A 55,370-nucleotide genomic window follows, 5' to 3' on the forward strand; every position below is an offset into this window, starting at 1 on the left:
ACCCGGCTTCGCCCGGCCCGTGTTGGCGCGCTTACAGCGCGCCTGCCTGTGTCGCGTGGTTCGCGCTTCAGCCGGTGGGTCTGCGCACGGGGACCCAAACACCCGATCTCCATCTCACCGACAATCAGGGTTCGCCCGAAGAACTCGCGAGCCTGCCACGCAGCTACGGTGACGGCAAAGCGCCGGCGCCGGATCTCGGGCCGCCATTGCCCGGCGATCTTGGCCGGCCGATCCTCGATCACCGGCGCGCTATGGCGACCGAAGACGACCCGCCACCTCAAGGCGCAGTTGCATCCGACGCAGCGGCGCAGGCCGCTCTTGCCGAGCGTCAGCGTCAATGGGCGCAGGTGCAGCAAGCGGGCAGCGCGCCGGTGCTCATGCAGGTCTCGCGCGATGCTGCGCGTGGGTCCGGGGATACGGCGCGGGTCGGCCTCGATGGCGAGAGATCTGCATATCTCACCAACCAGGATTTTGAGGGCAAGTCAGCCGGCGTGCACGACGGAAACCTTGGTGCCATGCTCCGAGCTCTCTGTCTGCACTTTGGCGTTGAGCTGCCTTGCCAGAGCCTCGACGATCCCGGTGCCCAACCCAGGCTTGGCATCAGCCTCAGCACCCATGCCGCTGCCGTTGTCATCGACCGATAGCGTCCAGGCGCCGTCGCTCCGCAAGTAATCCACTTCGATGCGCCCCTGCTGAAGAGGGCCGGGAAAAGCGTGTTTCAGCGCGTTGATAACAAGTTCGGTGACAATCAGTCCCAGGCTCACCGCCACGTTGGCAGGTGCAGCCACATCTTCGATCGACGAGCCGATGATGATCCGGTCAGGATCGTCGATCATCGACGCTCCAATGCTCGCGCACAGGTCTCGCATGTATTTCCTGAGCTCGACATCGTCCGAACTCGTCACGGCGAGCTGCGACTGCAGGGTCGCGATCGACATCACCCTGTTGTGTGCATTATGCAGGTGCGAGCGGGTTTCCTCCGACTGCACACGCCGTGCGCTCTGCATGAGAACGCTCGCAATGATCTGCAAGCTGTTGGCGACGCGGTGCTGGAGCTCGCGCAGCAGGATTTCATTGCGCAGGACAAGCTCGTCCTTGAGCTTCTCGGCGAGGCGCGCCGAGGTGACGTCAGTCACAGCAAGAACAATGCGGCGTGGTTCGCCCTCGCCATAGTCGAGCCTGTGGGCGTTAAGAACAAGACAGGCGGTATCGTGGCCCGACCGGTCGAGCCGCATCTCGTAGGCGTCGATCGCCACAGCGCCCTCGAAGGTGGCGCGCAGGAGCGAGTTGAGCTGGGGCACATTCCACTCGCCATTGCCGAGATTCACTAGCTGCGTTCCGTTGATCGAGCGGGGATCGAGCCCGAACGCGCTGCAGAATGAGGCGCTGGCACCGATTACGGTCAGATCGTCTGCAAGCAGCACGAGCGGCGCCTTGGACGATGCCAGCAGTGCGAGCGACAGCCGCGTGGCAGCGTCAGATAGCGGCGCAGAGGGTGCAGTCATGGCCTGGGCCTTGGAGAACCGGGTCTCTCACGGCGAGAGGTTGACCGACAGCGACATCAGATTGGCGGGCGTCGAAAATAAGGTGCCATTTCGACCATAGACCTCCTCCGGCAAAAACCTGCGACAATTCGCAGATTTAGTTTCCTACTGCCGCTTCAGCGCGCCCAAGCGCTACATGCGCTATCGCGATAAGATCGCTCGGGTCGAAGGGCTTGAGCAACAGCAGATGATCCGGCATCCGTTCGACAAGCTTCTGTGGGCTTCCTGTCACGAAGACGACTGGAACCGGCGGACCATCGCAGATCGCGTCCACCGCATCGATCCCGCTGCCCGGGTTCAGTTCGACGTCGGCCGTGATCAAGTCTGGGCACCGGCGCTGGGCTAACCGGATCGCGTCTTCAGTGGAAATGGCGAAGTCGAAGGAGGTAAAACCGCATTGGCGGAGCGAATCTTCGATCAACATGGCGATCAAAGCTTCATCCTCAATTATCAAGGCGTGGATCGTGCTTCTCCTGGATGGAGCACGATGAGAAACTTCGGATCGAAGCAACGAAGCGTGATCTGGACATCCCTCTAACGGACCGGGGGGATGTTGGTTGCGCTCGACAATAATAAATGGACGTAGCGCCTTGGCCCGATAGCTGAACGTCCGCTTGCCAGCTCCCTTCCGCCCATACAAATATCTGGGCTGCGGCGAGAAAGAGCCGTGCGTGGACCTCCAGTAATCGCGGCGCGCGCCTGAGTCGCCAACCTCCCGGTCATTCTGCGCCGATCGGAGGAATCTGCTTACAATCGCTGCGATACGTGGCTGTTTGAATGCTGCGCTCACCCCAAGCGCCGACGTGTCAGGGCGCGATCCGCGGCTCTGACTCACACCGCGGTTGACGCGGCCTGCCAATCGGCAGATAGCGCGTTGGCACTCTCCCCATGAGAGTGCCAATATCAGGACGGCAGCACTGGCGCCGCCTGAGACTGCGACAACGATGGTCGCACCCCAGTGGACAGGATACCGCTCCTATGAACTTTCGCCCCCTTCATGATCGCGTGCTGGTTCGCCGGGTCGAGGCCGAGGCCAAGACAGCTGGCGGGATCATCATTCCCGATACCGCGCAGGAAAAGCCGCAGGAAGGCGAAGTTGTCTCGGCCGGCAGCGGGACGCGTGCCGAAGACGGCGCGATCACTCCGCTCGACGTCAAGGCTGGCGACAAGATCCTGTTCGGCAAGTGGTCGGGCACCGAAGTGAAGGTCGACGGCGAGGACCTGATCATCATGAAGGAATCCGACATCCTCGGCGTCGTCGAGTGATCTGAGCAGACTGCGCAGGGGACAGGCGCCTGCCCGCAATCTGATTGACAACTTACCTCAAATTCGAAGGCATCATCATGGCAGCCAAAGACGTCCGATTTTCCGCCGAAGCGCGCGAAGGCATTGCCCGCGGCGTCGACATTCTCGCCAATGCGGTCCGGGTTACGCTGGGGCCCAAAGGCCGCAACGTGCTCCTCGACAAGAGCTACGGCTCACCGCGGATCACCAAGGACGGGGTAACCGTCGCCAAGGAAATCGAACTCAGCGACAAGTTCGAGAACATGGGCGCGCAGCTGATGCGCTCGGTTGCCTCCAAAACCCACGATCATGCGGGCGACGGCACGACCACCGCAACCGTGCTCGGCCAGGCCATCGTGCGCGAAGGATTGAGGTCGGTCGCAGCGGGCATGAACCCGATGGATCTCAAGCGCGGCATCGATCTTGCCGTCACCAAGGTGGTCGAAGACCTCAAGGCGCGCTCCAAGCCGGTCTCGAACAACACCGAGATTGCCCAGGTGGGGATCGTCTCTGCCAACGGCGACGAGATCGTGGGGCAAAAGATTGCCGAGGCGATGGAGAAGGTCGGCAAGGAAGGCGTGATCACTGTCGAAGAGGCCAAAGGCATGGAGTTCGAGCTCGAGACCGTTGACGGCATGCAGTTCGACCGGGGCTATCTTTCGCCCTACTTCATCACCGATCCGCAGCGGATGGAGGTCGAACTCGAGGACCCGTACATCCTGATCCATGAGAAGAAGCTCTCCGGGCTCAAGGACATGCTGCCCATCCTCGAGGCGATTGCCCAGTCGGGCCGGCCGCTGCTGATTATCGCCGAAGACATCGAAGGCGAGGCTCTGGCCACGCTGGTCGTCAACAAGCTGCGCGGCGGGCTCAAGGTCGCGGCAGTCAAGGCACCCGGGTTCGGTGATCGCCGCAAGGCGATGCTCGAAGATATCGCCATCCTGACCGCGGGCGAGACCGTCTCTGAGGAACTGGGGATCAAGCTCGAGAACGTCACGCTCGAGATGCTGGGCACAGCCAAGCGGGTCACCATCGACAAGGACAACACCACCATCGTCGATGGCGCCGGAGGGGCCGACGCCATCAAGGGCCGGGTCGAGGCCATCCGTCAGCAGATCGAGAATACGACTTCGGACTACGACAAGGAAAAGCTGCAGGAACGGCTGGCCAAGCTGGCCGGCGGCGTTGCCATCATCAAGGTTGGTGGGGCATCCGAGACCGAGGTCAAGGAACGCAAGGACCGCGTCGATGACGCGCTTCATGCGACTCGCGCGGCGGTCGAGGAAGGGATCGTTCCGGGCGGCGGCACCGCGCTGCTTTACGCCAGCCAGGCGCTCAACAACCTGACCGGTGCCAACGACGATCAGACCCGCGGCATCGACATCGTGCGCCGGGCGCTGCAGGCGCCGCTTCGTCAGATCGCCCAGAATGCCGGGCACGACGGGGCGGTGGTCGTTGGCAATCTGCTGCGCGAAGGAGATCAGACGATGGGGTTCAACGCCCAGACCGACACCTACGAGAACCTCATCGTGTCCGGCGTGATCGATCCGACCAAAGTGGTGCGCTCGGCGCTCCAGGATGCCGCGTCAGTCGCGGGCCTGCTCATCACCACCGAAGCCGCGATTTCCGACATCGTCGAGGATAACCCCGGCATACCAGCGATGCCAGGCGGCGGCATGGGGGGGATGGGCTTCTAAGCCAACTCGTTCTCGGCATCCCTCCGGGCCTAATGGTCAGCCAAAGTTGGCGGTAAGTGCGGTTCAGAAATGATGCCGCGATTGCCGTGACGCGAAACTAGAAAACCAGGCAATATGGTTCCATTCCGTGCTTTGCGCTGCGGGGGCGGTGACGTCCAACCGAACACTTTTCCTGCGCGTGCGACGGGTCAAACGGGATCGATCTAATGAGCGTGGCATTCCGGCGTGACAGTGACGAGGAACATCTCGAGCCAAAGTTCGAGCTGCCGATCCCGGCTGGCCCTAATCTGGTGACAAAACGCGGCCTGGAACTCATCGCCAGTCGGGTAGCGGAACTGGAATCCGAGATTGACCATGCTGAAGAGGACGCTCTTCCGGCGCTCAAGCGGGACCTGCGCTATTGGCAGACCCGCCAGATCACGGCGGAAGTGATGCCCCCGCCGGCTTCGGACAACGTGGAATTCGGGTCGAAGGTCACCATCTCGCTGAATGGCACACCCAAGACATTTCAGATCGTGGGCAGCGACGAGGCCGAACCCGCGGCTGGCCTCGTCTCGTTCACCGCGCCGCTCTCCCGCGCGGTCGTCGGAGCAGCGGTTGGCGAGGTGCTCCCGTTTGGCGCTGTTGCCGACGCAATCAGAATCCTCGAGATCAGCTCGCCATGACCTTCCCCCAAAGCAAATCACGCTGGCTGGGCAGCGCGACACTTGGCAGGGCCTGAGGCATGAGCCGTAAGAATTCGAAACGTGACCCATATGAGAACGTTGATCGCGTCGCGGAGCCTTCAGCGGCGATAGAACCTTGCTGGCTGTGTCGCCGGCCCCTTGGCAAGACCACCGTCTGGCATCATCCGGTACCGAAAAGCCGGGGTGGCCGCGATGTCGTTCCCATGCATCCGATTTGCCAACAGGCGCTGGTCGCCAATTTCACCAATTCTGAACTGCAGCGCCATGCGATGGATGTGGAGGCCCTTCTGGCCAATCCAAACGTGCGCAAATTTGTCGATTGGGTCGCCAAGAAGGACCCAGACTTCACTGCCACCACCTCAAAAAAGCAGCGCTGATCGGCTGAATAGTGGCGATTGCCGACACTCTGCCCTCAGGCGGCTACTCTCTGAAAACGGACGTCCAGGTATCGTCTGTCTAATCGCAAAGATGTCCCGGCTGGGCACGGTTAGCGCTTGGTTGCCCACCCTGAGCCCATGACCGCGTGCCCCTCGGCCAGGGCCACCCATTGCCGCTTTTAGCGAACCGCCACACCGGCATTATATTTGGAACTGCCCGTCGCGGGGTGCCGCCACCTCAATGGCGCCTTTCGCGACGCTGATTGTTACCGGGGTTCGCGCTGCTATCTCGCCGTCGATCGAAATATCGAGCCGGGGCTGGGTGCCAAGCCGCATTTTGCGCCCCCGAAACTCACGTGTCGTGCCGTGCCTTCCGCGCAGCTTTGTCACCGTCGCGAACCAGCTCCAACCCAGACCCCATACGCTTTTCCCGGTGACGGCCTGAATGACAATCACTCCGCTATCAATTTCCTGACTCTCGACCATTTCGACTCCGCCGTGATGCGTGCCGTTGGCGATCCGAACCTCGGTCGCCCAGACTTTCTTGTGTCGCCCATCGTCGTACTCGACGGTCACTCGGAACGGCCGGAACTTGAACGCGCAGCGCGCCGCCCAGAGCAAATAACCGACCATACCCAGGTAGCGCTTCAACTTAGGAGGCACCGTCTCGGCGATCATCGGCGACAGGCCTATCGCCGCGGCATTGACGAAGAAATGTCCGTCGATGCAGCCAAGATCGATCCGCTTGCGCTCTCCATTGGCAATGACCGCGACCGCGCTGTCGATGTCCTTGGGAATTCCAAGCGTGCCCGCAAAGCTGTTGGCGGTGCCAAGCGGTACGATCGCGAACACGGTGTCTTTGCCCATGAAGGAACTGACGTTGGTCGACAGCGATCCGTCACCGCCACCCACGATCACCATCGGCGCCTGCGCGATTGCATCGCAAATGGTCGGCTCCATCTGGTCCGGATCGGTGATGGCGTGCGCGGCAAGGAGTTCGACTCCCGCGGCAGCCAGCTTGTCACGCACTTCGTCAAACGCTTCGGCACCACTGCGGCTCATGGAGTTGACGACGAGGATGGCTTGTTTGGGGAGGGGTGTCATCTCAGCCGTGCGTGGCACGCCCTCTATGCCCGCGCCAGTCCCGTGTGAGCTAGGAGCAGTCGTTCCGCGTCCAAGACGAAGACTTGCGTCAGTGGCTGGATTCCAGATCCACTTCAGCGTTGACGGAGAGACCGGGCCGCAGGTTTCGGAGTTCCGGCTGATTGGCATCCAGGCGTATGCGAACGGCCACGCGCTGGACAATCTTGGTGAAATTGCCTGACCCAGGCTCGAAGGGAAGGAGGGTGAACTCGCTGCCCGACCCAGGAGCGAAGCTGTCGATCCTGCCAGTCAGCCGAGACCCGCCGAGCGCATCGACCTTGACCGACACCCGCTGCCCGGGCCGCATTTCGCGCGTTTGCGTCTCTTTGAAGTTGGCGACGACGTACAGCGACGTCAGCGGTACGATGGTCAGGAGCTGGGTGCCGGGCTGCACGTAATCCCCAGTCCGCACCCGGCGGTTGCCGATGATGCCCTCAATCGGCGCGACGATCGTGGCATAGTCTCGCTCCTGCCGGGCCAGCGTCAGCCCCGCGCGGGCTTTCAGCGCGGCCGCCTCGGCCTGGGCGAGATCGGCCTCAAGCTGGGGGCGGCGGGCGCTGACGACCGCGGAACGCGCCGCGGCTACCTGCGTGTCGGCCCGCGTGCGATCGCGCAGCGACGCGGCGCTGACGGCGGCGGCATTCAGCCGCTCGACATCGCGGCGCGTAGCGAAGCCGCGCGAGCCGAGTTCCCGGAACCGCACGCTATCCGCCGAGGCCCGCGCGTATTCCGCATCGGCAGCCGAGATCGCAGTGCTCGCGGCGCGCCGTTCGGCGAGCGCAAGCCCTTCCTGCGGGTCGAGCGCTGCAAGCGCAGCGCGTGCGCTCATCACCTGCGCGTGGGCATCAGCGACCGCCGCTTGCGCCGCGAGCAGGCGGGCGTCGTAATCCTGCGAATCGATCCGCAGTAGTGGATCTCCGGCATGGACCGGCTGATTGTCGCGGACGAGAACCGCGGCAACCTGGCCGCTGATCCGCGGCGCGACCGCCGTCGAATCCGCCTCGAGATAGGCGTTGTCAGTGCTCTCGTGCGTACGCGGGGCGAGCAGCCAGGCCGTGCCGGCGGCTGCGACCGCTAGCGCGACGGCCCCGGCGAGCAGCGGCTTGCGCGAACGCTTCGAAGCGAGCGGCGCCTCGGCGACGACATTCATATCGCCATCTGCCATGATCGCCGAGTGCGCGTTCATGGCGCTATCACCAGCAGGGTCGAGGTCGCCGACGCCAAAAGCCGGCCACTGGCATCGCAAAGCCGTCCTTCGGCAAAGGCCACCCCTGCGGCCGATCGACGTTACTGTCGCTTCCGCCCTCACAGGGCCGGTGCGCTCGTCCATGGCCTTGTGATAGGCGACCTTGAGCTCGAGCGTCGTGAACTTGTGGCCTTCGGGGAGCCGGGTGAGCGTCGCGATGCCGCACGCGGAATCGAGCAGCGTCGCAGCATAGCCGCCATGAACGATACCCATCGGATTATAGGCGTGCCGACCTGGCGTACCGGCGAACACCGCGTGCCCCTCATCCACCTCGACGAGACTGAACTCGAGCGTCTTGCCGATTGGCGGATCGGCATGAGTCGCCAACATCTCTCGTGCGAGCGCCAGGCCCGTCCGGGGCATCGTCTCGGTCTCCACCTCGCTCATGTCCGGTCGAGTTCGAAGCGGGCGATGATCCGGCTTTTGGTGTCTTCGAGAACGGCCAACGATTCAGGCCGATCACCCAGCGCCCGGGCCAGCGACACAGCACCGACTAACTGGGCAAGCAGGGCATTGCCTTCGGACTCAGGCTGATCCACGCCGATACTCGTGAGCAGACCGGCGAGCCGTGACGAAAGGCCGACAACCCCCTTTGCGAATCGGTTCCGCGCGGGACCGGAGGTACGAGCGATGTCGCCCGAGAGCGCGGGCAGCGGGCAGCCGCGGTCACGACCGTCGCGGTGGGCCGTCGACAGGTAAAACTCCAGATAGTCGCGCAACGCGGCGCGCGGATCGTCGCCGCCATCGAGCATGTCCGAGCGCCGCCGGGCGTCGTCGAACATGGTTCCGACTGCCTCGGCAACCAGCGCGTCCTTCGACGCGAAGTGAGCGTAAAACCCGCCGTGGGTCAGCCCGGCGCGGGCCATCAACCCGGCAACGGCCACGCCGTCCGGGCCTTTCGCGCGAATCTCGTTCGCCGCTTCGCGCAAAACCCGCTCGCGGGTCGCCTGCTTGTGGTCGCTATCATATCGCACTTGCCGGGCTCCTTTATATGATACATGTAATATAAAGTTCCAGCAAAGGCAAGCCGCGTGGCGTCGATCCCGTTCAATCCAGCTTCGAGGGCGCAAAGGTCGCCCCCGCTCGACGACCCGGCGACGATGTCGACCGGGCGCAAGTATCTCATCTTCGCGGTGATGGCGTTCGGCCAGTTCATGGCGCTCATCGACATCCAGATCGTCGCCGCTTCGCTCAACGAGGTCCAGGCGGGGCTGTCCGCAGCGCCCGACGAAATCAGTTGGGTCCAGACCGCCTACCTCATGGCCGAACTGGTCATGATCCCGTTTTCCGCCTTCCTCACCCAGGCGCTGTCGACGCGCTGGGTCTTCGCGCTTTCCGCGGGGCTGTTCACGATCTCCAGCGTGTTGTGCGGAATGGCGTGGAATATTGAATCGATGATCGCCTTCCGCGCGCTGCAGGGGTTCGTAGGCGGAGCGATGGTGCCAACGGTGTTCTCGACCGGCTACGTCCTGTTCACCGGCAAGCAGCGCGCGATGATCCCGGCCATTCTGGGTATGGTCTCGGTCCTTGCGCCGACGCTCGGGCCGACAGTCGGCGGCTGGATCACAGACGCGTGGGGCTGGCGGTGGATCTTCTACATTAACGTCGTCCCCGGCGCCCTCGTCTGCATCGCCAGCCTGACGCTGATCCGCGTCGACCGAGCGAACCTGTCGATGTTGCGTCGCCTCGACTGGGTTCACCTGGGATCGATGGCGGCGTTCCTCGCCGGGCTCGAATACGTGCTCGAGGAGGGGCCCAAGAATGGCTGGCTCGACGACAGCGGCATCGCGGTCGCGGTGTGGCTGTCGCTGGTCTCGTTTGTGCTGTTTCTCGAGCGATCGTTTCGCTCATCGGGCCCGATCGTGGTGCTGACCCCGTTTCGCAACGCGACATTTGCTTTTGCCTGCGTGTTCAACCTGGTGATCGGCTTCGGTATCTACGCCGGCACTTACCTGGTGCCGCTCTTCCTCGGCCGCGTCCGCGGCTACAACGCCAGCGAGATCGGCACGACCGTGTTCATCTCTGGCATCGCGCAACTGCTCGGGGTCCCGTTAGCTGCGGCCCTGTCCCAGCGGGTCGATCCGAGATACGTGATCACCGCCGGGTTGACGCTGTTCGCCGTGGGACTGTGGCTCTTCAGCTTCATGACCCCCGAGTGGGGTTTCGCGGCGCTGTTCTGGCCCCAGGTCGTGCGCAGCTTTGCGATCATGCTGTGCATCGTTCCTTCGGTGGGGCTGGCGCTCGGGCATTTTTCCGGTCCGCAACTGCGCTACGCATCGGCACTGTTCAACCTCATGCGCAATCTGGGCGGCGCAATCGGGATCGCGGTGGTCACCACCTGGCTGAATGACTTCAGTCGACTGCACTACCTGCGGTTGGGCGAAGCCATGGGCGCCTCGCCGCGCGAGGCCGAGAGCTTTGTGACCGGGTTGACGCGCTATCTCCACGCCTACACTCCCGACCCGGACCGGGCGCTCCAGATGGCTCAATCCTTCTTCGGCCGACTAGCGGGACGCGAAGCGCTAACCTTGGCCTTTGACGACGTCTTCCGCCTGATGGCGTACTCGTTCCTCGCCGCCCTCGTGCTCGTGCCGCTTTGTCGGCCCGCACCGATCCAACCTGACGCTCCTTCCCCTAAAGTCGCTCACTAGATGTGGAGCCTCAACAGGTTGTTCACCGGCTGACCCAGTCGGCTGATGGGCGGGTTGGATTGTAGACTACCGTGAGGTCGATGCCAGTTGTAGTTGTGGAGCCAGGGTTCAAGCGCCTGTTTTCGGTGTTCCGAGGTAGGATAGGCTCTGGCGTAGGCCCATTCGCGCAAGCTGGTTTGGATGAAGCGTTCGGCCTTGCCATTGGTCTTGGGGGTGTAGGGTCTGGTTCGGATGTGCTTGAGGCCAAGTGCCTTGCAGGCATCGCGGAATGCGTAACTTCGGTAGCACCCACCGTTGTCGGTCATGACGCGGGTGACGGTGACTCCGAGGCTGCGATAGTATTCGATTGCCGCGTAGAGGAAGGCGACGGCGCTTTGCTTCTTCTCGTCGCGGTGGATCTGGCTGAAGGCGATGCGTGAGGCATCGTCGATACAGACGTGGACGAACTCCCAACCGGCACCATATCTCTCGCCAGCGCGATAGCCACGGGTGTTGCTCTGTCGGGTCCGGTCGCCGGTGATACGGTGTCCGATGCTCTCGAAGCGGCCGAGCTTCTTGATATCGATGTGGATCAGCTCACCGGGATGGGCCCGCTCATAGCGGTGTACCGGTACTGGCGGATCGAGGTCGCGCATGCGGCTGAGACGGACTTTGCGTAACACCCGGCTGACGGTAGCAGGCGAGACCGCAAGCATTCTGGCAATCTGCTTGCCGGTGATGCGCAGCCGGCGCTGCGCGATGATCTCGTCGATGATATTGGCCGGCGTGGCGCCGGGAAACCGGCGCGGACGCGAGCTGCGATCGGCTAGACCGGCCTCGCCTTCAGCCCTGTAGCGCGCCAGCCACTTGGCGACGGTTCGCTCCGAGACCCCCAGGGCGGTTGCAACCGCCCTGGGGGTCTCGCGCAGCACCATTATGCGCCGCACGATCTCGGCTCGACTGAAAGGCGTGGTTCGGGCATTCTTGTGGATGTTCATCCGGTCATTCCTTCAGTGCTGACGTGTTGCAACATCAGTCTGACCGGATCACACCGGATGAACAACCTCCTGAAAGCTCACAACTAGAGCCCGGCCGTTTCGAAGCCATGCACCTGCGCCAAGACATGCACTTCGAGCGGGGACAGAACGCTTTAGCCTCCTCGCATAGGTGAGCCAGACGCTGGTCACCATCAGGACGTGAGGATAAAATGGTCGGACTCGAGAAAGGCTCCGCGGCAATCACTCGGCACGAGAGACAGAGCCGAACCCATCGCCGGCCGAGTCGCTGCGCTGCTGCCAATGGGCATAGACCTTCGAAGCCTCTCGGCGGTCGTCCAGATTCGGCCCTAAGCCTGGATAAACGAAACGACGGGACGTTTGCTCCGTGCTTTGATCATGGACAATCAACGCAGATCTAAGTTTGCTCTGGGCGCGGCCCATCGCCATCGACCATCGCCAAGAAACGCCGAGCGTCCCAACCTTCGCGCAGCACGAGTTGCTGATCGAGCAAGCGCTGCAAGCTTAGCTCTTCCATTGGCGTAGCGAACAGATACCCTTGCCCGATCGAGCAGCCGAGAGCTTGCATGATTCCACGCTCGGCCTCGGTCTCGATCCCTTCCGCGACCACTCGGATGTCCAGCGCCGCACCTAGCTTGACCACGGCTTCCACAATCACGCGCTTGGCCGTGCTGTGAGCGACGTCATGAACAAAGCTTCGATCGATCTTGATCTCGCTGATGGGAAAACTCTCCAGGTAGCGAAGATTGGAATAGCCCGTACCGAAATCGTCTATGGAAATGCCAACGCCCAGCGCCCTGAGCTCTCCGAAGACGCGGCGAATATTCTCCGGCTCGCCGATCATGAGATTTTCTGTGAGTTCAAGCGTCAGCCATTCGGGCCGGCACCCCGTGGTGGTTAAAACGTTCCGCACCAAGGACACCATGTCGCGTTGCATGAACTCGACAACCGATACGTTGAAGGCGAAGCGGACGGGTACCAGGCGGCCTCGATTGACCTCTGCCGCATATGCAGCGAGGGTGCGCAGGCCCCACGCGCCGATTTCAAGGATGGCGCCGGTATCCTCGGCAATTCCAATGAACCGCGCGGGCGGCTGAAGGCCGAACGCTCCGTGATTCCACCGTAACAGAGCTTCGGCCCCGACCAGATTTCCGGTCGCGAGTTCGAATTGCGGCTGGTAGTGAAATAGCAGTTCTTGGTTCGATATGGCCGTCTGTAGTTCGCTCGCCAGCCGAATGCGGTTGCGCGCATCGCGCTCGTCTGAGGCGGCAAAGGCATGAGGCGGGTGCGTGGGCTTGCCCTTCGACCGCTGAAGCGCCGCGCCCGACTGTCGAACCAGTTGAAGCGAATCCACACCAGTGGACCCGAGGGAGTATCCAGCGGCGAACTGAATCGCCAGAGACGCGCCGGGCAGCACAAACCGCGGCTTGAGCAACTCGAGAACGTCATTGACGACCTGCGCCGCGCGCCCTGCATCCGGAAGCTCGAACACGAGCGCGAAGGTATTGGTATCCACGCGCGACACGGCGATCGCCGGCAGCGTCGCGAGGCGAGCGGAGGCTGCGCGGAGCAGCGCGTCGCCGACGTCAAAGCCAAAGCCACTGTTCACATCGTGAAAGCGCAAAATGTCGAGCTTTAGCATCATCAGGCCTGATGTGGACGGCGCGCTTATCGCGGCTATCCGGTCAAGCAAGCCGTAACGATCAAGCAGACCGGTCAGACGATCGATGCCAGGTTCTTGGGTGACATCGCGGACCAGCCCGATGAAATGCGTCAAATCGCCAGAGCCATCGCGGACCGGTACCAGCCGTAGAGCGTTTCGGAACATCGTGCCATCGCGCCGGTAATTGCGCAGCGTTACCGAAGCTTCGCGACCCTCCACCAGCGCAGTCCTGATCTCAGCTATCTCGGGCTGCAGACGATCGCTTCCCTGTAAATAGCGGCAATTTTTGCCCATAGCCTCGACTGCAGGGTACCCGGTGATCGCCTCGAAGGCAGGATTGACGTGGACAATTGGTTGTCCCCTGAGCCGCATGTCAGCGATCAGCATACCCTCGCTGCTGTGTTCCAGCGCGATGACTGACGCTCGATCGGGAATGTTGGAAGTCATGGCTCGGCTGGTCGTAAACCATCCCAGGATCGCCTTGAGCAGCCTCGTCGCTCTGGACTGAACAATGGCGTTATCGGCGTCGCGCATCGCAGAAGAAAGCCGCTTGTTGACATTCGGCTGGACTGGAAAGTCCGAAGGATGCGAGGCGAGCGCGTCCATGGGGCGATTGTCAGGGCGCGCGACCGGCGCACGGCGACGAGGGGGCTCGAACCTATGGAATGGATACATGTTGCAAGCCTCCGAGCGAGAGATGTGGCTCGGCTACGTGGGCTTCAACGTTGGCAGCGCTGCAGTTCAGGACAATTCGGTGCCAGTTTCGTTGCACCGAGCATCATCGAAAGTCGTCGATCGAAATCTGGCGCGATATTCCCCCGGAGAAATGCCAATGCTGCGCGAGAAGGCACGCCTGAGTGTTGCGATCGATCCGAATCCTGCGGCATGGATGACCGTCTTCAAGGGCGCCGAGCTCTCTTCCAGGAGACGTCGCGCAAAATCCGTCCTCGCCAACTCGACGTAGGCCGCAGGGCTCATACCCAGCTCACGGCGGAACAAGCGCGAGAGGTTCCGTGGGCTTGTGCCGGCTACTTGGGAAAGTGCTCGCAAGCTTAGATCGCCGCTTGGATTTTCGAGAATGTGAAGCCTGACCCTGTCGACTGGACCGTTCGCCGCAGTCTGCGCCGTAAGCGTGGCGCTAAACTGAGACTGTCCCCCCGGGCGCTTCAAAAAGACGACCAGCCGGCGCGCCACCCACAGAGCCAGAGCGCGCCCATGATCCTCTTCGATCAGCGAAAACGCGAGGTCTATTGCCGCGGATACGCCGGCCGAGCTGAAGACCGGCCCGTCACGAAGGAAGATGCGATCGGGCTCCACCTGGATGTCAGGATATTGATCGGCAAGCCGCATGGCATATTGCCAGTGGGTGGTTACGCGGCGTCCCGACAGCAACCCCGCCTCAGCCAGGACAAAAGCGCCCGTACAAGTGGATCCATAGCGTCGCGATCGCTGGGCCTGGTCGTTCAACCAGCGCATAACGTCAGTGCTCGGAGGTTCCGGTACGCCATAAGGTCCAACGACAATCAAGGTGTCGGACGGCTGGGTCGCATCTTCCACGCTCGCGTCGGGCAAGAACTTCATACCAGACGAGCTCTCTTCGAGAGTTCCGTGCTCCGTGACCAGCCGGATGCGATAGGGCTCTCCCGACCGCATCTTGCAGTTTGCTTCGAAGAGCGCGTCTTGTACGCCAGCGATCTCAAGCAGATGCACTTTGCCGGGCGCAAAAATGGTGACCAGCACAGTTCACCTCCGTCCGCAGCGGCGGGACGCCCGCGATCACTAAGCGACTACGCCTGTTCGTTCTGATTACCTAGGTCGATCGCATGCGGGCTGACCTCGGCGTTCGACCGAAAATCGAAACCCTAAACCTTTCGTCCAGGACGGAACGCCACTTGAGAGCGCCGCCGTCGCAAGGCCGTGCCGCTTGGAGCGTCCCGGCCGGCGGAGCATGATGGGACGACCGCCTAGATAGAGGCTGGGTGGTGCGTTGCCACAGCATCATTTGGCGGCGCGACAGCGATCGCTTCAGCGCAGCTCAGGTGGGACGTCACGGCAGCCTTGAGGCGCTCACTACCGCTAAGAATGGCGCGAACATATTCGATGTTGGTTGGACTAAGTTCCTTGTCCATAAGCAGCAGCTCGGCAAATCCATTTATGTGGTTCAGTGGTGTCCGCAAATCGTGAGATAGTTGGTGAAATGCGGAGTTGAAGAACTCGCTATTTTGCGTGTTTGTATAATCTGCACCGTGGTCTATTGTCATGACTTGAAAATCCATCTTCGCGCACATGGGTGGCATTGAAGGTATCGGGTCCGGGATTTCAGGTAATATCAGGGGCGGACGATAATAGTGGCCCAAGTCAAAATGTCTCGACGTGAAGCGCTTTTGTCCTGAATTGTCGTCTTGCTGACGTTGAGCCATGCGCATCGTTGCCCCATCGTCGCTGGCGGAGGTCATTCATGAAATTCGTTCCCGTCGAGGCCCCGTTGCGAATCCCACGTCGTGGGCGATTCACGTGCCAGCCCCACCCGGCGATGAAATTAATGCCCACGGAGGAATTCCATGAAGCAGTCCGTCCAGACGTGGCCCCAGAGTTTGGACTGCTTCGGTCGACTTACCGTGGGCAATCGAATGCATTGGCTGCCGAAGGCGCAACGTTGTTTCAGCCTGGACGCCGCAGCGAACGCGGGCTGCTTCTCAGACTGCGCGTAAGCCAAGCGCATCTAGGTCTGTGCAGAAGTGACCGGCAATGAGCGTCCACACTCACGTGATCGATCATGACTCGCGGCGCGGGGCCAGCGTCGCCCGGGAGTTTTTCGCACGCGGGCTGCATGCCGAGCTCTACGAAGACTTGGCCGAGTTCAAGCAATGTATGCCCAAGGACGGCTATATCTTCGCGTACGATGACCTCGATCTCTACGATGTCCGGCAGCTCCGCACGCTCATTGGAGATCGGGATATCCTGCTTCCGATGACTTTCTACTCATCCGACCCCACGCCCGAGCGAATTGTCCAGGCGATGCAGTTCGGCGCTTGGGACTACCTGAACTGGCCCTTCGATCGCACCTTGCTCGATAGGTCCTTGGATAGACTCGCCGGCCTCGGAAATCGCCTGATCGGCGAGCACCGGCGCCAGCGCGAGGCCAGGGCGAAGGTCGACAGATTGACCGCGCGCGAACGCGAGGTGCTCCGTCTAATGGCGCAGGGCAACACCAACAGAAACATCGCGCGGGAACTCGAAATCAGTCCGCGGACTGTGGAGATTCATCGCGGCAATATGATGCGCAAGCTTGAGGCTACGAGCACATCCGATGGCGTCCGAATTGCACTCTACGCCGGGTTCGATAGGGCGTTCACTCGCGCCGGTGCGTTCGAAATCGCGGGGTAACCCTCGACGGCCCGACTAAAAGGCGAGCAGCCATGAACTCAAAACCCTTGGCCTTGAAGAAAATACAGATCGACCTTTTATCGCCGCGCAGGGCTCCATTGCGCTCGGCCGTCTTCCTTGTCGTCGCGGGCGCGGAGCTTCTGGCGGCGTCAAGCTGTTAGGCTCTCCGGCTGCACGCCTGCTTGCCTTTGCGGCCTCGGTTTGAGACGTTTGCTCTCTTGATGCAAACCTTCCCGGAACCTTTGCGGCATTCCTCAGCAAGCTCCTCGGTCCAGATCACGCAGGGCAGCCATCACATCATCGTATTGGAGGGGCCGGTCGACACCAGGTGGGTGGCGAAGCGCGGGTTGATGCTCGACCGCGTGAGCATCTGACGCCCACGAAGCCAGAATTGCCCGCTTCACCTCGGGTTCGAGCTGCGGATGGCGCACAACTTGCGCAGGATCACCAAAATTGGAGAGGAACACGAGCTTGTCTCCTTTCTAACTGTCCTCACACTTGCAGATGAGCGGACCGCGCTGCCGGGCCTCAACCCGGGCGGCTGCCGGCCTGCTCCAAGCAGTGCCGGCAAACCGCAACCGATATTTCAGCCGGTGGCGCTCGCCTTGGCCTTGGGCCCTTCGAGCTGGTCGTTGGCGGCCTTGGCGCTGATCTCGATACGCCGAGGCTTCATCGCTTCGGGCACCACACGCTTCAGGTCGATAGTCAACAAACCGTGCTCAAACGTGGCGTTTCCAGCCTCGATGAAGTCGGCAAGCTGAAAGCGCCGTTCGAAGGCGTGGGTTGCAATGCCGCGGTGCAGATACTCGCCCTTGGTCTCACTTTGGGAAGGCTTGCCAGTAACGGTCAGCAGGTTCTGCTGAGCGACGATGTCAATCTCCTCGGGCCGGAAGCCGGCAACCGCAAGCGTGATCCGGTAACTGTCTTCGCCCTCCCTCAGCAGATCGAACGGAGGAAAGCCGTCGGATGCGTCGGCGCGGGATCCCGTCTCGAGAAGGTCGAACAGACGGTCGAAGCCGACCGTCGAACGGCGGTAAGGGGCAAAGTCGAAGTTGGTTCTCATTTCCAAATCCTCCTCACGAAGCAATTCGGACTTGAGTTGCACCGGTGACGAAGAGCCGGTGCCCTCTACGTCCACCGGACCCGAACACGGCGCCCGGCACCGCTTGAGCTAGTTTCGGGGAACCCAGTTTCAAGATTTTTGACCGAGGACCAGGCCAAAATTTTCGAACGAGCAGGTTTCAGAAGGCTTGTCGGTCGCGTCCACTTCCTGAAGTCGATCATTCGCATCGATGCAGCTATGGTGGAGGCGGGGTGGAACCGGCTTGCGGACGCCTGGGCGAGGGGCCAATCATGAATATTCCCGCGGACATCTTCACCGAGCACAACAACGTCGATCCCGATACATTGGCCAATCTTGGTCCTTTGCGTCGTTTGGCAGGCATTTGGGAAGGCCGGAAGGGTATCGATCTTGCCCCCAAAGCCGATGGCCCCGAGCGGCGCGAGTACCTTGAGCGGATCGAGATGCAGCCGATCGACCCGCAGAGCAACGGGCCCCAGCTTTTGTATGGCCTGCGGTATCACGCTCACATCAACACGATTGATGAGGACATTACCTTTCACGACCAGGTGGGTTACTGGCTGTGGGAACCGGCGACTGGCCTGATCATGCAGACGCTGACAATCCCTCGCGGGCAGGTCGTGATGGCCTCCGGCCACGCGACAAAGGGCGACATGCAACTGACACTCGAGGCCACACGCGGGCGGACCGACTACGGAATCTGTTCAACCAGCTTTCTGGAGGGTGCATTTCGCACCGATCGCTATCGGATCGAGGTATTATTTCATCGCGATGGATCGTGGAGTTATGTGAGTGACACCAGCCTGATGGTCCGTGGTCGCGCCGAGCCGTTCGCACATCGCGACGCGAACAGGCTTGCCAAGGTCGGAGAGGCCGACGTCAACCCATGGCTCAAAATCGTGAAAGCACGCGTCGTGGCTGAATGACCGAACCCGAGACGCGGACCGTGGTCGTCAAAGACGGCGGGGGACTCGAGCTGGTGCGCCGACCCGGTCAGCAGTTCGAACGCAATGCCACCCGTTTGTGCAAGCTCCCTGCACGAGGTGACCCGGAATCGCTCGATGCCAACTGAATGAGGTCGGTTACCACAGTCACTGCCAGCGCTGGGGACGTCGCAACTTCAGGAGACTTGCCGGTCCCTCCGCGATCGTCGATGTGTCGTCAAGTCGGCGATGATCGGGATCGGGCGCTGACCGGACCGTCGGGCGCACTGCGTTTTTTATGGATCGGCTCTCTATTTTGGTCCTTAGCTGACTTTGCATATCACCGGGGCCGGTCTCAAGGCTCCTAGGAACCGGGAAGCACGTTTTGGTGCCGATCTCGCGGCCGACAACGAAGTGAATCCCCCGACCATTTTTTGATGGTTGGTGCTGACCGTAGAACGGGCGAAGACCACCATGGAGACGATAGGCCTTGACCTAGCCAGCATGCCGCGCGTGCCCTTGGCCGCGTCGCATGTTGCACGGCTGCGCGAAGTCGGGCGTGAAGCGCGATACCGTGCCGGCGATATTGTGGCCGAAGCCGGGCAACCCATGGACCGCTTCATCTATGTCGTCGACGGTGAGATCGAGCCGCTTGATCCGACGACAGGGACGCGCCCCATCAATGCGACCCTGGGTCCAACCCAGTTCGCCGGCGAACTGAGCTTTCTTGCGGGTGGCGCCTGGGGTTTGGCGATGCGTTCCGTGTGCGAGACTCGCACCATCGAAGTTGATCGCCCCGTCATGCTCGGGCTCATGCGTGAGATTCCTGAACTCAGCGATCACATCCTGACCGTCTTTGCGGCGCGACGGCGCCGGCAGTTCGAGGCGGGTGCGAGTTCCCTCGTCCTGATCGGCGAGGACACCGATCCGCGGGTCCAAAGTGTCGCGATATTTTTGAACCGAAACCGCATTCCATACCGGTCGGTGCAACTTGGAACGGCGGAGGGCGAGCACGCGGCACGTGCGTGTGCCATCCAGCCGCCCCGGCCCGCGGTCGTGTTCGGCCGCAACGAGGAACTGGTAGATCCCACGCCGCTGTCCGTCGCCCGGAGGCTCGGTCTCGATATCGCGATCTGTGATCATGAAGACATCGATGTCCTCGTCGTCGGCAGCGGTCCAGCTGGTGTCGCTGCGGCGGTATACGCCGGGGCGGAAGGACTATCGGCGCTGGTAATCGAAGACACTGCGATTGGAGGACAGGCCGGGACCTCCAGCCGTATCGAAAATTACATGGGCTTCCCGACCGGCATTTCGGGTGCCGACCTGGTTTTCCGGGGCCAGATACAGGCGATGAAGTTCGGCACACGCTTTGCCATGCCCCATCGTGTCACCAAACTGGAGCAAGGCGACAACGGCGCGCTTTGCGTGACCATTGATGGTGAGACATCATTCTGCGTCCGCTCGGTGGTGATTGCCACCGGGGTGCAATATCGGCGTTTGCCGATCGACCGCCTCGAGGACTTCGAAGGTGCCGGGGTCTATTATGCTGCAACGGAGATGGAATCGCGCCTGTGTGGCAACAGCGAGGCTATCATCATTGGGGGCGGCAACAGTGCCGGACAGGCTGCGACGTACCTGGCGCGTAGTGCTGGGCACGTCCACCTGGTTGTAAGGGCCGACAGTCTGGCCGCTAGCATGAGCGACTACCTTCGACGGCGGCTGGAGGCCGATCCTGCGATTAGCATCCACTACCGCAGTTGCGTCAGGTCGTTGCATGGGGATGGCTGGCTCCAGTGCGTAACGCTCGAGGGACCTGGCGGACGACACGAGATTAGCACACGTGCGTTGTTTGTCATGGTCGGTGCAGCGCCTAACACCAGCTGGCTGCCGCCATGCGTTTCGCTCGATGGCAAAGGGTTTGTCAAAACTGGAACAGAAGTCGGCGCGGCGTTTCCTCACGCGACATCACATCCGCTCATCTTTGCTGTCGGCGATGTCCGCGCCAGTTCGGTCAAGCGCGTCGCGTCGGCGGTCGGAGAGGGTTCGGTAGTTGTCAGCGAGATCTGGTCGGTACTTAACTCTTAAAGACCGCCGGCCAGCGGCACGCACCATCTGACGCCAAGGTCATTTTGGGGCCGGCAGCAGGCAGGCAGGTTTCGGTTGGCACCCAAGCCATAGCCGCCCGTCGGCTTGCTGCCCTCTTTCTGACACTGGTGTTTAACCACGCTTCCAAAGTCGGAGCTGGGGGGCATCGGGTCTCAGATTTATCGGCGCGCGTTTGCAAAATTTCCAGAGAACGTAACGGCGGCTTTGCGCGTTGTGCTGGGGCGGCCGCCCGCTCCGGTCGCGACAGGACTTGCCCGCCTATGCCATTTGCCCTTCATCCCCCCGTTGTCGCTGCCGTCGCGCTTGCCCTCGCCCTGGGCGGTTGCGAAAAACTTGAGCCGGCCCGACCTGCGGACGAGGCTCGCAATGCAGCACGCGAACGGGTCCTGGCGCGCAAGCTCCAGGCCGCCTGTTCTTCGCCGGCAACTTTCGACCGGCTCAAACAGGTGGCGTTCGAAGAGGCTGTCCGAATCCGCAATGCCGACCCTGCCAACCTCGACACCTTGGCGACATATTCAACCGTCCGCATGGAGAACCCGGTGGTCAAGAGCCGCGACGAGGCTCTGGACGTCACGGTGTGCGCAGGGCGCTTCGTGCTCGATCTGCCAGTCGGCGCCGAGCGCGGCTTTGGCGGGGTGCGACGGTTAAGCGCAGACGTCGAATACGCAGCGCAAATGGCGGCGGATGGCAGCGGGCTGGTTTACCAGATCAAGGGGGCTGAGCCGATCATCTACAAACTGGCGGCGTTCGATCTGCGTCACTCGACCTATTCTACTCCGAAGGTGCGCTCCGGCGCACTGGCAGACAATGCAGTCGCGGTCCCGACCGCGTCTGCAACGGCCGGGGCGCGACCGCCCGAAACCGCGCCGGTTCCAGCGGCGGTGTCGCGGCAGGTCCGTGCGCAGGTCTCGCGACCCAGCACGGTAGCGCAGCCACGGGTGGTCGCCGCACCGACCCCCCGAGCTGCCTCCTCCAATCCCAGCTTCGACTGCCGCAAAGCCGGCGCGCGCAGCGAAAGAATGGTGTGCGCCAGTTCGCGCCTCGCGGCGCTAGATCGTGCGATGTCATTGCAGTTCTACTCGGCCTTAAGCACTGCGGACAACGGAACGCGCGCCGAACTCAGGCGCAGCCGCGACCGCTTCCTTGCTTTCCGCAACCGCTGCCCCAACGAGGAATGCGTCGCCCAGGCCTATCAAGACCGCATGGCGGAAATCCGCGACATCGCCGCGGGGCCCTGATCTGATTTCGAGCCTTACGTCCCATGGCGCGCTTTGGGTTGCCGCTCCACTTCGAAGTCGATCGGCTTGAACGAGCCCCCGTTCGATGCCCCGGCCGAACAGGCGGTCAGGCCGAGAACTAGGTCGGTCACTGCTCGCAGGCGAATGTAGTCACCGGCGCGGCTGATCGGCGGGAGAACCTGTAGGCGGCCGGTTTCGCTATCGACGGGCACATTCATGAAGACGTTGAATGCTGTGGGAATCGCGTCGGGTTCGATCCCGTAGGGCGCGAGCGCCTCGGCGAGATTGCCGAAGCAACCGCGGTGAACTGGTTCGTTGGGATAAAAATGGCGAAACGTCGCCTCGCTGCACGGGGTCAGCAGGAAGTCGTGACGACCCACGGTGTCCTCGACGATCTCGAGCAGAGGGTTCGAGCGGTTGGACCACAACCGGTTGCCGGTGGTCAGGCGGATGGTCTCCTCATAGTCGAAGGTTCGCCCTGAAGAGATAACCTCCCGCACATCCGCCGCATTGTAGGCAAGCAGATCGCAGACTTGAACGCCTTGGGGGTCGGTGATCTTCAATATCTGGCCCACGCTGAGCCGAAATGCGGTTCCACTGCGCGGTGGTATCCGTCCAGTTGTCATTGCGAAGCCCGCTGGTCGCGAAACGGGCACCGCCAATCCGCCCCGACTTGCCGCCCGCTGTATTGCGCCGCCGCGCTCGTTTCGCCGTGTTTCCCCAGCATTGGATTTATATCCCCGGCCAGCGCGATATCGCGCTCGAGAATTTTCGAGCGCATCTTGTCGTAGCGGCCTTCTTCACGCAGGCGTTCGAATTGGTCGTGGAGGTTGAAAACGAGCGTGGGGCGAGGGAAAGCGGCGCGCCAGCCGTGAGGCAGCGGGGTGCAATCCGACAACGAAGAATGCCTCGCCGCCGAAGCTTAGCGAAAAGTGCGGATCGGAGGGGTCCGCGCTGACGCGGTGGTCGTAGGGCTGGCCAAGCCAGGTGTCCTTGTCGGCGAACGACTGGATGCGCTGCCACATGAGCGCCTCGAAGCGCGCTTCGTCCAGGTTGTCGGGCCCCTCAAACGAGACCGCGAGGCTGCGCAGACCGGTCGGGTCCCGGCGATAGGCGTCGGCCCATTCGAGCAGCGCGCTATGAATGCTCAGATCGTCCCAGCTGCTTTCGAGTGAAAGGCAGGCCATGACTTTGAGCGAACCGCGCGCCAAAGCCGATTTCGCCCCTACGCAGGGAAAGTCTGGCGAGGCGACCGTTTCGAACAAGGCGGATTCTGCGCGCGCCTGCGCATTTTTATCGACGAACATCCGGTTGAAATCCTTTGCGGCCCAACGGGCTTAAGTCTCTGCGGTTCCATCGGATTTGGGCCACGCCGCCAATTTACGTCGGTTGGCGCGTTAGGTAGCGGGACCCCCAATTCAGATTGTGGCGGTGGTTCATCGTAAACGACATCGAAGGTAAGTCGCTCTGCGACGATGCTGGCGATCCGATCGTATTGGCGACGCAAGACGAGGCCGTGCGCTGGATTAAACCAGGGGAACAAGTCGTGTCGTACCTGGGTCGTCGGCGGGAAAAGACAGCTCAAGGCCGTTGACAGAGCAGCCTCGGCCACCCCGCATGGACCATCCATTTGTAAGTTCTCGCTCAAGGACGCCTGCACTGCCCGACTTTCTTGCGACTCACCGGGGCGTTTTGGTGATATCCCACCCCTGGATAGAGGCTTACGCAGGTCGCCCTGGGGTAAAGTCTATGTCGTGGTAGCTAATGATCGGCGCGGTTGTGATCGCGTTCTTGGCCGGCGGATTGATAACTGCAGAATGTCTCTGCCGACGCGATGAGGAGCCGCGCTCGTTTTTGTCGGTCGACGAGGACGCGGCTCCGCCGCCAACCTGGGAGGGCGATTCACCAAACGAAGGCCTTTAGCCGATCGGTTAATTTTTCGACGCTCCGGTTCGGGTCGGTTTTTCTTTCGGGCGCCCCCCCGGTTAGCTGGCCCTCGCCGTCAACCTTAGCTCGGTTCGACGGGCGCCACGCTCTGTTGACCCCGCTTCTCTAGCGAAGACGTAGTCGCGACCAAGTTAACCTGCGCATATCGGAACGCCAGCAATGGCGGGCGGGACTTCGGGTCAAGTGGAGCCCGTCCTCATCAGCAATCGGATGGCGCGTGCCCCTGTCGTTGCACAGTTTGGCAAGCGGGATGATGAGCTTCACCGCTACCAGCGGCTACTGTGTATCATGCACCGTCTGGAACTCTTTGAACGATGCGGTTGATCGCGCCATCCCCGAGAAGAGAACGACCGATACCAGCACAGCAGCCCTCGACTGCAGGGTGATCCGGCGTTTGGCATCCGTTCACTGGCATGAGGGCGTACCGACAGAGGCCGCGACCGCTTGATTGGCATCTGGCGTCGATATCGGCACCGAGCGAGCGGCCCTGAGCGTGAGGATCCAACGGGAAACAACCCGCGGGCGGCACGTTTGGCCAGAGCCCCCGATCACTTCTCATGCTTTCAAGTCACCGCCCAACAGGACTAGTCAGTGAAGTCACGTGAGACTGGCCACAGCTCGAGAGACCTGCCTGATGAGGCGGAAGAACTTTCATTAACAGCGCGTAAGATCCTCGAGCTTGCAGCGAAAAAGTGTGCCCGTCTGACCACTGCGGAGAGTTGCACTGGCGGCCTCATCGCCTCCCCTGCTTACCGATCAGCAAGGTCTCGGAAAGTGGTTCGACAGAGGATTCGTCGTTTATACCGAAAAGGCAAAATGTGAGGTGCTCGGCCTTGAGCCAATCGAATTGGCACGCGAAGGCGTGGTCAGCGCGGCTATAGCCAAGCGCCTCGCCGAGCAGGCCCTCGAACGCTCGGACGCTGGTGCTTCCGTCGGAGTAACCGGTTTTGCCGGGCCTGCGGGACAGCGCGACGAGGCCGGTCTCGTCTATCTGGCCGTGACTACCCGCAATGGGTACCTTTGCCAGCGTGAATGCCATTTTGGCGATGTCGGCCGCGATCGCACACGGGCGCTGGCCGCAAGAGCCGCACTCGAAATGCTAGATGATGCGCTTTCCGCGTATAATCCTGGAGACGCCGCATGAGCTCGGCGGCGTTTTTTTATGACGCCGAGGGCTCGGACAGGCCAATCCAGATCGACGAAGCTCTACACCTCGACCAGGTGAGGCAGCATCAGCTCGTGTGGTTCGACCTCGACACGGCGGATGGAGACGTTGTTGCACGGGTTTATGACGAGTTGGCCGTGCCGACGGGCGCGACCCAGGCGCAGCACACGCGAGCCGGACGCGGCGTGGCAGTTTATGAAAGCCTGATCAATTTCCGCTTGGTGCGCGCGTGCGTCGGGGACGATCCCATAAACTTCATCGTCGGCGAACACTGGCTCATCACGGTTTCAACGGGCGGGGTGAGCTATTTCGAGGAATTTCGAGAACGTGATCGGGGGGAGTCACTCTTGGGTGGGTTATCACCTCTTGCCCTCGCCGGATCGCTCATGGATTGGCACCTCGAGGAATTTCACCAGGAAGTCGAAGCCATTCAGCAGCGACTGGATGAGCTCGACAGCGAAATCCTTCATCAGCGCACGCGCAAGTCCCCCTTGGTTGATCTCACGAGACTTCGCCGCCGCACCGCACGGTTGCGCGCACGGCTAGATTGGCATCGGCCGCTGGTCCACGGAATGCTGAGGCCGGACTTTTATCCAGCTGCCAACGAGGACCAGCGCGACTTCTTCCACACGCTCGAAGCGCATTTTAACCGCGCCCAGGAGGCACTCGACCGGGCTCGCGAGCTCGTGGTCGGAAGTTTCGAATTGTACGCTACCAGGACTGCCCAGAATACCAATGATCTCGTCCGGGCTCTCACGATCGTGACAGTCGCGATCGGCTTGTCCGCCGCCGTCGCGGGCGTCTTCGGCATGAACTTTGACATCCCGTTCTTCCACACCGGCGCTGTCGGCTTCGTCATCGTGACAACGGCCATGATCCTGACCGCGTTGGCCCTGTTCTGGTTCGCCCGCGTTCGGGATTGGCTGTAACGACACGGCGCAACGGGAGTCCCGAAAGCGCTGTGCAGCTTCAAGAGCGGGGTTAGGAGCCGTTGGCACTCGGCGCCCCTCGCTGGCCGCGCCGCTGGCGAAGGGGTGGGCCAACCAAAAATTCGACGCCCGGAGCTTCGTTCATCGTAGGTCGCTTGCCAAAGCGTTGCTGCTACGCTCTCAAGAACGGAGGGTCCCTGCTCGTCCATCTCGCACTACCGTTTCCGCCTGGCGCTCATGGCAGTCGATGCATTGGATGCGGCGCTCCGCGAAGCAAATGAGAGGCCTGTCGACCGAACGGTCCTGCACCGGCTCGCCCAGGCTTACTTCCTGGTAACCGAGGTTACTGTTCCGCCTCAAGCGTCCAACCTATGGAGGTTGCTTGGCCACGAGGGCGACTATGCGCAGAAGAGCTGTCGCCAATCCCACGGCGGCGTCGTGTTGGACGGGATGCGGAAGCGCGCGAAGGCAATCGCGGAACGCTGAGACCGGCCGACGGATCGTCGTGAAGATCGGGAATTGCCGGACGTGCTCGGGGCTAAGTAGCAGGGACGCGGATCGTGGTTGCCTGGCACGAATCCTCGCATGCCTGCTCGAGACCGACTCTTGTATGTTGAGCACCCGAGCCCGAAGGCTGAGCGCGCACCTCTTCGGCCTGAAGCTTGATGCGATACATCTTCACCAGCGACTGATGGACATGACGAACGCTGATGTCCGTTTCGGATGCAGCGCGTCGGGACTCTTCCTCAATGCGTTTGCGATAATATTCGATGTTGCTGATCGACATCGAAGTAACTCCCGATAGCGCGCGGAAGCGACTCAATGATTGGGGTGGGAACGCAGTCGCGACTCGCCCCCGCGTGCGAAGAAAATATCGCTACCGCGCAACGCCCACGTCAATATCATTTGAAACAAGTTTCAATCGGTAGGCGATGTTTGTGGGCACCGCGGCTAGGCCGGAGGGTCTATCGAGCAGTGCATTTAGTCGAAGTTGATTGAGGACGGGCTCCACTTGACCGGAAGTCCCGCCCGCCATTGCTGGCATCGCGATTGTGCGCCTGATCGCGGATGCGGTCCAGCAGATTGCGGTCGGCGCTGAACGCTTTACGCCCAATGCGGGACCGGCTGTTTCACCAAGATCCTCCTCAAACCGGGCCGCGAAGATTTGCGCCAGGTGGCCGTACGGCAGACTGCGGCTCCCGTCACAGTCAGCCTCATGCCAATCCGCGGACAGAAGAAAGGGCGTGCACCGATGTTCGTCTCAGGTCGTCAATCCAGTTGCGGGCGGACAAGGTTGTCTTCAAAGCTGACCGCTCTCGTTGAAAGGTTGCTCGCCAGCGGCACGCGGAGCCTTTCCCCACGCTTCCGCCTCTAAAGTACCGGTCAAATTCTTCGCGATAGCGCTGCTCGATCAGCTTGTGATCGGCCGCGGATGCGTCCTCGATCAGTTCCGGAAACCAAGTGCCTTCCTCCTGATAGACGTGGTGCTTGACCGCGCCCTCGAGGTGGCCAAGCTTATCCTCGAAGTCTTGGCTCATCGGATCGAGGCGCTCGAGCAACCCGATCTGGAGCTTCGCGGCCGACTGTTCGGTGTAGGCCATCGTCGCATGGCCGTTCTCCCCGCTATCCGACAGCGCGGGATAGATCACTCCCTCCTCGGCGATCGAGTGCGCGGTCAGGAGTACGGCCAGTTCCTTAAGCTTCTTCTGGCGCGTCGACCCATCGCTCGCAGCCTTCACTGCGGCGAATGCGTCGTCGACCTGTCGGTGGTGATCTAGCACCAGCAACAACCAGGGCGCCTGGTTGGCGCATTGCTCGGCACGCTGGCGCGCTTCCGCGCGACCCTGTTCCGATTCGGGCGGGGTGATGGCGGCAATGGCCCGGTCAAGCAGCGACATGACGATTTCCTTTCCAAATTAGCGGCTTGTGAACCCACGAGAGGCGGAAGGAGTTGTTCGTTTGGAACAGTGGTGACCTGCAAAAGTTCCAGCGCGGAGGCCACGACGAAGCGGTTCGGCCAACGAGGGAGGCATCTTGGCGAAAGACTCCGTTCGTCGCGGTGCTCGAGGGAACGCCTGCGCCGGTGTGGGTTTGAACGGCGGAAGGAGAGCCGCAATGGCCGAAGCCGACACTCGTAACTTGTCCGACGCGCATACTCAGCGGCCCTCGTTGAAAGGCCGGAAGGCGATCGTTACCGGGGGAACCACTGGGATTGGCCGCGCAATCGCGGTGCTACTGGCAGCGGAGGGCGCCAAGGTGTTCGTCTGCGGACGCACGCCCGCGCATCTGGATGACGCCTTGGCACGAATCCGCGAGGTCGGCGAAGGTGACGGCGTGGCCGTCGATCTGTCGGACGACGAGGGAATTGCGCGGTTTTTCGCAGCGGGCGAGGCATATCTGGGCGGGCTCGACATCGCCGTCATCAACGCCGCGATCCCGGCCGGGGCGCTTGCCGATTCCGGCAAGGCCGAGACGCGCTACGAGATCGCGGTCGATTTCACTTCTTACCTTGCCACGACTCAGGCCGCAGTCGAGCGGATGAACGCAGGCTCCGACGTCATTCTGATCGGTTCGATGTCCGCGGTCTCGAAGGGGCCGGGCGCGTCGATCTACGTCGCCGCCAAATCGGGGATCGAGGGCTTCGCTCCCTCGCTGCGCAAGGAACTCGCCGAGAAGGACATCAAGGTCGGGCTGATCGAGCCAGGCTTCACCGGCGCCGATTTCCAGTACCCCGAATTTGCGCCCGAGAAGCAGCGTGAATTAATCACGCAGGACAAGATGCTGCGTGCCGAGGACATCGCCGCCGCGGCGCACTTCATGCTGACCCAGCCGCGGCGTTGTGCGGTGTCGTTGATGCGCGTCGAAACCCGGCTCGAGCATCCGTGAGCACATACGCCTTCGACCGGCTGGTTATGACCCCGCTCCACGTTGATTTGGCGCGCTCGCCGCTCGCGGGCCAGCTCGATGCGGAGACGTATGTGCTGGGTGCTTTCAACCCGGGGATGACGCGGCTCGCCAACGGCAATCTGCTGCTGATGGTCCGCGTCGCCGAGGCGTTGCGCGAACCGGTGCGTGACGGCAAGGTCCACGCCATTCGCTGGGTGGACGGACGGTACGTCCTCGACGGCTGGCCGCTCGCGCTCGCCGACACCGCCGATCCACGCAAGTTCTTGCTCCACGGCGGCGGGTGGAAGGTCATGGCGTTGACAAGCCTGTCGTGGCTGCTGCCGGTCGAACTGACCCCCGACGGGTCGGAGATCGTCTCCATCCACTATGATCGAGCGATCGCACCGCAGGGTTCTTGGCAGTGCTACGGGGTCGAGGACGCACGGATCAGCAAGGTCGGCGACACATACTGGATGACGACGTGCTCGGTCAGCCCTGAACGCCACTCGACCACTCTCTATCGATCGGGCGACGCGCTCGAGTGGAAGTTCGAGGGGATCGTCCTCGATCACCAGAACAAGGACATGCTGATATTCGAAGGCTTAATAGGCGGCGAATATTGGGCGCAGACCCGGCCGCTCGGTGATCTCTATTTCGCTTACCCCCCGGACAGTGAGTGGCGCGCCGGCCCTTCGATCAACCTCGCCAGTTCGCCCGACGGCCTCCACTGGAAGCCCCGGCTGGAGTGCGGCATTCGTCCACACGCGGCAACAGCGCACACCGCGCGAATGGGCGGGGGCGCACCACCGATCCTGACCGAGATCGCGGGCCGACGCGGCTGGCTGAGCCTGTGGCACGGGGTCGAGCCCAAGGAAATCGTCGGCATCTACCGGACATACTGGTCGCTCCTCGACGAGCATGAACCGTGGCGCTGCCTGGCCACCAGCCATACGCCGCTGATCGAGCCTGCGCCCGAACTCACCCGGCCGCTTGACGAGCTGCTCTATGTCCGGGACGTGGTATTCACCGCCGGCATCGCCGATGCCGGAGACCATTTCATCGTCGCCAGCGGCGAGGCGGACTTGTGCTGCCGCATCACCCATCTGCCCAACGATGCTCTGATCTTGTGAAGCGGCGCGGAGCGTGACGCGCGGTAGCGGTCAGAAACATCGCTCACCGATCTCGGCGGTAAGGACCCAAGTCCGGGAACCGGCGCGGCTTTCCCCGGTTCGGGGTGCATTGGCTCAGGAGCGGAATAATGTCCGATAACAAGCAGATGCGGATCGGCAACGATCGTGAGGCGCTCAACGCGGCAGCCGCGAAGCTGGCCAAAGCAGCCGCGTAGGTGGCGATGGATCGGCTCTCACGGCTCAAGGGTGCCGGGTATCTCGTCTCGACGCTGAGCGTGCTGCTGCTCGCGATCGTTTCGTGGGAATCGGCGGCCGCCAAGCCTCTCCTCCTGGCCTGCCTGGTCGGCGGGGTGTGCGCCTCGATCGGCGGCATGGCGCTGCGCTGGATGTCGCACTGTCGCGAGCGGGAAGAAAGCCGATGACCACGCTGCTCGATCGCCCACCCGCCAGCCTGTATCTCGCCGAAGTCGTCGAGGCCCTGGCGTCCGGAGAGTCCGCGCGCGTTGGGCGTTTGGCGATTGGCGCGCTAACCACCGAGGTTATCGCTGCCAGATCGTCGATCTTCGTCGTGATCCGCCGCCCCGGTCGAGGTGGGCTGGCACTGCGCGCAGCTTTCCTGCTCGGGGATTACGACATCACGGCTTCGTCGAACGATGCCCGGCTGGGCATAACCGCGAAGTCGAGCATGGGCACCCACGATATCGAAATCCGGCAAGAGGAGTTTGACCTCCACCGCATCCGCGTGACCACGCGCTTTCGCCCCGCGGCGGACATCCTCATGCCATTCCAGCCGCGCGATCTCTATCCGATCGACGAGCGAGGCAATCCGCTCGCCAGCGAAGGCAGGGTCGAAGCCGCGCAACGTGGGCTCAACAGCGGGCTGCTCTATTTTCGGATGACCAAGCCTGATTTCGGACAAGTCCTGTATTTCCAGAATCTCACCGCCCTGAATCCGTACTTCGAGGCGACCGGGACCAAGCCCGATGGCGTGGTCGGCGGCGAATGGCCCGAACTCGGATTCCTGCTGCCCTCGCAAGCCGTCGACCAATCGGCGCCCGCCAGACCGCTGAAAAGGGGCGAGGAAGTAGTGGTTTCGGATGCGATCCTCGTTTTCCGCGATGCGGTCGGCGAGGACGAGGCGGCCTCCGCGCGCGGGTTCCTGCAGATGCTTGGCGCCGCCTACAAGGCGCTCGATTTGCCCGAGACCGCGTATCGGGACTGGATCGCCAGATCGCGGCGGACGCTCAAGGACCTCGCGACATCGCCCAAGGCAACGATCCGGCATTACGGCAATCTCTACGTCCATCCCTATACTGCCAGCGAATACCCGGACATCATGGTACAGATGTCGGTGATGGCGTCGATCCACGCCTGGGGCAATTGGAACGGGAAGCCCCACCCGCTCGAAGCCAAGCTCAAGAAGGGATTGGGCCGGTTCTTCGATCCAAAGCTCGGCACGCTGCGCCGCTATCTGCCCAACGTCGGCAAGGACAAGGACGCCGACGCGGTCGACAGCTGGTACCTCTATCACCCCCTGCTCAATCTGGGGCGTCTGGCAATTTCGGGCGATGAGCAGTCGCGCGATTTGCTGCTCAAGTCGATCGACTTCGCGATCCGCGCTGCGCACCATTTCGAGTACCGCTGGCCGATCCAGTACAATGTGACCGACTTTACGGTCATCACCCGGGACGCGACCGACGGGCGCGGCCAGACCGATGTCGGCGGACTGTATGCCTACGTGATGCTCCAGGCCTACCAGTTGACCGCCGAGAGCCGGTTCCTCGACGAGGCGCGCGCCGCGATCGATGCCGGGATGGGGCTGCGCTTCAACCTCAACTACCAGGCCAACCTCACCGCATGGGGCGCGGCGGCCTGTATGCGGCTGTGGCGGATCACCAACGACGAGCGCTATCGCGATCAGGGCTACGTGTTTCTCGCCAGCTTCTTCCACAACGCCGAAATCTGGAAGTCTGAGATCGCGGCGGCGCGCCACTACAACAACTTCCTGGCGGTGACCTGTCTGCAAGACGCGCCCTACATGGCGATCTACGAATGCTTCGACAGCTACGCGGCGTTCGAGAACTATCTTGCTGACAGCGGTCCCGATCTCGAACCTGCGGCGCGCATGCTGGTTTCTGAATACTGCAAATACGCTCTCGACCGGGCGTGGTTCTACTATCCCGACGCTCTCCCTGCCGAAATCCTCGCTAAGGACCAGCGCAACGGCCACATCGACTGCAAGCTCAGCTTCCCGCTCGAGGATCTTTATCCCGATGGCCAGCCCGCCGGACAAGTCGGCCAGGAAATCTATGGCTGCGGTGCCGCCTTCATCTTCGCGACCCGATCGCACATGAATGTCGAAGGCGCGACGTTTCGGGTGTTCTGCAACCACTTCATTCGCTCGAGCGAACGCGTCAGTGCCAACGTGCTCAGCATCCAGCTCGACGGCGGAGAGACTTGCGTCGCGGGCCTCAGCATCCTGCGCCTGGGTGCGGGCAAGCTGCCCAAGACGACGGTGCGTGCCGCGGACGGCGAGACCATTCGCGCACGGCGGTCGGTCGGCAAGCGACGTGACTACGAGGTGCCATCCAATGGCAGGATAGTTCTGAGTTGGGAGTGAGGGACTATCGTCCGGACAACGAGGAGAGCAATGTCCAACTGGATCATCGAAGCCGACATTTACCGCCTGGAGAAGGCGCTCGCCGAATCCCCCTACGACGAAGAGCGCTCGAGGCTCAGGCTGCTGCTCGGCAAAAAGAGAAGACTACTCAACGTTGCGCCGCCGCCCGACCTACAAGCCCCGGTCGTAGATACCGCACGGACGCAACTCGGGCGGCGGGGACGCCGCAAACGAACACCCTTGGCCCTTTTGTAGTCGGGTCGCAAACAGCCTACTACGAGGGGAACGCGCATGGATACGGATGCATATTTCGAGCGCCGCCTTGTGGAACAGCCGGAGCTGGCAAAAGTTGCGCCGCGCGCCGATGTCCGCTCCGTCCACCTCATGCTCGCCACCGCGAGGCTCTCGGTATGACCACGCGCCAGCTCGCCCAACGCATCGGTAAGTCGAGGCTTGCCTTCGCCGCAGTGTTGGTCCCTGATCCGTTGCGTGAGGGCAATTCGTAAAGCATTGATTCGCATTGGGACAAGCGCGTTTTGCGCGCTCGCCCCTGTTTCCGTCTCACCGGTGTGCGCCGCCGAAGCGGCACCATCTGCACCGTCCGACGAGGCGGCGTTCAAGGCGCAGATCAAGTTGCTCGAGGAACAGGTGCGCGCGGTTCCCGCTTCAGACCGCGCTTCCGCCCAGGCGATCCTGCGCCAGATCGCCACGCTCAAGCGCGACCGGTTTGGCGCGACTTCGAAGGATTATTTCTACGCCCTGAGCAACCTGGCCATCGAGGCCGAGGAAGCGAAAAATTACGAAGCTTCGATTCAGGCGCGGCGCGAGATGCTGGCGGTTTGCGAGGCGCGCGCCGCGGCGGTCGCTGACCCGCGCAAGCCTGCTCGTTTGGGCGAGGATTCGCCGTACGAGTGCATGCTCTATGCCGCCTACAATCTCGCGTCGGACTTCGAAGAGGCGGGCCATCCTGATCAGGCGCTCGCCGTGCTCAAGCCGCTCGCCACCGATGCCGCCAACGACCGTTCGGCGCTGTTTGCCGAGCGCTATGGCCCCGACACTTTTCCCTACGGTGCGGTGCGCTATCTCAACAAGCCGCTGAACCGCCTCCAGGGCCTTTACGCCAGGCTGGCGCTGGCCCACGGCGACGATTCCGCGAGCGCACTCTCGGCGGCGCACCAGGCCATGCTCAGCGCGCGGCTGTACCGCCAGCACCTTGGCTCAAGCCGCACTGAGGAATGGCAGCTCGGCTCGTCGGAGCACATACTCCTGTCCGACAACGACGCCGGCGAGGACCGCTTTGGCGACTTCGCCCGGCTCTATGCCGATGCCGCGTGGACCGCCGGCAAGCGCGACGCCGAGACCAGCGCAGATGTGTTCCTCACGTTACAGGATGTGACGCTCGACCGCACCACGCGCGCGCTCGGGCGCGCCGCGGCAGAGCGCGCGGCGGCCAAGCATGGCGCGAGCGCCTTGTTCCAGCAACGCGCCGCGCTGAGCCAGCAATCGGAGGCATTGCTCAAGACGCTTGCCGCCAATTCCGGCAACATGACCCAGCCCGAGAAGGATGCCACCTACACCCGGATCCAACAGATCGACGCTTCGCGCGATGCCGTGGACGCGAAGCTCGGCGCCGCCGCACCCGAATTCTTCGCGTTGGTCCGGCCCAGGCCACTTGCGCCGCTTGAGGCGAAGGCGCTGTTCCGGCCGGGCGATGCGGGTCTGCTGGTCATGCCGACAATTTTCGGCACGCACGTCTTCCTGGTCGATCACCAGGGCGTGACCTGGCGACGCTCCGACCTCGGGGCCGACGCGCTCAACAAGCACGTTCGCCGCCTGCTGTGGGATGCGGGCGCCGACGTCGACGCCACCGCGGCGGAAGAACTGCGCTGGCAAAGCGAAGGGACCGGCCAGTTTCCCTTCGACCGCACCACCGCGCACTTGCTCTATCGCGAACTCGTCGAACCGTTTGCGACGCAGCTGAAGAACACGAAGTTCCTGTATATCGTGGCCAGCGGTTCACTTTCCTCGCTGCCGTTTTCGCTGCTGGTGGCCGACACCCCTAGTGGCGCCGATGGCGATCCGGCGGTGCTTCGTGCTACGCCGTGGCTGGGCGACCGGCTCACGCTGCTTCAGCTGCCTTCGCTCCAGACGCTGCAACTGCTGCGCGCGGAGCCGGGTGGCGCCGAGGCCGCCGATCGCCTTGTCGGTTTCGGCGACCCGGTGCTCGACGGCGAGGCGCTCGACCGCGGGGCAAGCCCCAAAGTCCGCAGAACCCGCTCCGGCGGGGGCTTGGCCAGCGCCGGCTTCAACAGCTTTGCCGGCGACCAGCCTTTGGCCGATCCTGCGACGCTGCGGACGCTGGCCCGGCTGCCCGGAACCGCGCGCGAGCTGACCGCTCTGAAGGCCGCGTTCGGACCCGAGCTCAGCCGGATCATGCTCGCCGAGACAGCCCGCGAGACCGCCTTCAAGTCCGCCGACCTCACGCGCCTTTCGGTGCTCGCCCTATCGACGCATGGCTTGCTCACTGGGGAGGCCGGTGCGGCCGAGCCCGGACTGGTGCTGACCCCGCCGGCCACGGCGACCGTAAAGGACGACGGCTATCTCGCCGCATCGGAGATCGCCGGGCTCGACATAGATGCGCAGTGGGTGATCCTGTCCGCCTGCAATACCGCCGGGGGCGACGGCAGCGAGGGCGCGACCGGGCTTTCGGGGCTGGTCCGCGCGTTCTTCTTCGCTGGCGCGCGCAGCGTGCTCGCATCGCACTGGCCGGTGAAGGACGCGGTTGCGGAGAAGATGATTCCGCTGATTTTGACGCTTCAACGCGCGCATCCGGAATGGACCCGCGCCGAAGCACTGCAGGCGGCCGAGAAGGCGATCCGTGACGATGCGGCGGGGGACGCCGATTTCGCCACATGGGCGCACCCCAGCGCTTGGGCGCCTTTTGCGTTTATAGGAGATAGCGGTCGCTAGGAGCGGTGATCGGTGCTGCAGGCTTACGAGGATAGAGGTTGGGATTAAGGTGTAGACTGCGTTCTCGGCTCTCGTTGGCCGTAGGCATAAACTCTGCACGGCGGTTGGTCAGCGCGCCAGCCGACATTGGAATGGCTGATTTCTGGGTGTCGCGGCTTGACTGGCTGCTTTTGCCTGCACTCGCTGAAGACCGGCCTTGCGGGAAACGGCTCTCCTCAAGCACGAACGGATGGCAGTTCATACGCTCCGGCTATCGCTGCGCGAAACGTCAGGAATGTGGCTAACCTTGCGAGGGGCTAATGGCTCAATTGCTATGGCGCGGGAAGCGCTACGCGCCGCACCGTCAGGATCTTGACCGGTGGAGCGAGCATCTGCCCCTTGAGCGCGCCTTCACCCGCGGTCGGGGAGAGCGGCGCGTCCCAAATCTTGCGCGCGACGTCCATCCCCGAAACGACGTGGCCGAAGGCGGCGTAACCAGCCTGCGCCTCGGGATCGGGCGACTTCGGGTCGGCATCGAGCGAAGTCAGGTCGGAAAGCAGGATTGACCAGTCCGCCGTCGCGGTTCCCGGCGCGTTGCGCGCCATCGAGATCGCGCCGGCCTTGTGCAGGATGCCGGTCGTGCTGGTCGGCTCGTGCGCGATCGGCTTCATCACCTTGAGCGGATTGCCCTGGAGCCCGGCCTGGATCAGCCCGTTGGGCTGCTGCCCCCAAGTGAGCTTCATCGACCGGTAGAACGCGATCCCGTCGAACCGCTTGAGGTCGACGTAGCGCACGAAGTTCGCGACCGTGACCGGCGCGTGCTTGTGATCGAGCTCGAGCTCGATCGTGCCCAACTCGGTGACCATCGCGACCCGCACGCTGTCACCAAGCGGCGGGGGCGGGGCTGGTGCGGCGGCGCGGGGTTTGGGCTTAGCCTTGGGCGCGGCGGCATAGGCCGGCAGGGCGAACAGCAGCGGAATGGCGATCAAGGCGAATCGGCGGTTCATTGGGTAATGATGTCGCAGGCGCGCGCCCTGCGCTACAGTCCCGACCCGACCAGCCAGTCGTGGTATATTCGCACCGCGCAGATCTAGAGCGCGCGGTAGCAGCAGATGAACCACTGGCTGTCGGGGCCGGCGACCCCAACGTCGAGCTCTAAGCGCGCCTGGGCGCTGCTCCACCAGGACGGAGTCAGCGATCCGGGCGCGTCGCTGCGAGGTGGTCGCGGACCGAGGTCCATTTCAATTCATCGTACCGGGCGTTGTCCAGCGGATCAAGCTTGCCTTCGCCGCTGAACATGTCCCGCATGTACTGCATGCCCTGCCAGGCCGGGAACACCTCGCGCGGTTGTGGCGCAAGCAGCTTCGTTGCCTTGATGATGAGGCCGAGCGAGCCGATGCTTCCCGCGTAGAGCGGCTTGTAGCGGCGACCGCTTAGCGCGGTCATCGTCTGCGCAATCTGCCGCGCAGGATCCGCGGTGTTTCCAGTTCTAGCACTGCGCGGGCGGTGAAGGCCGCAACGTCGTCCCCCTCATCGTGAAGTCCAAGGGCTGATCGGCGCTACGCCAGTAGAGCACGCGGCGGACGCGCGGCTGGATGATCGGCATCTCTGCGCCGAGCATGTCCATGAAGGCGCCATTGAGGATCGAGGTAACCCGGATCGGCGCTGCGTCGGCGATTGCCATGAACTCGCGCCTGAGGTCGAGATTGCGGTTACGGCCCGGCGTTGTCCGGGTGAAGTCCTCCGCAAAATCCGAAGGCGACGGCGGCCTCAAGCAGCCGGCGCTGGGCATCGATCACGACATCGCGAAGACCGTTGAGCGTCGACACAACGCACAGGGCGCCATGGCACGCGGACACCACGTCATCGCGATCGTGCAAATCCACCGCAACGAGTTCGACACCTGTCTTCTCAAGGACGTCGCGCTTGAGTGCAGGGATGGAAGTACGGACAAGAGCGCGAACCTGGGCGCCTTGGGTAGCCAAGGTCCGGGCGATCCGGCCGCCCAAGTCTCCGCTTGCACCCGCGAGCACGATCAAGGGGCGCTCTTCAGTCAACTATCGGTCTCTCGGGAACGATTGCGATGCATTCGGCTCAAGCCGCGACCCTGGCGCGCGCCGAGACTGTCTCCTCACAGCGAACTTCGAAGTTGCGCAGCGCCACCGGACCAAACGCGGTGGTCAGGGCGGCATCCGCGGCGTCGCGCCCGACCGCCATCAGCACCCGTCCGATTCGCCTCCGGTTGTGGCGCGGGTCGAATGTGTGCCAGCGATCTCCGAGCCAGACTTCGATCCACGCCGAGAAGTCCATCGGCAGATCCACTGGGGCTATGCCGATGTCGCCGAGGTAGCCCGTGCAGTAACGCGCCGGGATATTCATGGCCCGGCACAGTGCGATCGCCAGGTGAGCGTAGTCGCGGCACACCCCGACGCGCTGGTCGAAGGCGCCCATCGCCGTCCGATAGCGATTGGCGTCCTCGTATCCGAACGCAATCCGCCCGTGGGTGAAGTCGACGATTTCCTGGACCCGGGTCCACCCCGGCTCGATGTGACCGAACAAGTCCCAGGCGGTCTTGCCGAGCAGGTCGGACTCGCAATAGCGGCTCGGAAGGAGGAACGGCAGAACCTCGTCCGGCAGACGCTCGATCGGGTGCTCGTTGGCATCCAGCGTGACCGGTTCCGGTTTGCCGCTGTCTTCGACGACGAAGTCGCAGCTCAACTCAATGCCACCGGCCGGAACGGTTAATCGGGTGCAGACGTTGCCGAAGCCGTCTACAAAATCGAAGCGGGGCACGTCCGGCGCCAACGAAATGCGATGGGGACACCTCAGGTCGCGCCGGCGCTCGGGGCGTATGCTCAGCAGCGCGATCATCGGCGTTGCGCGCTCGGCACTGAAGGCAATTGTATATCCGCAGCTGATCAACATTGTGCGACCTTTCAAGCGAGCACAACGCGCGCGGCCGCGTTCCGCTCCAGCAAGGTCACACAAACACGATGTAAATTGCGCCAGATCACAAAGGCCGCTTCCCCCGGTGAACATCACGATCCAGACAGGCGGATATCGGCCCCTCTGCATCTACGGACACCCTTAGCCGTTGACGATGGTCCCGCCGTTGGGATGGAGCACCTGCCCCGACATGTACGAGGAATCCTCGCAGGCCAGGAACAGGAACGCCGGGGCGACCTCGTTGGGTTGGCCGGGGCGGCCCATCGGGGTGTCCGCACCAAAGTGCGCAAGCTTCTCGGGCGAAGAGCCGCCGCAGGGGTTTAGCGGGCTCCAGATCGGCCCCGGCGCCACCGCGTTGACGCGGATACCGTCCCCGATGAGGTTCTCCGACAGTGAACGCGTGAACGCGGTTATCGCGCCCTTGGTGCTCGAATAGTCGAGCAGTTCCTTGCTGCCTTGATACATCGTGATCGAGGTGCAGTTGATGATCGACGCGCCCTTTTTCAGGTGCGGCCGCGCCGCCTGGACCAGATAGAACATCGCGAAGATGTTGGTCTGGAAGGTGCGTTGGAGCTGCTCGACGGTGATGTCGCGAATGTCCTTGTCGGGGTGCTGCTCGCCGGCGTTGTTGACCAGCACGTCGACCCGGTCCCATCGCTCGATCGTTTCCGCGACGAGCCGCTTGCCCACCTCGGGGTCGCCGAGATCGCCGGGAAACGTCAGCGCCTCGGCGCCTTCCGCCTCGCACAGCTGCTTGGTCTTTGCCGCGTCGTCATGTTCACAGAGGTAGGCAATCGCGACTTTTGCACCCTCGCGCGCAAAGAGCACCGCCACCGCCCGGCCGATCCCTCTGTCCGCCCCGGTGACGATCGCCACTTTGCCCATGAGCCGCCCCGATCCGGGATAACGGGGCTGCCACTCAGGCTTGGGCTCAAGCCTGGATTCGTGGCCCGGCATCTTCGGTTCTTCGGCAATTGGCTCGATCAGCGCGGCTTCTGCGGTTTTCGTATCGGTCATGGCAATATCCCTTCGCCACCAAGAACCCGTTGGCCGTGAAAGAGTTCTCGATTGTGTAGGGTTGATCGCGCTCCTGCCTCAGTCCGTTTCGGAGACTGCGTTATGACCCTCAAGGCGTTGGCGCTAAACTGCACACTCAAGACCGGTGGCCAAGAAGGCAGCTCCACGGACGCGATGATCGCGGTCTTGGAGAAAGCCTTTAAGGCCGATAAAGTCGAAGTTACCGAAACGGTTCGAGTAGTCGATCTCAATATCACGCCGGGCGTCACGTCGGACGAGGGCGCAGGGGATGAATGGCCCGCTCTGCGAACGAAGATCCTCGCCCACGACATTCTGATCTTCGGCGGGCCGATCTGGATGGGGCAGGTCTCGAGCGTCGCCAAACGTGTCCTGGAAAGGATGGACGCCTTCCTGAGTGAGACCGACGAGCAAGGCCGGATGCCAAGCTACGGCAAGGTGGCGGTCGCCGCGATCGTGGGCAACGAGGACGGCGCGCATTTCTCCTCGGCGCAGCTATTCCAGGCACTTAACGATGTCGGTTGCACGCTACCCGCGGTCGCGGCATGCTACTGGGTCGGCGAAGCGATGGGCTCAACCGACTTTGTCGACCTGAAGCGAACTCCACAGAAGGTCACTGAGAGCGCAAAGATGGTGGCAGGCAACGCTGCGCACCTCGCAAAGTTGCTGAAAAAGACGCCTTATCCGGGATAGCTGCCGCCGAAGATGGAATGCTCTGACGCGCTCGGCTGAAGCCATAGACGGCGCGAGCGCACCCCCCCAATACCGGCTACCCCGCCGCGCCGTGGAGGAAAAACGACGACGAGGGGCGCCTACACAGCGCGCATGAGCCCCGGAACGTGAGCGAGCAGCTCCCGCGCCAGAAATCCTAGCGGACCCTGGCGTTCAGCGCAGCGACGACCTGCCTCGCCGTGGAGCCAAACCGCCCACAACGTGGCGCTCAGAGCATCCGTACCGCGCGCGACAAGGCCTGCTGCTATGCCAGCCATCACGTCGCCCGAACCTCCCGTGGCGAGCCCGACCCCGCCTCCCGAGTAGGCATAGAGCCGGCCTGATGGGGCGGCGACAAGACTCGTCGCGCCTTTCAGCACGCAAACCCCCCAAACCGTTCGGCAGCCGTCCTCACCGCGCCCGGCCGGTCGCGCTCGATATCGTCGATCCCACACTCGAGCATCCCCGCCAACTCGCCGGCGTGGGGGGTCAGGATCACCGGATGCTCGCGATCGTGCACCGCGCGGGTCCGCAACGGAGGCAGGCAAGTCAGCGCGGCGGCATCGAGCACAACCGGGGTTTGGCAAGTCTCCGAGGCCAGGATCCGATCCACGATCGCCCCCGCGGCACCGATGCTGGCGATCGCCGGGCCGACGACGATGCCATCGTTGCGTTCAAGAAGCTCATCCAAGGCGGCGCCGGCGCCGGGACCGATCTCACCGTCGTCATCCTCCGGCAAACCGTAAACGCCGACCTCGGGCATCGCCACACCCAGCGGCATGGCGGCCGATTCGATCGTCGCCACGCGCACCTTGCCAGCACCCGCGCGCAGCGCGCCCTCTGCCGTCAGGCGGATGCCCCCGGGCACCGTTCGGCAGCCGCCGATCGCCAGGACCCGGCCGCGCTCGTTCTTGTCGGCGTGATCGCCCGGCTGGGGGAGGGGATTCTCGCGCAGCCAAGTGGAATCGAGCGGGATGACATTGTGCTCAGCCACGCGCGGCGACCATCTTGTCGGGCGCGGCGGTGATCGGGGTCGCTTCCTCCTCCATCGGCGCGGTGACGTTGTAACGCGCGAGGACAAGGTTGCCATCGCGCCCCGCGGCGGGATCGAAACGATATTCGGTGATCGCGCAGTTCGCCACATCGCCCCGGGCGTCGATCGCCAGCACTTCGGCTTCGGAGAGATTCTCGATGACATAGCGCAGGCACAGCACCACCACCTGATGCGCCACGATCATGACCCGCCGGCCCGCGAAGTGGAGCGAAATCGTGTCCATCAACGCTCGTAGGCGAAAAATCACGTCGACCCACGATTCGCCTCCCGGCGGGCGATGATAGAACTTGCCGAGGATCTCGCGAAACCTCGCCTGGTCCGGCTGCATTTCGACAATCCCCCTGCGGGTCAACCCGTCGAGGATGCCGAATTCTTTCTCGCGCAGCCTCTCGTCAAGGCAGATGCGTTCCTCGGGCGGGCATCCTCCCGCGTTGCGGAACACCTCGGCGGTCTCCACTGCGCGGACATAAGGCGAGGCCAGCATGATTTCCGGGCGGCCGTCCTCGTGAGCGGCGGCGAACCAACTGCCCAACGCGGCGGCTTGCTCGCGCCCTAGCGCGGACAAGGGAACATCGACATCGCGGTGGGTCAACGAGATTTTCGCAAGCCCCGCCTCATCGGCGGCGTCGCGCGCCAGGTTTCCCGCGCTCTGGCCGTGCCGCACCACCCAAAGAACTGCGGGCCAGCGGGTTGAAGTGGTCCGGTGTTTATCCATTGGCTGCTGAACGAAAGCGCTGACGTTGGGGTTCCCATAGCTGGCCTGAGGTACCGGACTGGACCGGGCTGGAGCGACGGGGGGCACGGCCAAGAGGGCGCAGTTCACGACCTCAAACGTTCTGCCTGAAAGCTGTGGGGACTTTGGCCTTGCGCAGTTGGCTGCGGACTTTGGTCAGAAGCGGGCATGATCTCAAGAGGTGGTGAACGGAAGGGCGGCCTACCGCCGGAGCGACCTCTAGAAGTGGTCAGGCCGAGATCGGCCCAAGGCTGCCGTGGACTGTCTACGGGCGTGGCTGAACTCTTAGCTCGGATTCCCGCTCGCGGCGGACCTCACCACGCCAGCCAGAACGGTTCCGTCCCGGCGGTAACGCCGCCGAGATGCCGGACGTCCTGACCAGGCTCGAGGCGGAAGCTGGGAATCCGGGCGAACCACTCCTCGAGCAGGATCTTGATCTCCTGGCGGGCCAGGAACTGCCCTGGACAAATGTGGGCGCCGGCTCCGAACGTGACCTGCTTCTTGATCGTGCGGTCCATCTCGATCGCGAACGGGCATACATAACTGCGCACCTGCTGTTGCCCCGCCTTGACCGGTGGGCTGGGGCGGAGAATATGGGCGACGGCTGGATGCGAGCCGAGGGGAACGCCATGACGCGCTTCGGTTTCGTGCGCGACGCCATCACGTCGCAAAATTCCTGGCGGCGCGGCGCGATGGTCCTGCTTCTCGCCATGGGCACCGCGACCGCGGTGCGCTGGGGACTGGGCGTCGCCGCCGATCCAGTACCATTCGTCACCTACTTTCCCGCGGTCGTGCTGTGCACCCTGTTTGCGGGCTGGAGGTTTGGCCTTGCCAGTGTCCTGATCGCCGCCGCGATTGCCAACTGGGGCTTTCTCGACGAACCCGTCCATGCCCGATCGACCGTCCAAGCGGCAGTCATGACCGCCCTGTTCTTCTCGTCGTGCCTTCTCTTGGTGGCGACTACCGAAGCTCTGCGACAGACGCTCGCGCAAATGGCGGCCGCTCAGCGCCGATCTGAATTTCTAATGCGTGAGTTGCGCCACCGGGTTCGCAACACGCTGACGATTGTGCAGGCAATGGCGCAGCAATCTGCGCGAAGCGATCCAACTCAGTTCATCCCGGTGTTTTCCAAGCGCTTGTCCGCCCTGGCAAACGCTCATGATGTCATGTTCGATGACCCAGAGGGTGGATGCGATCTCGCTTCAATTATTGAGAAGGGCTGCGCCGCTTTCCACGAGGCGGGTAACTTCGCCATTGACGGGCCCAAGTGCTGCGTGCCTGACGAGGTTTGTGTTCCTCTGTCGCTTGCTCTCCACGAGCTGTGCACGAACGCACTTAAATATGGCGCGCTTTCCGTGCCAGCCGGCCGGGTACACGTGAACTGGACTCCGCCTGTTGACGGCAAGACGACCCTGGTGTGGGAAGAAACCGGCGGCCCCGAGGTCAAGCCGCCCACACGCAGCGGGATGGGATCCGCATTGCTGTCTTCGCCCGAGATAGGAAAAGCGGATCTGCAGTATCATCCTCGTGGGGTTCGTTGCGTAATGATGCTCAAAGTGAAGGATCAAGCTCAGGCCCTGTCACACAAGCCTTCACCGCCTCCTCGAGTTGAGCCATCCGATAGGGCTTCTTCAGGAACTTTGAGCCCGGGAGCAGCTCACCAAAAGATCCCGCGAATCCACTGACGTAGACAACACCAAGCTGCGGCAAAATTTGTCGGGCCTGGCTTGCCAAGGACCACCCGTCCAACTTGCCCGGCATCCGGATATCTGTGACGAGGACGTCAAAAGGCTCTCCCGCTGTGAGATGCGCAAAAGCGGCATCGCCGTTCTCGGCGACGACAACATCATGGCCTAGCTCGGCGAGGTCCTCTTCGGCCGCCATGCGCACGAGCGCTTCATCCTCGACGAGCAGAACCCGTGCCATTTACCCTCCCACCGAAGATCCCGCTTGTGCGACCATCCGGGGCAGGAACAACCGTACTCGCGTTCCTGTTCCAGGATCAGATTCGATCTTGAGCGAGCCGCCCAGCTGCTCGACCATTCCATATACCTGGCTGAGGCCCAAGCCCGTTCCTTGCCCGACCGGCTTCGTCGTGAAGAAAGGCTCGGTCGCGCGTTCGAGCGTTTCTGCATCCATCCCCACACCGTTGTCCGATATGCGCAGCTCCACGCATTCGGGATGCTCGTCTTCGTGCACCGAGATCTGCAGCAGGCCTCCATCGGGCATAGCATCACGAGCGTTGATCGCTAGGTTCAGCAATGCGTTTTGCAGCTGAGTTTGGTCTATCTCCACGTGTGGGTCATCGTCACTCGGGGCGAAGGAAATTTGCACATTTTGCCCAACTGCCTTCTCCATGAGGGGCGCTGCTTCCGCAACCAGTGCGTTTAACGAAACGGCGATCGGCGTGAGCGGTTGGCGCCTTGCGAAAGCGAGCAGTTGGTCGGTAAGCTCCGCAGCGCGCTGGGCACCGAGCGTTGCGTTGGCAAGCGCCCGCCGCACCGCGGGATCGTCTTTGCCGGCGATGCGCTCCGCGCGATCGAGGTTGGCCAGTACCACCTGAAGCAAGTTGTTGAAGTCGTGCGCGACGCCACCGGTAATCCGACCAATCACCTCAAGTTTTTGCGAATGACGTAGCATTTCGGCGGTCCGCTCCCGTTCGGCGGATTCCGCTACCAAGCGCTCGTTGACCGCACGCAGTTGAGCTGGAGAAGGTATCGCTACCAGCTTGGGTAGTAAGGGAATGAGGAGTGCCGCGGTGCCAATCGAGGCGAGCGCAGTGATCATCTTGACGACGGCTTCGACGCCATAAGCCGGCACCCACAGGACATATATACTAAGCAGGTGAGTGGTCCCGCAGGCCAGGATAAAAGTGGCGAACAAACCCAGGATCCAGCCGAACTCAATGTCTGGACGTGCCTTGAGGAGGCGCCACAGCACGAGAGGTATCGAGAAGTACGCCAGTGCGATGACAGCATCCGAGGCCACATGCGTCCAGATCAGAGACGGGTCCCATAACAAGCAATAGCCATGGGGTGGCAGACCTCGCATCCCAAGAAATCGGCTTGCCATCTCGAGCATGTGATCATCTCCGCAATCGTTCCACGCGCCCGCCAAGTAGGTGTGCTCGCCGGGTATTCGCTATGGGATAGACCGCGCTTGAGGCTGGGGGCGAGATAAATAGCGCTAGCGTCGGAAAGGATTGGCCCGAAAGTTCAGACCCAAGGTCTGAAGGGCGCTGAACCGATGCGAACAGTGCGATCAGGAGAACGACCGACGCGTTGTCTGCCGGGCAGCCATCGCCGCCGACGACCTGCAGGCGGTTATGCGGCGACTGGCGTCATTCCGGCGCCCGAGGCTAGCATTGTCTATGACTCGATAAATTGGGTTGTGACCCCCTCATGACGCTATCCGGCTTCCGGCATAGGTAATCTCCCAGTGCGCGGGTGCATCTCGATTTAATCTCGCCATTGCAGGAGGATGCCCGGGGAGCGGGTGCCGTGGGTTATTCAAGCCATCAGACGCTCGCTAGCGCTGCATTGGATGCAGTGCCGCAAATCGTTTGGACCACCGATCCGGCCGGCGTTTGCACTCTGTTGAACGAGCAGTGGTACACATTTACCGGCATTGACAGGTCAAACGACACCAGCAAATCGTGGACCGAAGCTGTCCACCCTGACGACCTTGAACAGCTGCTCGCCGTTTGGTCCGACGCCCTTTCAAGCAAGTCGGATTTCGAGACTCAGTTCCGGCTGAGGGCCGCTGACGACAGCTACAAGTGGGTGCTCGCGCGGGCAAAGGCGCGATTGATCGATAACCAGGTCGTGGAATGGTGCGGCATATGCACCGATGTCGACGATCGTATCAGGGCACGGGAGGAAGCCAGCCGCAACGAAATCCTGTATCGCAGCATCGTCCAGGCAAGTGCCGACTGTATCAAGATCATCGACCTCCACGGGGCAATTCAGTTTATAAACGAACCCGGCGTTGACGCGTGCGAATTTGATCACGCGTCGGACGTGCTGGGGCGTCAGTGGAGTGAGCTCTGGCCCCCGGATTGCCGCGATATGATCCGGGCCGCACTCGACGGTGCTGTCGCAGGCGAGAGTATCCGCTGTTCAGGATATTGTCCGACAGCCAAGGAAACGCCAAAATGGTGGGACGTTTCGGTGACGCCGGTGCGAAACAGGGCAGGGGATATAGTGCAGATCCTCGCGATCTCGCGCGACCTTACGCGGCAACGGCACGCCTCGGAGCAACTGCGATGGGCAAGCGAACACGATGCGCTTACCGAATTGCCCAACCGGCGCTCTTTTGAGGGTCGCCTTCAGGCCGCCGTCCTCAGGGCAATGGAATCGGGCGGCACCGTTGGGCTGCTTTTGGTCGACCTGGATCACTTCAAGCACGTCAACGATTCGCTCGGCCATCTCGCCGGTGACCGCTTGCTCAAGATTCTCGCCCGCAGACTTCGTGACGCCCTTCGCGCCAGCGATTTTGTAGCACGGTTGGGCGGAGACGAATTCGCCGTGATCATCGAGCAGTGCGGGGTGGCCGATGAGCTGTGTAAGATCGGCGAGGCGATCCTTCAGCGGCTCAAAGACCGCGTGAGGATCGGAGAGCGGGAGATAAGCTCGGGGGCGAGCATCGGTGGCGCCGTTTTTCCTGGCGATGCAACCTCAGCCAACGAGCTTCTCGCCCATGCCGATATAGCATTGTATTCGCTAAAGGAATCGGGTCGTGGCGGGACGAAGATGTTTCATCAACGCATGCGCGAACAGGCGCGGCTGGTGTCTTCGCAATTAAGTCTGGCGAGAAGCGCCATTACCCGCGAGACGGTCGACCCCTACTATCAGCAGAAGATCAACCTGGTCACCGGAGAGATCGCCGGCTTTGAGGCCTTGCTGCGCTGGCGACACGCAACCCAGGGTATCCAGCTTCCTCACACTGTGGCCGAAGCTTTCAAGGACTATGAACTCGCCACCTCGATCGGGGAGCACATGCAACACCGGGTGTTCGGTGACATCCGCGCCTGGCTCGAACACGATGTTCCAATTGGTGTCGTGGCGATCAACGCGGCGCCGGCAGAATTCCTGCGCGACGATTTTGCGGAGCGATTGCTTGATCGCCTAGGGCAATACAGTGTTGCGCCGCATCGCATCGAACTTGAGGTCACCGAGCATGTCTTCGTCGCGAGCGCGTCGAACTATGTAGAGCGCGCGCTGAAGCTGCTCTCACGCGCCGGGGTTCGAATAGCTCTAGATGATTTTGGCACCGGCTATTCGTCGTTGTCGCATCTGCGTGATTTTCCGGTCGATGTCGTCAAGATCGATCGTTCTTTTATCGAGCGCATGTCAGATGATCGCGAGGTGTGCGCCATTGTGAAGGCGGTTATCGATCTCGCGGCGAGCCTAAATCTCGAAGTGGTGGCCGAGGGTATCGAGACCGAGGAGCAGAGGCGTCAATTGGCGGACCTGGGCTGTCAGTATGGCCAGGGGTACCTTTTCGGCAGGGCGGTCCAGTCGAGCCGGGTGCGGCGCATCTTGAAGAATTCCGTACGCGATCGGCGGGACTGCGCGGCCCTGGCGCCGTCCCGCTTACTGAAGCGAGCTTGACCAGACGTGTCAAACGTCAGCGAAATAGGCCTGACTTCGCTTCTTTACGTCAGCAGAAGCACTTTGGACGTGAATGGCGATCAGGCGAGCGTTGGCGAGATCGTCAGCGAGGCGATTGAGCGTAATAAACTACTCCTGGTCACGGGTGCCTTGTTCTACACCGGATTGCATTTCGCGCAATTTCTTGAGGGACCGCGAAGGTCAGTCGAAAGCTTGATGGCCAGTATCTCGAAGGATACTCGCCATCACCATGTCACGGTTGTCGCGCACAAGCAGGTCCCGCGTCGCAGGTTCCCTGAGTGGGCGATGGCCTACGCTGGTTCGAACCCATTCCTCGATCGTCAGATGAAGGCATTGCTTAGCCCTCTCACCGCAGAGCCCGAACGCTGCAGATTGATGTCGGAGCTCGGGGAGGATGCGGAACGACGGCTCGGCGCCGCGGCATTACAAGGGCGTTGATCGCGTCAACGCTGAAAAAACGTGCCTGGATCGACCTCAGGCCCTCGAGCCTGCATGGTGTCGCGGGGCGTGGAAGTGCCTCTCGTGGCTGAGGGATGAGGGACAATCGCGTGACCCTCCGCGAGGGATTGATTCACCCCTCGTGGCGCCCGCACGGCGATGCGAACTCATCTTGCGTCGGTCGGCGGGGCTTCACTTTAGTCGACTTGGCTCCCGACGATCATGGTGGCGCGGGTCCTGGGGTCCAGAAGAGTTGCTGTTTTTTTTTAAGAATTGCGCCTCCGGTTCCCCCATCTGGCGTCATATGGTAAGCAGGCGTCGCGAATTGCGAAGCGGCGCGTGTCCGGTGGCCGTAGCGGGGGGTGGCCTGCAAACCACAATTGGACTTTGAAAGTGCCAATAGACGATCCTGCGGGGGCCAACCCTACGACAATCGCCTCCGGCGACACCCTGAGGTCGGTCGCCGAGCTTCTGGTTAGGCTGGCCGATTCGATGGACTCCATGAACTATGTTCACGATGTCCCACTTGATTCCGCAGCGGCAGAACAAGATCATCTGGTGCTTCGAATCTGGGCTGAAGCAGAATACAGCGGACGCCGACGGCGCGCCGATTTCCTGCCGGCGCACCTATTGGGCGAGCCAGGGTGGGATATCTTGCTTCACCTGTTTGTGCAGGAGTCGCGACAACAGAAGATGACGGTCGCGCAGGCTTGCGATGCCTCGGGCGTCCCGCGCCCAACCGCGCTACGGTGGGTACGGATATTGGAGGAGCACGGACTCTTGACCCGATCGATACCCGCAAACGATGATGAGGCGAGCCAACTCCAGCTGACCTCACCGGGCCTGCTGTCCGTATCAAAGTGGCTTCGTTACCGCGCAGCATTGCCGAATTAGGCGCGGCGGCGACAAAATGCATCAAATCAGGGCAGTCTCGCTCTATTCGTACCTCGATGTTGCCAGCCTAGTCGGAATCGATGGATACCGCTTGCTTAGGTCAGCGGGCATCTCGCCCCTCGATTTGGAGGATCCCCAGGTTCGCTTGCCCGCGACCGCAGCGATTACCCTGCTGGAGAGATCAGCGAAGCTGTCGGGCTGCGACAGCTTCGGAATTCGGATGGCACAATGCCGGTCATTTGCAAGCCTGGGGCCGATCAGCCTATTGCTCGAACGACTGGGCACTGTGGGGGAGGTCCTCACAACCATGTCAGCCTCGCCGCGCATTCTCAGTGACGTACTTCGTGTTTCAACAGAAGCAGCCGACGGGGTGGTCGCAGCATCCTTCGAGGTGGCTCATCCCCTCAGTCAACCACAAGCGGCTGATCTCACGATCGGGCTCGGGTTCGTCGCGTTGGTCGGAGCCTCGCATGGGAGGTGGCACCCTGAAGCCATTCATTTCACGCATGGCGCGCCAAGGGACCGACAGTTCTTCGAGCAGTTTTTTCGAGCGGATCTTGCCTTCGACAGCGCCTTCAATGGATTTTCATTTGATTCGGGGGCGCTGGCGACCCCACTCCCGCTGGCTGACAAAGCCATGGCTGACAACGCCCGCAGGCTACTTGACGCGTTAGATCTCCCCGCTGTTTCCTGCACCGTCTCCGATCATGCGCGGCATACGATAGCGCTTCTGCTTCCTGCTGGCCGTTCGACACTGGATGCCGTCGCCCACAATCTCAACAGGAGTGGGCGGGTCCTGCAACGGCAACTTCACGCAGAAGGCCACACGTTCGTGGAGTTGCTCCGCCAAGTGCGTCGTGACTTGGCGCTGCGCTACATCGCTCGATCTTCGCAGAGCCTGACCGTGATTTCGGAAAGCCTGGGATATTCCACAATCGGGTCCTTCACCCGATGGTTTCATGACGAGTTCGGAATGCCCCCAAGTGCCTGGCGAAAGGCAAAGCAGGAGTTGCCCCAACCGCCTCCGACCTGGAAGGTTTAGGTGGTATCAACTGCTAACTGAGCAGTGCATATTGCGAAGCAGCGACAGTCAAAGTGCGGCAAGCCGGGTTATCCCCGCCAGCGGGCGCAGAGGCGGGACCGAGGGGTGATCCTTCGGGTCGCGGAGCTGACCGTTTTGAAAGTGACCTCTAACGTCGCGTTGCGGTCTCTGCGCCCGACCAGCCAATTTGGGCCCGGGATCGTGCCCCACCTCGTGGTGTAGGTTGGTTGACGTAGTCGCAGCGATCCGAGGCCAAGCCGGATTTTATCATGCCGCCATGGCTGGCAACCTGATGATGGTGTTATTGCTTAATCCCAAGGCGCCTTCCAGCATTATGTAGCGGCAACGCTGAACGGCCCACTCGTCATTCTGTTCGAGCAGGATCGCGCCGACGAGACGGGTTATGGCCTCCTCGTTGGGGAAGATGCCGACGACATCGGTGCGCCGCTTGATTTCGCCATTGAGGCGCTCAATGGGATTGTTGGAGTGCAGCTTGGTGCGATGCTGCGCGGGGAAGGTCATGTAGGCCAGCACATCGTCCTCGGCGCTGTCCATCAGGGCAGCCAGCTTGGGCACGGTCGGCCTGAGCTGATCAGCCACACTGCGCTGCTGGGCCTTGGCGGTCTCGGGTGTTTCCTGGGCGAAGGCGGTGGGAACGCGTCCTCGAAAGTCCGCTGCGTCACTGAGTTGAACGACTATCGAACACTGCGGCGTCGCAGTCGTCGCGCACGATGGCATGGGTCACGCCGCTACGTCTGGAATAGCCCGGCAAGTCACGGCTGATAGTTTCCAAAGCCGCACCTAAGTCGAATATTTCCATAGTCGAGAGGGTCCGTTCAACCTTCATCCACTCTATTCGATAGCTCACGGTCATCGGATTCCTCGCCCACAGACTTAGACGCGCGGAAGCACGACGGGTTCCACGCGATAGGCCCAGGGCCGAGTACAAGTGCTTCGAATCGAAGCCAGCGAGCGTATCTCACTCCTAATCTTGCATCTCGCATGGTTCGGCCAGCATCGCTCAGTGTCCCAGGAGTGATCTACCCGCACACCTCCGAAATCGCCCCGGTCTTTCTTTGCTGGGGAACCTGACCGACGCTCGTGCGTCCAGCAAGTGTTCGACCTCTGCCGCGGTTGAACTGTCCGGCCTAACGTCGCTGTCTGGCCGGCGCTTGCGACGGCGGCTGAGGTTCGCGAAACACCTCAGCCGCTTTCGCATGTGGTGGCAAGACCGATGCCGTTCATTGTTATCGATGCCCAAGGCAATCCTCTATGCGACGACGCGGGCGACCGGATCGTGCTGCCCACGTACGAAGAAGCATTGCGCTGGATTAGACCTGGCGAACAGGTTGTGCCCTACCTGGATCGGCGGCGTAAAAGGCCTTCGTGCATCCGTTAAGACCAATGCCCGGCGCCAGGTTTCGGCTCCGTTCGTGGGCGCTAGCCGTCAACTCGGTTGGTGAGATGCCAACCTGCTGTGGATTAAGCTCGGTTCAGCCGTCGCCACGCTCTGTCGGCCCCGCTTCTCTAGCGGCGACCTAGTCGCGTCCATGTTAACCTGCGCATATCGGAACGCCAGCAATGGCGGGCGGGACTTCGGGTCAAGTGGGGCCCGTCCTATTTAGCGATAGCATGACGCGCCCCTCTCGCTAGGCCCGATCGTCGTTCGCGTTTTCACTGATATCCGGCGGAGCCGATCGGTTGTCGCACCAAGGCATCGTGTGGTCACCGTTGCGACAGAGATGTTCGGAAATCAACAGACCGGCGATCAAGAATGCAGCGACCAGCGCCGCGAGGATGAGTGCGGTAGACATAAGGGCTTTCCCTCGGCGGGAGCACTCCAGTGTCTCTCAGTCACCGAAAAGTCTCGATAAGGGTCGGCGATGCCGTGGTATGCGCCTTTATTTCGCGAAGCCTAATCCGGCTACGGTCTGCGGGTTTTCACGGGGCAGCTGCCCGGTCGTTCAACAGGCTGGCGAGGGCAGTGATGAGCTGGGCCTCGACGAACGGTTTCTGGATCATCACGCTGTCTGGAACGCCTTGGGCGGTGTGGTCGATCCCGCTGTCACCCGATATGAACACGACCGGGAGGCCGGCGCTGCGCTCGCGTGCCAAACGAGCAAGCTCCCAACCCGACAAACCTTCACCAAGGCGAATGTCGGAAACGAGCGCACTTACTGTATCGATGCTGTCGCGGATTGCCGCCTCGGCTTCATCAGGATTGCGAGCTAGGATCACTTCGAACCCGGCGTCGTTGAGGGCCTCCTCAACGAATATCGCGACGAGCGGTTCGTCTTCGAACAGCATGACTTTTATCGCAGGTTCCATGAATCCCCCTCCCTGAGGATACAGGCGCAACGCTCGAAGCTTCAGTAAGGTCCGTTAAGGCGCGGATCACTGCCCCAGGGCCAAAGCAGAGGTGACCGACAGGACGGCCATCAGTCGGCGCGGCTCACTTCCGCGATTGCCCTGGCAGCGAATTGCGGGCACCGTCGACGGCCGCTCAGTGATGTCCGAGGAGCACCTCGGCAGATGATTCATGCCAAAGAGATGCGCGCCAGCAGCCATCAGCGCCGCGGGTTTAACACAACGCCTGCTCGCAGCTCGAGCGCCCGGAACGGGGCGGGCACCAGAATGGCCGCGCTTGCCAGATTGCATTTGGATCGGACGAGGAGCAAACGGCCCCGTTGCCACCTTCAGCGAGGGGCCGAATGTGTCGTAGCTTCCAGGGTTTCGGTGACGGCGCCTTTGTCGGCGGGTGCCGTCCTCACCGCAACTGACTATCCTTGCTGCCCCGGCGGTTGATGTGGGAGTGGATCACCGCCTTATCGCGTAGCCCCTGGCATGCTACGCAGGTGCGCACACCGGGCAATGCTTCTCGCCGACGAACAGGGATGGCCTCGCCACATTCTTCACAATGCTCGAGCCCCTCGCCAGCGGGCATCCGCGCGCGAGCTCCGCGAACGGCGTCGTTCACGGTGTCATCAATCTGATCCTGAACTGCACCGTCGCGTGACCATCCACCGGCCATATCAGCGTCCTCACGTGTTCCTGAGCGCGACGTGGGAATGCAAGGATCACAGTTCAATGATTGGCTGTGACCGGCGAGAAGGAACAACCAAACTGAAGTGAACCAACGTCGGCTGTCAGGCCTGCTCAAACACCCCCGACGGTCTTGGGGGTGCTTACACAGCCGTTGGCTCGCCCGACGGTAAGCTTTCCCGACCATAGCTCCCGAAACCGGGCAGGCGGAAGATGACCCATGCCCGCCGTCGTTGATCTGGGTTCTATGTCCGCATGGGGGTGGGACCGGCCAGCGACTGGCTGCGCTTTTCAATCGCCGGCACCTTCGTTTTCGCTGCCTATCCGGGCGCGATCGGGCCTGACAGGTTCGCACGCCAAAATCGGCGGTTACAATCACCTAGCTAGCACTAGGAGGAGTTTCAGCGTCAAATTCCCAATGTCCAAGCGCCGCTTCGATCATCGCCGACCACACCCGTCCATCGCCCGCCGATGCCATCGGCTCGTCTGGCTCGCGGAGGGTCTTGAGAACCGCAATGGCGTCGTCCGTGTGGGCTTCCCATTCCATATCGACAGCTTCAGCGGCAGACGGATCGCCGCCCTTGGCATTGGAGCTGAGGCGCTGCCCAGCCAACACGCGGGCGATCCGCTCAATGGCGGTTCGTTCGGAGACTGGCACGACCTATCCGTTCATCTGGCTAGCGGCTTCATCAAGCGCCGCGCGATTGTTGCCGTGCTCGGAAATGAGCTGCTGAGCCTGCTCGACCGAGATGCCGTGCTGCTCTGCGAAGTCGCGGAATTCGTAATCTTGCCCGCCTGACACGCGGCTGCGATCCTGCTCACCGGTATTGGTCTTGTCGTCGGCCATGATGGATCTCCTTCACGGCCACGACGCTCGACGCTAGCTAACGGTTCCAACGCCGAAACCCCTACAGCGTATTTCTGCTAAATCCCTGCGTGGCCGTGAGGTTTGGACTAGGAGAAACTTCGGCGCCGCTAGGTGGGTAGGCCTCGAACTGCTTCTAGACTTCCTTAATTTTAGTGGCCTAGCCAGTCTCGATGCGCGTGAAGCCCAGCCAAGACCCACTCGTGCTTGCAGCAAGCGCCCTGGCCGGGGCGCTCGTGCTCGGCGGAACCCTGGCCTACATGCACTCCTCGCCGGAAAGACTGAAACGCTTTCGCGAAGGCGGCGAGCGCGTTGCGCGGCAGAGTGCAGAAGCAAAGCGGCAGCGTGACCTGGACCGGCGGCTACGCCAACTGCACGAGGAGTATTTTTCAACCGGCGCTGGGGCAGACATCCTGGCCAAGCGGGCCTTTGACATCGCCCCGGTGGGGCGACCCTTTGCCGACGCCGTGCGTTACAGCCCCAGCTTGAACGCCTACAGCTATGGGGAGGGCTTCCTGAGCCGTGACCAGGATGCGCAGTTTGAATATTCCTATGACGGACACGACGCAGTTGGGCGCTGGCAACTTGATATCCGGGACCAGCGGATCGGTGGGGGCATTGCCAAACCCGAAGCAAGACTGACCATATATTGCCCACAGGGGCAAGGCTTGCTCGAACCGGCTGAACGCTGCGCGATCCGGAGACTCCTAGGCACACCCACGTCGCGTATTGCCGAAGTCAGGTTTGTTCGCTCTGACTTTCGGGCGATCGAAGAGGAAATATGGCAGCAGCACCTAGCGCAGATGGGGGAACAGGGCGCGAGCGCTTAATCGACCGCTCCTGTCGATCATCGCAAAGCAATATTCATACGAGCCCCAATTAAGCATTTGGCAAAAAGGGAGGTCTAAGGGGAGACGCAACGAGGGGGGCGAATGGACGTGCACGATCAAACCTTCAGCCAGGCGACCGACCTCTTCGGCAGAGCGGTCCGCAGCGTCAATTTTGTCTTGGACAATTGGGCGGGTTGGCTAGTCGTTGGCGCGTTGGTCTGGCTCGCACTGCGCGTCCGCTCGCGTCATGAACTGCTCGGGCAGCTCGACGAACGCTGCGAGGCGGCCTTTGCCGACATCGACGCGCTGATGGCAGAGCGTCATGGCTTGATCCCTAACCTGGTCGAAACGGTCAAGGCCTTCGCGGTTCAGGAACACAGAGTGCTCCAGGACGTGATCGAAGCGCGAGCACGAGCCATGGCGACCGCCGGCAATGCCCGGCTCGAGGCCGAAGTTCAGATCGGCCAATCGCTCAACAGCCTGTGGGCTATCTCGGAGAA

At 62.2% G+C, this 55,370-nt stretch carries 57 protein-coding genes and 4 pseudogenes (1 of these 61 running past the window's edge); 29 read left to right on the top strand and 32 right to left on the bottom strand.

Features of this window, described 5'->3' with window-relative positions; all coding sequences use genetic code 11:
* Positions 1–482 precede the first annotated feature (482 nt).
* Both GKE62_RS15530 and GKE62_RS19480 read right to left on the bottom strand, forming a co-directional pair.
* Positions 483–1,505, bottom strand: a complete 1,023-nt coding sequence (locus GKE62_RS15530) for a sensor histidine kinase (protein ID WP_154693027.1) — start codon at positions 1,503–1,505, stop codon at positions 483–485.
* A gap of 136 nt (positions 1,506–1,641) precedes the next feature.
* Complete coding sequence (locus GKE62_RS19480) at positions 1,642–2,379, bottom strand: response regulator (protein ID WP_370516010.1); 738 nt, start codon at positions 2,377–2,379, stop codon at positions 1,642–1,644.
* A 143-nt stretch (positions 2,380–2,522) separates the two neighbouring features.
* On the opposite strand from GKE62_RS19480, the gene GKE62_RS15540 reads away from it, so the two are divergent.
* From GKE62_RS15540 to GKE62_RS15555, 4 genes are all read left to right on the top strand, one after another.
* Positions 2,523–2,810, top strand: a complete 288-nt coding sequence (locus tag GKE62_RS15540; protein ID WP_154693029.1) for a co-chaperone GroES — start codon at positions 2,523–2,525, stop codon at positions 2,808–2,810.
* Positions 2,811–2,887: 77 nt separating this feature from the next.
* Positions 2,888–4,525, top strand: a complete 1,638-nt coding sequence (gene groL, locus GKE62_RS15545) for a chaperonin GroEL (protein WP_154693030.1) — start codon at positions 2,888–2,890, stop codon at positions 4,523–4,525.
* Positions 4,526–4,731: 206 nt separating this feature from the next.
* Positions 4,732–5,190 carry a GreA/GreB family elongation factor gene (locus GKE62_RS15550; protein WP_154691422.1) on the top strand — a complete coding sequence of 153 codons (459 nt, stop codon included), beginning with the start codon at positions 4,732–4,734 and terminating at the stop codon, positions 5,188–5,190.
* Positions 5,191–5,249: 59 nt separating this feature from the next.
* Entirely contained in the window at positions 5,250–5,588 is a 339-nt protein-coding gene (locus GKE62_RS15555) for a hypothetical protein (RefSeq protein WP_154691423.1), read from the top strand.
* A gap of 201 nt (positions 5,589–5,789) precedes the next feature.
* On the opposite strand, the gene GKE62_RS15560 is transcribed toward GKE62_RS15555, so the two are convergent.
* The 3 genes from GKE62_RS15560 to GKE62_RS15575 form a co-directional block, all read right to left on the bottom strand.
* Entirely contained in the window at positions 5,790–6,692 is a 903-nt protein-coding gene (locus GKE62_RS15560) for a diacylglycerol kinase family protein (RefSeq protein WP_154693031.1), read from the bottom strand.
* An 88-nt stretch (positions 6,693–6,780) separates the two neighbouring features.
* Positions 6,781–8,364: an efflux RND transporter periplasmic adaptor subunit gene (locus GKE62_RS15565; protein ID WP_230206744.1), complete on the bottom strand. Its 1,584-nt coding sequence runs from the start codon at positions 8,362–8,364 to the stop codon at positions 6,781–6,783.
* Complete coding sequence (locus GKE62_RS15575) at positions 8,361–8,906, bottom strand: TetR/AcrR family transcriptional regulator (protein ID WP_230206745.1); 546 nt, start codon at positions 8,904–8,906, stop codon at positions 8,361–8,363. The genes GKE62_RS15565 and GKE62_RS15575 overlap by 4 nt, the downstream gene beginning before the upstream one ends.
* A gap of 102 nt (positions 8,907–9,008) precedes the next feature.
* Here GKE62_RS15575 and GKE62_RS15580 point away from each other — a divergent pair, with 102 nt between their 5' ends.
* The gene (locus GKE62_RS15580; RefSeq protein ID WP_230206746.1) at positions 9,009–10,628 is read left to right on the top strand and encodes a DHA2 family efflux MFS transporter permease subunit; all 1,620 of its coding nucleotides are present in this window, start codon (positions 9,009–9,011) and stop codon (positions 10,626–10,628) included.
* Here GKE62_RS15580 and GKE62_RS15585 read toward each other — a convergent pair.
* From GKE62_RS15585 to GKE62_RS15600, 4 genes are all read right to left on the bottom strand, one after another.
* A complete protein-coding gene (locus tag GKE62_RS15585; protein WP_154691636.1) occupies positions 10,625–11,605 on the bottom strand; it encodes an IS481 family transposase in 981 nt (326 codons plus the stop codon). The genes GKE62_RS15580 and GKE62_RS15585 overlap by 4 nt on opposite strands.
* A gap of 415 nt (positions 11,606–12,020) precedes the next feature.
* On the bottom strand, positions 12,021–13,892 hold the full coding sequence (locus GKE62_RS15590) for a bifunctional diguanylate cyclase/phosphodiesterase (RefSeq protein WP_195908458.1): 1,872 nt from the start codon (positions 13,890–13,892) through the stop codon (positions 12,021–12,023).
* A 135-nt stretch (positions 13,893–14,027) separates the two neighbouring features.
* On the bottom strand, positions 14,028–15,026 hold the full coding sequence (locus GKE62_RS15595) for a GlxA family transcriptional regulator (RefSeq protein WP_154693034.1): 999 nt from the start codon (positions 15,024–15,026) through the stop codon (positions 14,028–14,030).
* A gap of 224 nt (positions 15,027–15,250) precedes the next feature.
* A complete protein-coding gene (locus GKE62_RS15600; protein ID WP_154693035.1) occupies positions 15,251–15,742 on the bottom strand; it encodes a histidine kinase dimerization/phospho-acceptor domain-containing protein in 492 nt (163 codons plus the stop codon).
* A gap of 292 nt (positions 15,743–16,034) precedes the next feature.
* Between GKE62_RS15600 and GKE62_RS15605 the strand changes: the two genes are divergently transcribed.
* The gene (locus GKE62_RS15605; protein ID WP_154693036.1) at positions 16,035–16,673 is read left to right on the top strand and encodes a response regulator transcription factor; all 639 of its coding nucleotides are present in this window, start codon (positions 16,035–16,037) and stop codon (positions 16,671–16,673) included.
* Between the two features lie 221 nt (positions 16,674–16,894).
* The gene (locus GKE62_RS19830) at positions 16,895–17,047 is read left to right on the top strand and encodes a hypothetical protein (protein WP_195908459.1); all 153 of its coding nucleotides are present in this window, start codon (positions 16,895–16,897) and stop codon (positions 17,045–17,047) included.
* Positions 17,048–17,259: 212 nt separating this feature from the next.
* Here the strand turns inward: GKE62_RS19830 and GKE62_RS15615 are convergent, their stop codons facing one another.
* On the bottom strand, positions 17,260–17,736 hold the full coding sequence (locus GKE62_RS15615) for an Hsp20 family protein (protein ID WP_154692253.1): 477 nt from the start codon (positions 17,734–17,736) through the stop codon (positions 17,260–17,262).
* 290 nt (positions 17,737–18,026) lie between these two features.
* On the opposite strand from GKE62_RS15615, the gene GKE62_RS15620 reads away from it, so the two are divergent.
* From GKE62_RS15620 to GKE62_RS15635, 4 genes are all read left to right on the top strand, one after another.
* Complete coding sequence (locus GKE62_RS15620; protein WP_154693037.1) at positions 18,027–18,680, top strand: FABP family protein; 654 nt, start codon at positions 18,027–18,029, stop codon at positions 18,678–18,680.
* Complete coding sequence (locus GKE62_RS15625) at positions 18,677–18,826, top strand: hypothetical protein (protein WP_154693038.1); 150 nt, start codon at positions 18,677–18,679, stop codon at positions 18,824–18,826. Before GKE62_RS15620 ends, GKE62_RS15625 begins: the two co-directional genes overlap by 4 nt.
* Before the next feature lie 295 nt (positions 18,827–19,121).
* Positions 19,122–20,762 (top strand): FAD-dependent oxidoreductase, encoded by a 1,641-nt coding sequence (locus GKE62_RS15630; protein ID WP_370516011.1) that lies wholly within the window; start codon positions 19,122–19,124, stop codon positions 20,760–20,762.
* Between the two features lie 281 nt (positions 20,763–21,043).
* A complete protein-coding gene (locus tag GKE62_RS15635) occupies positions 21,044–22,021 on the top strand; it encodes a lysozyme inhibitor LprI family protein (protein WP_154693039.1) in 978 nt (325 codons plus the stop codon).
* A 14-nt stretch (positions 22,022–22,035) separates the two neighbouring features.
* On the opposite strand, the gene GKE62_RS15640 is transcribed toward GKE62_RS15635, so the two are convergent.
* Positions 22,036–22,647: a DUF1989 domain-containing protein gene (locus GKE62_RS15640; protein ID WP_154693040.1), complete on the bottom strand. Its 612-nt coding sequence runs from the start codon at positions 22,645–22,647 to the stop codon at positions 22,036–22,038.
* Positions 22,644–23,328: pseudogene (gene gntA / locus GKE62_RS15645) on the bottom strand (guanitoxin biosynthesis heme-dependent pre-guanitoxin N-hydroxylase GntA). Before gntA ends, GKE62_RS15640 begins: the two are co-directional and overlap by 4 nt.
* A 1,231-nt stretch (positions 23,329–24,559) precedes the next feature.
* On the opposite strand from gntA, the gene GKE62_RS19835 reads away from it, so the two are divergent.
* From GKE62_RS19835 to GKE62_RS15660, 3 genes are read left to right on the top strand one after another with little or no spacing between them, the layout of a single operon-like run.
* A complete protein-coding gene (locus GKE62_RS19835; RefSeq protein WP_154693041.1) occupies positions 24,560–24,790 on the top strand; it encodes a CinA family protein in 231 nt (76 codons plus the stop codon).
* On the top strand, positions 24,714–25,112 hold the full coding sequence (locus GKE62_RS19840) for a CinA family protein (RefSeq protein ID WP_370516106.1): 399 nt from the start codon (positions 24,714–24,716) through the stop codon (positions 25,110–25,112). Before GKE62_RS19835 ends, GKE62_RS19840 begins: the two co-directional genes overlap by 77 nt.
* A complete protein-coding gene (locus GKE62_RS15660) occupies positions 25,109–26,062 on the top strand; it encodes a magnesium transporter CorA family protein (protein WP_154693043.1) in 954 nt (317 codons plus the stop codon). The genes GKE62_RS19840 and GKE62_RS15660 overlap by 4 nt, the downstream gene beginning before the upstream one ends.
* Before the next feature lie 538 nt (positions 26,063–26,600).
* On the opposite strand, the gene GKE62_RS15665 is transcribed toward GKE62_RS15660, so the two are convergent.
* Together GKE62_RS15665 and GKE62_RS15670 are read right to left on the bottom strand one after the other, a co-directional pair.
* Positions 26,601–26,849: a hypothetical protein gene (locus GKE62_RS15665; protein ID WP_154693044.1), complete on the bottom strand. Its 249-nt coding sequence runs from the start codon at positions 26,847–26,849 to the stop codon at positions 26,601–26,603.
* A 427-nt stretch (positions 26,850–27,276) separates the two neighbouring features.
* On the bottom strand, positions 27,277–27,960 hold the full coding sequence (locus GKE62_RS15670; protein ID WP_154693045.1) for a hemerythrin domain-containing protein: 684 nt from the start codon (positions 27,958–27,960) through the stop codon (positions 27,277–27,279).
* Between the two features lie 217 nt (positions 27,961–28,177).
* Between GKE62_RS15670 and GKE62_RS15675 the strand changes: the two genes are divergently transcribed.
* The 7 genes from GKE62_RS15675 (at position 28,178) to GKE62_RS15700 (ending at position 35,668) form a co-directional block, all read left to right on the top strand.
* Complete coding sequence (locus tag GKE62_RS15675) at positions 28,178–28,948, top strand: SDR family oxidoreductase (protein ID WP_154693046.1); 771 nt, start codon at positions 28,178–28,180, stop codon at positions 28,946–28,948.
* 26 nt (positions 28,949–28,974) lie between these two features.
* Positions 28,975–30,078 carry a glycosidase gene (locus GKE62_RS15680; protein ID WP_154693769.1) on the top strand — a complete coding sequence of 368 codons (1,104 nt, stop codon included), beginning with the start codon at positions 28,975–28,977 and terminating at the stop codon, positions 30,076–30,078.
* A gap of 221 nt (positions 30,079–30,299) precedes the next feature.
* Complete coding sequence (locus tag GKE62_RS15685) at positions 30,300–30,500, top strand: hypothetical protein (RefSeq protein WP_195908460.1); 201 nt, start codon at positions 30,300–30,302, stop codon at positions 30,498–30,500.
* Positions 30,497–32,698 carry a hypothetical protein gene (locus GKE62_RS15690; protein WP_154693048.1) on the top strand — a complete coding sequence of 734 codons (2,202 nt, stop codon included), beginning with the start codon at positions 30,497–30,499 and terminating at the stop codon, positions 32,696–32,698. Before GKE62_RS15685 ends, GKE62_RS15690 begins: the two co-directional genes overlap by 4 nt.
* Before the next feature lie 30 nt (positions 32,699–32,728).
* Complete coding sequence (locus GKE62_RS15695) at positions 32,729–32,953, top strand: hypothetical protein (RefSeq protein ID WP_154693049.1); 225 nt, start codon at positions 32,729–32,731, stop codon at positions 32,951–32,953.
* A gap of 36 nt (positions 32,954–32,989) precedes the next feature.
* Positions 32,990–33,112, top strand: a complete 123-nt coding sequence (locus GKE62_RS19485; protein WP_255453331.1) for a hypothetical protein — start codon at positions 32,990–32,992, stop codon at positions 33,110–33,112.
* A gap of 153 nt (positions 33,113–33,265) precedes the next feature.
* A complete protein-coding gene (locus tag GKE62_RS15700) occupies positions 33,266–35,668 on the top strand; it encodes a CHAT domain-containing protein (protein ID WP_154693050.1) in 2,403 nt (800 codons plus the stop codon).
* A gap of 311 nt (positions 35,669–35,979) precedes the next feature.
* Here the strand turns inward: GKE62_RS15700 and GKE62_RS15705 are convergent, their stop codons facing one another.
* The 6 genes from GKE62_RS15705 to GKE62_RS15720 all read right to left on the bottom strand — a co-directional run bounded on the left by GKE62_RS15705 (position 35,980) and on the right by GKE62_RS15720 (position 39,610).
* Positions 35,980–36,654 (bottom strand): peptidylprolyl isomerase, encoded by a 675-nt coding sequence (locus tag GKE62_RS15705; RefSeq protein ID WP_154693051.1) that lies wholly within the window; start codon positions 36,652–36,654, stop codon positions 35,980–35,982.
* A gap of 184 nt (positions 36,655–36,838) precedes the next feature.
* Positions 36,839–37,093: a hypothetical protein gene (locus tag GKE62_RS19170; protein ID WP_230206748.1), complete on the bottom strand. Its 255-nt coding sequence runs from the start codon at positions 37,091–37,093 to the stop codon at positions 36,839–36,841.
* A 43-nt stretch (positions 37,094–37,136) separates the two neighbouring features.
* Entirely contained in the window at positions 37,137–37,331 is a 195-nt protein-coding gene (locus GKE62_RS19175) for a hypothetical protein (RefSeq protein WP_230206749.1), read from the bottom strand.
* Between the two features lie 28 nt (positions 37,332–37,359).
* Positions 37,360–37,680, bottom strand: a complete 321-nt coding sequence (locus tag GKE62_RS19180; RefSeq protein WP_230207091.1) for an NmrA family NAD(P)-binding protein — start codon at positions 37,678–37,680, stop codon at positions 37,360–37,362.
* 61 nt (positions 37,681–37,741) lie between these two features.
* Positions 37,742–38,572, bottom strand: a complete 831-nt coding sequence (locus GKE62_RS15715; RefSeq protein ID WP_154693770.1) for a transglutaminase family protein — start codon at positions 38,570–38,572, stop codon at positions 37,742–37,744.
* Positions 38,573–38,734: 162 nt separating this feature from the next.
* Positions 38,735–39,610: an SDR family oxidoreductase gene (locus GKE62_RS15720; protein ID WP_195908461.1), complete on the bottom strand. Its 876-nt coding sequence runs from the start codon at positions 39,608–39,610 to the stop codon at positions 38,735–38,737.
* A gap of 102 nt (positions 39,611–39,712) precedes the next feature.
* On the opposite strand from GKE62_RS15720, the gene GKE62_RS15725 reads away from it, so the two are divergent.
* Positions 39,713–40,321, top strand: coding sequence for a flavodoxin family protein (locus tag GKE62_RS15725; RefSeq protein WP_154693052.1), 609 nt, complete (start codon positions 39,713–39,715; stop codon positions 40,319–40,321).
* Between the two features lie 119 nt (positions 40,322–40,440).
* Here GKE62_RS15725 and GKE62_RS15730 read toward each other — a convergent pair.
* From GKE62_RS15730 to GKE62_RS15740, 3 genes and pseudogenes are all read right to left on the bottom strand, one after another.
* Positions 40,441–41,429: pseudogene (locus GKE62_RS15730) on the bottom strand (NAD(P)H-hydrate dehydratase).
* A complete protein-coding gene (locus GKE62_RS15735) occupies positions 41,326–42,108 on the bottom strand; it encodes a histidine phosphatase family protein (RefSeq protein WP_154693053.1) in 783 nt (260 codons plus the stop codon). Before GKE62_RS15735 ends, GKE62_RS15730 begins: the two are co-directional and overlap by 104 nt.
* Positions 42,109–42,440: 332 nt before the next feature.
* Positions 42,441–42,677 carry a cytochrome P450 gene (locus GKE62_RS15740; RefSeq protein ID WP_154693054.1) on the bottom strand — a complete coding sequence of 79 codons (237 nt, stop codon included), beginning with the start codon at positions 42,675–42,677 and terminating at the stop codon, positions 42,441–42,443.
* 474 nt (positions 42,678–43,151) lie between these two features.
* Between GKE62_RS15740 and GKE62_RS19845 the strand changes: the two genes are divergently transcribed.
* Entirely contained in the window at positions 43,152–43,811 is a 660-nt protein-coding gene (locus GKE62_RS19845) for a sensor histidine kinase (RefSeq protein ID WP_370516107.1), read from the top strand.
* Here the strand turns inward: GKE62_RS19845 and GKE62_RS19850 are convergent.
* Both GKE62_RS19850 and GKE62_RS15755 read right to left on the bottom strand, forming a co-directional pair.
* Positions 43,780–44,052, bottom strand: a pseudogene (locus GKE62_RS19850) (response regulator); the annotation flags it as partial. The gene GKE62_RS19845 and the pseudogene GKE62_RS19850 overlap by 32 nt on opposite strands.
* Positions 44,053–45,207 carry a sensor histidine kinase gene (locus GKE62_RS15755; RefSeq protein WP_154693057.1) on the bottom strand — a complete coding sequence of 385 codons (1,155 nt, stop codon included), beginning with the start codon at positions 45,205–45,207 and terminating at the stop codon, positions 44,053–44,055. It lies immediately after the preceding pseudogene.
* A gap of 419 nt (positions 45,208–45,626) precedes the next feature.
* Between GKE62_RS15755 and GKE62_RS15760 the strand changes: the two genes are divergently transcribed.
* The 4 genes from GKE62_RS15760 to GKE62_RS15775 all read left to right on the top strand — a co-directional run bounded on the left by GKE62_RS15760 (position 45,627) and on the right by GKE62_RS15775 (position 50,133).
* Positions 45,627–47,738, top strand: coding sequence for an EAL domain-containing protein (locus GKE62_RS15760; RefSeq protein ID WP_195908462.1), 2,112 nt, complete (start codon positions 45,627–45,629; stop codon positions 47,736–47,738).
* Between the two features lie 6 nt (positions 47,739–47,744).
* The gene (locus GKE62_RS15765) at positions 47,745–48,197 is read left to right on the top strand and encodes a BLUF domain-containing protein (RefSeq protein WP_154693059.1); all 453 of its coding nucleotides are present in this window, start codon (positions 47,745–47,747) and stop codon (positions 48,195–48,197) included.
* A 693-nt stretch (positions 48,198–48,890) separates the two neighbouring features.
* Positions 48,891–49,091 carry a helix-turn-helix domain-containing protein gene (locus tag GKE62_RS19855; protein ID WP_370516108.1) on the top strand — a complete coding sequence of 67 codons (201 nt, stop codon included), beginning with the start codon at positions 48,891–48,893 and terminating at the stop codon, positions 49,089–49,091.
* A gap of 16 nt (positions 49,092–49,107) precedes the next feature.
* The gene (locus GKE62_RS15775) at positions 49,108–50,133 is read left to right on the top strand and encodes an AraC family transcriptional regulator (RefSeq protein ID WP_154693061.1); all 1,026 of its coding nucleotides are present in this window, start codon (positions 49,108–49,110) and stop codon (positions 50,131–50,133) included.
* 267 nt (positions 50,134–50,400) lie between these two features.
* Here the strand turns inward: GKE62_RS15775 and GKE62_RS15780 are convergent.
* The 7 genes and pseudogenes from GKE62_RS15780 to GKE62_RS15805 form a co-directional block, all read right to left on the bottom strand.
* A pseudogene (locus GKE62_RS15780) lies at positions 50,401–50,790 on the bottom strand (transposase); the annotation flags it as partial.
* 22 nt (positions 50,791–50,812) lie between these two features.
* Positions 50,813–51,007, bottom strand: a complete 195-nt coding sequence (locus tag GKE62_RS18585; protein WP_195908722.1) for a hypothetical protein — start codon at positions 51,005–51,007, stop codon at positions 50,813–50,815.
* Positions 51,008–51,782: 775 nt separating this feature from the next.
* On the bottom strand, positions 51,783–51,947 hold the full coding sequence (locus GKE62_RS15785) for a hypothetical protein (protein ID WP_154693062.1): 165 nt from the start codon (positions 51,945–51,947) through the stop codon (positions 51,783–51,785).
* Between the two features lie 127 nt (positions 51,948–52,074).
* Positions 52,075–52,440 (bottom strand): response regulator, encoded by a 366-nt coding sequence (locus GKE62_RS15790; RefSeq protein ID WP_230206750.1) that lies wholly within the window; start codon positions 52,438–52,440, stop codon positions 52,075–52,077.
* 460 nt (positions 52,441–52,900) lie between these two features.
* On the bottom strand, positions 52,901–53,164 hold the full coding sequence (locus GKE62_RS15795; protein WP_154693063.1) for a DksA/TraR family C4-type zinc finger protein: 264 nt from the start codon (positions 53,162–53,164) through the stop codon (positions 52,901–52,903).
* Positions 53,165–53,554: 390 nt separating this feature from the next.
* Positions 53,555–53,833 carry a hypothetical protein gene (locus GKE62_RS15800; RefSeq protein ID WP_154693064.1) on the bottom strand — a complete coding sequence of 93 codons (279 nt, stop codon included), beginning with the start codon at positions 53,831–53,833 and terminating at the stop codon, positions 53,555–53,557.
* 3 nt (positions 53,834–53,836) lie between these two features.
* Positions 53,837–54,022 carry a DUF3606 domain-containing protein gene (locus GKE62_RS15805; RefSeq protein ID WP_154693065.1) on the bottom strand — a complete coding sequence of 62 codons (186 nt, stop codon included), beginning with the start codon at positions 54,020–54,022 and terminating at the stop codon, positions 53,837–53,839.
* A 191-nt stretch (positions 54,023–54,213) separates the two neighbouring features.
* On the opposite strand from GKE62_RS15805, the gene GKE62_RS15810 reads away from it, so the two are divergent.
* Positions 54,214–54,870 carry a hypothetical protein gene (locus GKE62_RS15810; protein WP_154693066.1) on the top strand — a complete coding sequence of 219 codons (657 nt, stop codon included), beginning with the start codon at positions 54,214–54,216 and terminating at the stop codon, positions 54,868–54,870.
* 102 nt (positions 54,871–54,972) lie between these two features.
* A protein-coding gene (locus GKE62_RS15815) for a LemA family protein (RefSeq protein ID WP_154693067.1) crosses the window boundary here: on the top strand, positions 54,973–55,370 show its 5' portion. 241 nt of this gene lie beyond the right edge of the window; the window shows 398 of its 639 coding nt (coding positions 1–398); its start codon is at positions 54,973–54,975; its stop codon lies beyond the right edge, outside the window.

This window comes from Novosphingobium sp. Gsoil 351 (genome assembly GCF_009707465.1).
Classification (GTDB): Bacteria; Pseudomonadota; Alphaproteobacteria; order Sphingomonadales; family Sphingomonadaceae; genus Novosphingobium.

Bases quoted from the DNA above. Each gene is read 5' to 3' on its own strand.
- GKE62_RS15660 (WP_154693043.1), top strand. From the start codon at position 25,109: ATGAGCTCGGCGGCGTTTTTTTATGACGCCGAGGGCTCGGACAGGCCA.
- GKE62_RS15530 (WP_154693027.1), bottom strand. From the start codon at position 1,505: ATGACTGCACCCTCTGCGCCGCTATCTGACGCTGCCACGCGGCTGTCG.
- GKE62_RS19485 (WP_255453331.1), top strand. From the start codon at position 32,990: ATGGATACGGATGCATATTTCGAGCGCCGCCTTGTGGAACAGCCGGAG.
- GKE62_RS15555 (WP_154691423.1), top strand. From the start codon at position 5,250: ATGAGCCGTAAGAATTCGAAACGTGACCCATATGAGAACGTTGATCGC.
- GKE62_RS15605 (WP_154693036.1), top strand. From the start codon at position 16,035: ATGAGCGTCCACACTCACGTGATCGATCATGACTCGCGGCGCGGGGCC.
- GKE62_RS15775 (WP_154693061.1), top strand. From the start codon at position 49,108: ATGCATCAAATCAGGGCAGTCTCGCTCTATTCGTACCTCGATGTTGCC.
- GKE62_RS15685 (WP_195908460.1), top strand. From the start codon at position 30,300: ATGGATCGGCTCTCACGGCTCAAGGGTGCCGGGTATCTCGTCTCGACG.
- GKE62_RS15755 (WP_154693057.1), bottom strand. From the start codon at position 45,207: ATGCTCGAGATGGCAAGCCGATTTCTTGGGATGCGAGGTCTGCCACCC.
- GKE62_RS19175 (WP_230206749.1), bottom strand. From the start codon at position 37,331: ATGGCAATCGCCGACGCAGCGCCGATCCGGGTTACCTCGATCCTCAAT.
- GKE62_RS15810 (WP_154693066.1), top strand. From the start codon at position 54,214: ATGCGCGTGAAGCCCAGCCAAGACCCACTCGTGCTTGCAGCAAGCGCC.
- GKE62_RS15565 (WP_230206744.1), bottom strand. From the start codon at position 8,364: ATGAGCGAGGTGGAGACCGAGACGATGCCCCGGACGGGCCTGGCGCTC.
- GKE62_RS15715 (WP_154693770.1), bottom strand. From the start codon at position 38,572: ATGTTGATCAGCTGCGGATATACAATTGCCTTCAGTGCCGAGCGCGCA.
- GKE62_RS15695 (WP_154693049.1), top strand. From the start codon at position 32,729: ATGTCCAACTGGATCATCGAAGCCGACATTTACCGCCTGGAGAAGGCG.
- GKE62_RS15720 (WP_195908461.1), bottom strand. From the start codon at position 39,610: ATGACCGATACGAAAACCGCAGAAGCCGCGCTGATCGAGCCAATTGCC.
- GKE62_RS15790 (WP_230206750.1), bottom strand. From the start codon at position 52,440: ATGCTGTTCGAAGACGAACCGCTCGTCGCGATATTCGTTGAGGAGGCC.
- GKE62_RS19170 (WP_230206748.1), bottom strand. From the start codon at position 37,093: ATGACCGCGCTAAGCGGTCGCCGCTACAAGCCGCTCTACGCGGGAAGC.
- GKE62_RS15625 (WP_154693038.1), top strand. From the start codon at position 18,677: ATGACCGAACCCGAGACGCGGACCGTGGTCGTCAAAGACGGCGGGGGA.
- GKE62_RS18585 (WP_195908722.1), bottom strand. From the start codon at position 51,007: ATGACCGTGAGCTATCGAATAGAGTGGATGAAGGTTGAACGGACCCTC.
- GKE62_RS15705 (WP_154693051.1), bottom strand. From the start codon at position 36,654: ATGAACCGCCGATTCGCCTTGATCGCCATTCCGCTGCTGTTCGCCCTG.
- GKE62_RS15560 (WP_154693031.1), bottom strand. From the start codon at position 6,692: ATGACACCCCTCCCCAAACAAGCCATCCTCGTCGTCAACTCCATGAGC.
- GKE62_RS19830 (WP_195908459.1), top strand. From the start codon at position 16,895: ATGCAAACCTTCCCGGAACCTTTGCGGCATTCCTCAGCAAGCTCCTCG.
- GKE62_RS15615 (WP_154692253.1), bottom strand. From the start codon at position 17,736: ATGAGAACCAACTTCGACTTTGCCCCTTACCGCCGTTCGACGGTCGGC.
- groL (WP_154693030.1), top strand. From the start codon at position 2,888: ATGGCAGCCAAAGACGTCCGATTTTCCGCCGAAGCGCGCGAAGGCATT.
- GKE62_RS15665 (WP_154693044.1), bottom strand. From the start codon at position 26,849: ATGTCGATCAGCAACATCGAATATTATCGCAAACGCATTGAGGAAGAG.
- GKE62_RS15805 (WP_154693065.1), bottom strand. From the start codon at position 54,022: ATGGCCGACGACAAGACCAATACCGGTGAGCAGGATCGCAGCCGCGTG.
- GKE62_RS15680 (WP_154693769.1), top strand. From the start codon at position 28,975: ATGACCCCGCTCCACGTTGATTTGGCGCGCTCGCCGCTCGCGGGCCAG.
- GKE62_RS15640 (WP_154693040.1), bottom strand. From the start codon at position 22,647: ATGACAACTGGACGGATACCACCGCGCAGTGGAACCGCATTTCGGCTC.
- GKE62_RS15690 (WP_154693048.1), top strand. From the start codon at position 30,497: ATGACCACGCTGCTCGATCGCCCACCCGCCAGCCTGTATCTCGCCGAA.
- GKE62_RS15550 (WP_154691422.1), top strand. From the start codon at position 4,732: ATGAGCGTGGCATTCCGGCGTGACAGTGACGAGGAACATCTCGAGCCA.
- GKE62_RS15635 (WP_154693039.1), top strand. From the start codon at position 21,044: ATGCCATTTGCCCTTCATCCCCCCGTTGTCGCTGCCGTCGCGCTTGCC.
- GKE62_RS19845 (WP_370516107.1), top strand. From the start codon at position 43,152: ATGCGTGAGTTGCGCCACCGGGTTCGCAACACGCTGACGATTGTGCAG.
- GKE62_RS15620 (WP_154693037.1), top strand. From the start codon at position 18,027: ATGAATATTCCCGCGGACATCTTCACCGAGCACAACAACGTCGATCCC.
- GKE62_RS15600 (WP_154693035.1), bottom strand. From the start codon at position 15,742: ATGACCTCCGCCAGCGACGATGGGGCAACGATGCGCATGGCTCAACGT.
- GKE62_RS15785 (WP_154693062.1), bottom strand. From the start codon at position 51,947: ATGTCTACCGCACTCATCCTCGCGGCGCTGGTCGCTGCATTCTTGATC.
- GKE62_RS19855 (WP_370516108.1), top strand. From the start codon at position 48,891: ATGACGGTCGCGCAGGCTTGCGATGCCTCGGGCGTCCCGCGCCCAACC.
- GKE62_RS15590 (WP_195908458.1), bottom strand. From the start codon at position 13,892: ATGGACGCGCTCGCCTCGCATCCTTCGGACTTTCCAGTCCAGCCGAAT.
- GKE62_RS15735 (WP_154693053.1), bottom strand. From the start codon at position 42,108: ATGGATAAACACCGGACCACTTCAACCCGCTGGCCCGCAGTTCTTTGG.
- GKE62_RS15670 (WP_154693045.1), bottom strand. From the start codon at position 27,960: ATGTCGCTGCTTGACCGGGCCATTGCCGCCATCACCCCGCCCGAATCG.
- GKE62_RS15540 (WP_154693029.1), top strand. From the start codon at position 2,523: ATGAACTTTCGCCCCCTTCATGATCGCGTGCTGGTTCGCCGGGTCGAG.
- GKE62_RS15675 (WP_154693046.1), top strand. From the start codon at position 28,178: ATGGCCGAAGCCGACACTCGTAACTTGTCCGACGCGCATACTCAGCGG.
- GKE62_RS15725 (WP_154693052.1), top strand. From the start codon at position 39,713: ATGACCCTCAAGGCGTTGGCGCTAAACTGCACACTCAAGACCGGTGGC.
- GKE62_RS15795 (WP_154693063.1), bottom strand. From the start codon at position 53,164: ATGGCCGGTGGATGGTCACGCGACGGTGCAGTTCAGGATCAGATTGAT.
- GKE62_RS15585 (WP_154691636.1), bottom strand. From the start codon at position 11,605: ATGAACATCCACAAGAATGCCCGAACCACGCCTTTCAGTCGAGCCGAG.